Below are 56,537 nucleotides of genomic sequence, written 5' to 3' on the forward strand. Positions count from 1 at the left end.
CCCTCGGCGTTTCACTCTTTGACGTCATTGCCGGCGCCGGACGACCCCGACGGACGGTCGGGTTCGTCGTAGGGCGGCGCCACCGGGGTCGGCGAGGCGGCCGCGGGCGGGATCGGCGCGGCCTGGTCGGACCGGGCCGCCTCCTCGGACGCGAGGCGGCCGCCCGGTGCGGCGCCGGCGTCGGCGGGCGCATCGGCCGGGGTGGGCTGAGCGGGGTGCGGCGCGGACGGGGCCGCACCCGGTGTGGGCTGGGCCGATGCGGGGGCGGCGGCCGCTGGGCGGGACCAGAAAGCGTGGTCCTCGGCCGTGGGCACCGCACCGGGCGGGACCACGGCCGGCTGAGGCGGGCCGTAGGGCGGCTGGACGACTGGTGGCGCCGCCGGGAAGGCCGCGGCCGGGTGGGCGGAACCAGCCGGGTGAGCGGTCGTGGCCGGGAAGGTGGGCGACGCCGGGAACGCGGCCGTCGGGTGGTGACCGGGCGCGCCGGACACCGGCTGAGGCTGACCGGCCATCGGCTGAGGCTGACCGGGATAGGCGTTCGCCGATCCGTATGTCGGCAATGCGACATAGGACTGGGAGCGCTGGGCCGGGTCGCCGGCCGGGCGGAAGTAGCCCCGGCTGACCACGAGCAGCAGCGCGACGATCAGGTAGCCGACGATCTGCGCGACCAGCAGGGTCACGTTCAGGCCGATCCAGGACCCCGGATACGCCTCGGTCAGCGCGGAACCGAGCGTTCCCGGCGTACCGTCACCGGCTCGTTGCGCGCCCACCGCGATGGCCGAGCCGCACCCGACGAGCACGCCCAGCGCGCAGACCACCCAGGTCGCGATCCGCGAGCCGTTGCTGCCGCGGCGCAGCCCGAGCGCCAGCACGATGTAGAGCGCGAACAGCACCACCGCCAGCACCGTGCCGAGGGCGGCGAACGTCCACACCACCGTCACGTACCCGTCGACGTCGGCGCTCGCCGCGCTGCCGGCGTCGGCGCGGAAACGGTCGATCACGCCGGGCGTCACGATCAGCGTGACCACCGCGTAGGCGAGGCCGACGAACGCCATCACCAGCAGCAGCACCGCCGCCAGTTGGGTCGCGACCGGCCGGCGCGGCGGATCCGCGGCCGGCGGAGGCGCCTGAGGGGGATACGTGGCGGCGTAGGACATGAGGGGAACCTACCCGGATGATCGTCCGGTCAGGGCTGCGCGGTCGGATCGGACGGCGGCCGCTGATCGCCCTCGGGCCGGGCCCACGGGTCGGACGCGTCCGACGAGGGCGGCGGAGGCGGCTGGGCGGGCGGCTGGGGCTGGGCCGGAGGCTGCGGCTGGGCCGGAGGCTGACCGGTCGGTTGCTGCGGCGGGTAGGTCGGGTACTGCGGCTGCTGCGGCTGTTGTTGCTGCGGCGGGCCCGACGTCGGGTACTGCGGGTACGGCGGCTGGCCACCGGGGTACGCCGGGTACGGCACCGACGGGTCGAAGCCCCGGGCCGGCGCGCGGAAGTACGCGTTCGAGGCGGGCAGCGCCAGCAGGATCAGCGCGGCCAGCGTGGCCAGCGTCCACAGCACGTTCAGGGTGAGCACCGACGGCTGGTACCAGGACGGCAGCGCGCTGTCGAGCGCCGCCTGGATCTCCGAGCTGGTCGGCCCGCCGGTCGAGTTGGCCGATTCGAGGCTGCTCAGCGGCCCGGTGGCCGCCTGGCCGAGCAGGCCGAAGCCGCCGCAGCACACCATCAGACCGCCGATCACCCAGGTGGTGATGCGGGCGCCGTTGCGGCCACGGTTGTTGAAGATGGCCAGGATCGCGAAGGTGGCCGCGAGCAGGACGTAGAGCACCGCACCGCCGACCACCGAGATGACCAGGAACGACTCGATGCCCTCGGCCGCGCTGCCCTCGTAGAGATCGGTGGTCACGCGCGTGGTCGTGCTGACCATCGAGAGCGACAGGATGCTCTGCAACAGCACTAAGGCCGCGGCGGCCCAGAGCAGATAGGTGGAGACGCTGACGGTGACCGGGCGCTGCCCCGGGTGCGTCGGATTGGTCACGATCCCCCCTCGTAGATTCGTTCACGGTATCGGGCGGGCGCCATCCCCGCACAACGGCACACGGCCCTGGCCTCTGTGGCAACATCGCCCGAGATGGTGGTTTTTATCCCACGGATGTCGGCCCTTCAGGGGACGACACCGGCCGATCCGGGCACCTACACTTCGACCTCGTGGCGCCCAGCTGGCAGGAGAGACCCCCAGCGGCCCACCGTGCCCGTCCGAGTCGCCGACCGCGCACCTATGACGCCGGGGAGCAGGCAGACCGGATCCGGGCACCCACCCGATTGCGTCGGCCGCGTGACCACACCGCGGCCGCCCCAGACCCGCAAAGGACCGGTGAGTCCCATGCCACACGCCGACACCCTGACCGTCGTTCACCATGACGACACGAGGACCCGTTACAAGGACGTGCGCTACCAGCTCGTCCGGGGCGGGATCAGGATCTGGTCCGACGAGGGCGAGCATGCCTTCGAAGACATCCTGATGACCCACGCCTACCGGCAACGGGTGGCGCGCGACTGAGAAAAAGCCCCGGGCAACGGCGCCCGGGGCTTTTTCGTGTCCTGCTCCTACGCGCTGCGTACGGCCAGGGTGTCCTTGTCGTCACCCAGGTCGACCAGCACCGTGTCGCCGTCGGTGATCTCCCCGGCCAGCAGGGCCCGGGCCAGCGAGTCGCCGATCGCCGACTGCACCAGGCGCCGCAGCGGCCGGGCGCCGTAGATCGGGTCGTACCCGCGCTCACCCAGCCACAGCAGTGCGGCCTCGCTGACCTCGAGGTTGAGCCGCCGGTCGCCGAGCCGCTTGCGCAGCCGGCCGAGCTGGAGCTCGACGATCGCCGCGAGGTCACGCGCGGTCAGCGAGTGGAACACCACGATGTCGTCGAGCCGGTTGACGAACTCGGGCTTGAAGTGCGAGCGGACGGTGGCCATGACCTCTTCGCGGCGCGCGTCCTCGCTGAGCGTGAAGTCGGAGATGACCGACGAGCCCAGGTTGGAGGTCAGCACCAGGATGGCGTTGCGGAAGTCGACCGTACGGCCCTGTCCGTCGGTGAGCCGGCCGTCGTCGAGCACCGCGAGCAGCACGTCGAAGACGTCGGGGTGGGCCTTCTCGACCTCGTCGAGCAGCACCACGCTGTACGGACGGCGGCGCACCGCCTCGGTCAGCTGACCACCCTCCTCGTAGCCGACGTACCCGGGCGGGGCGCCGACCAGGCGGGCGACCGAGTGCTTCTCGCCGTACTCACTCATGTCGATCCGGACCATCGCCCGCTCGTCGTCGAACAGGAACTCGGCCAGCGCCTTGGCCAGCTCGGTCTTGCCGACGCCGGTGGGGCCGAGGAAGAGGAAGCTGCCGGTCGGGCGGTCGGGGTCGGCGACACCGGCCCGGGCGCGGCGGACGGCGCCGGCCACCGCGGCCACCGCCTCGGCCTGGCCGACCACCTTGGCCCGCAGCGACTCCTCCATGCGGAGCAGCTTCTCGGTCTCGCCCTCGAGCATCCGGCCGGCCGGGATGCCGGTCCACGACGAGATCACCTCGGCGATGTCGTCGGCGCCGACCTCTTCCTTGACCATCGGCGGCTCGGCGGGCGCGTCGGTCTCGGCCGCGGCGGCCGCCTCGATGTCCTTCTTCAGCGCGGGGATGACCTCGTAGAGCAGGCGGGACGCCTTCTCGAGGTCGCCGTCACGCTGGGCCCGCTCCTGCTCGGCGGTGGTCTCGTCGAGCCGCTTCTTGAGCTCGCCGACCAGGTTGAGGCCGCCCCGCTCGCGCTCCCAGCGGGCGGTCAGCGCGGTCAGCTCCTCCTCGCGGTCGGCCAGGTCACGTTCCAGCTTCTCGAGCCGGGCCCGGGACGCGGGGTCGGTCTCCTTGGTCAGCGCGAGCTTCTCCACCCGCATCCGGTCGACCTGACGCTGGAGCTGGTCGAGGGCGACCGGACGGGAGTCGATCTCCATGCGCAGCCGGGACGCGGCCTCGTCGATCAGGTCGATGGCCTTGTCGGGCAGGAACCGCTCGGTGATGTAGCGGTCGGACAGCGCGGCCGCGGCGACCAGCGCGCCGTCGGTGATCTGCACCCGGTGGTGGGCTTCGTACCGGCCCTTGAGGCCGCGCAGGATGCCGATGGTGTCCTCGACGCTCGGCTCGCCGACCACGACCGGCTGGAAGCGCCGCTCGAGCGCCGGGTCCTTCTCGATGTGCTCGCGGTATTCGTCGAGGGTGGTCGCGCCGACCATCCGCAGCTCGCCGCGGGCCAGCATCGGCTTGAGCATGTTGCCGGCGTCCATCGACCCCTCGGCCTTGCCGGCGCCGACGACCGTGTGCAGCTCGTCGAGGAAGGTGACGACCTTGCCGTTGGAGTTGCGGATCTCTTCGAGCACCGATTTGAGCCGCTCCTCGAACTGGCCGCGGTATTGCGCCCCGGCCACCATCGCGCCGAGGTCGAGCGAGACCAGGCGCTTGTCGCGCAACGACTCGGGCACGTCGCCCGCGACGATGCGCTGGGCCAGGCCCTCGACGATCGCCGTCTTGCCGACGCCGGGCTCGCCGATCAGGACCGGGTTGTTCTTGGTACGGCGGGAAAGCACCTGGACCACGCGGCGGATCTCGGCGTCCCGGCCGATCACCGGGTCGATCTTGCCCTCGCGGGCCAGCGCGGTCAGGTCGATGCTGTATTTCTCGAGCGCCTTGTAGCTCTCCTCGGGCTCCTCCGAGGTCACCCGGCGATCGCCGCCACGCACCTCGGGGAAGGCCGCGACCAGCGATTCCTCGGTGGCGCCGACGTCGCGCAGGGCCTTGCCGACACCACCGCCGACCCGGGCCAGGCCGGCCAGCAGGTGTTCGGTCGAGACGTACTCGTCGCCGAGCGGCTTGGCCAGCAGCTCGGCCTCGCCGATCGCGTTGACGAACTCGCGGGACAGGCTCGGCTCGCCGATGCTCGACCCACGGGCGGAGGGCATCTGCTCCAGCGTGCGGACGGCGGCCCGCCGGATGTCGATCGGATTGGCGCCGACCGCGCGTAGCAGGCCGGGGGCGGTTGACCCGCCGGTGTCCAATAGAGCCAGCAGCATGTGCCACGGCTCGACGGTCGCGTGGCCACGCTGACCGGCGTCGGCGGCGGCCGCCTTGATGACGTCACGGCTCTTGGTCGTGAGGCGTTCGGCGTTCATGAGCTCCCCTGAAGACAAACACGGACTCGCAGAGTTGAGCCTAGTCCGCTCAACCCTAATCGTCGACTCGGCAAGGCTTATTCGCGACGGTGGAGACCAAAGTCGTCACGAACGCCGTGCGAGGGTCGAGGTAGGTCGCGAACAACCCTTGTTGTCATAGGTGCGCCGTAACGTCTGAGGAATGCCGACCCTCACGACCCGTCGTGGCCTGGCACGCACCTTCCTGCCGCTCGGCCTGGTCTTCCTCACCGTCGGCGTCTCGATCGCCCTGGTGGTGCCGTTCCTCTCGCTCTTCCTCAACACCGAGGTCGAGGCCAACCCGATCCAGGTCACCGTGATCCTGATCGCCGGGCCGCTCTCCGGCGTGGTGGCGGGCACGCTGATCGGCCGGCTCTCCGACCGCCACCCGATCCGGCGCCGGCTGCTGATCGGCGCGGCGCTGTTCGGCCTGGTCGGGGCCGGGCTGCTCACGGTCGTCCGGGACTACTGGGCGGTCTTCGGCATCCAGGTCACCCTGCTGGCCATCGCCGGCTCGCTCTTCCCCCAATCCTTCGCGTACGCCCGCGAGGTGCTGGAACGGGTGGTGCCGGGCCGGTCGGCGATGGGCATCACCAGCCTGCGCACGGTCTTCTCGATCGCCTGGGTGGCCGGGCCGCCACTGGCCGCGGTGATGATCGAGGCGGGTGGCTTCCGGCTGGTCTACGGCGTCGCCGCGGCGCTGTACGCGCTGGCCGCCCTGCTGTCCGCGGTCACCCTGCCCGACGTCGGCCCGGTCGAGCCGGTCACCGGCGACGTGACCCCGGCCGGCCCGACGCCGGGACCGGGCCGCGGCACGCTGATCCTGGTCACGGTGATCTTCACGGCGCTGCAGTGCCCGCTCACGCTGGGCGTGCAGGCGCTGCCGCTGCACATCAGCCGCAACCTCGGCGGCGAGGTGTCCGACGCCGGGCTGGTGCTCGGGCTGTGCGCGCTGCTCGAGATCCCGCTGCTGCTCGCGCTGGGCTGGCTGGCCACCCGGGTGCCGGTGCGCGCGGTGATCGTCGGCGGCGCGGCCTGCGGTATCGCCTACTTCCTGATCGTGTTCTCGGCCGGCGAGGTCTGGATGCTGCTCGCCGCCCAGCTGATGAACGCGCTGTTCATCGCCGCGGTCTCCGGTCCGTCGATCACCTTCGTGCAAGACCTGCTGCCGGCCGAACCGGGCCGGGCGACCACCCTGTTCACCAACACCTTCCCGATCGGGGCGATGCTCGCCGGTCCGCTGTTCGGGGTGGCTCAGCGGTTCGACTACCGGCTGGCGTACGTGTTCTGCGCCGCCCTCTGCGCCGTGGGCCTGGTGTTGCTCCTGGTGCTGCGGGTCGGAAAGACCAGACCGCGCCTGTCCGTGAGTTAGCGTTGAGAACGTGCGCGCACGGGTAGAACAGACTCCGCTGCCGGGAATCGGCGTCCGGCACGACCTGATCACCTCCTCCGGCCGTACGGTCGGGGTGGTCTCACACCGCAACGGCCGGCGCGACCTGGTCCTTTACGACGTGGACGACCCGGACGCCTGCCTCGCCTCCATCCCGCTCACCGACGACGAGGCCGAGGCCCTGGCCGACGTCCTCGGCGCCTCCCTGATGCTGGGCCAGCTCGCCGGGCTGCGCCAGCAGGCCGCCGGGCTGCTCACCGAACAGGTCGCGCTGCCGGCCGGCTCGCCGTTCGTGGGCCGGCGGCTGGGTGACACTCGGGCCCGCACCCGCACCAGCGCCTCGATCGTCGCCGTCCTGCGCGACCGCGAGGTGATCGCCTCCCCCGGCCCGTCGTTCCAGTTCGAGGCCAACGATGTGGTGGTGGCGGTCGGCACCCGTGAGGGCCTGAACGGCGTGACGGCGATCCTGGCCGGCGAAACCGACGACTGAGCCGTGCACGAGACGACGATCCTCCTCATCGAGGTCGGCGCCCTCCTCTTCGCGCTCGGCATGCTGGGCCGGCTGGGCCGCCGGATCGGGCTCTCGCCCATCCCGCTCTATCTGCTGGCCGGGCTGGCCTTCGGGCACGGCGGGTTGCTGCCGCTCTCGGCCAGCGAGGAGTTCATCGAAGTCGGCGCCGAGATCGGCGTGATCCTGCTGCTGGTCATGCTCGGCCTCGAGTACTCGGCGACCGAACTGGTCGGCAACCTGCGCGCCTCGGCGCCCGCCGGCGTGTTCGACATGCTGCTCAACGCGCTGCCCGGTGCCGCCTTCGCGTTCCTGCTGGGCTGGGGCTGGGATGCGGCGCTGGTGCTGGCCGGCATCACCTGGGTGTCGTCCTCGGGCGTGATCGCCAAGGTGCTCGGCGACCTGGGCCGGCTCGGCAACCGGGAGACCCCGGTGATCCTGTCCGTGCTGGTCATCGAGGACCTGGCGATGGCCTTCTACCTGCCGCTGGTCACCGCGGTGCTGGCCGGGATGGGCCTGATCGGCGGGCTCGAGGCGCTGGCCGTCGCGGTGGTCACGGTGGTCGCGGTGCTGGTGGTGGCCATCCGGTACGGCGGGGCGATCTCCCGGTTCATGTCCGTCCGCGACCCGGAGGCGCTGCTGCTCAGCGTGCTCGGCCTCACCCTGTTCGTCGCGGGCGTGGCGGCCGAGCTCAACGTGTCCGCCGCGGTCGGCGCGTTCCTGGTCGGCATCGCGCTCTCCGGCGCGGTGGCGCACCGCGCGACCGAGATGCTGTCCCCGCTCCGCGACCTGTTCGCGGCGGTGTTCTTCGTGTTCTTCGGGCTGTCCACCAACCCGGCCGACATGCCGCCGGTCCTGCTGCCAGCGCTGGGCCTGGCCGTGCTGACCATGCTGACCAAGGTCGCCACCGGCTACGTCGCGGCCGGCCGGGTCGGCATCGCGCTGCCGGGCCGGGTGCGGGCCGGGCTGGCGCTGATGCCGCGCGGCGAGTTCTCGGTTGTCATCGCCGGCCTCGCGGTGGCCTCCGGCGTCGAGCCGGAACTGGCCCCGCTGGCCACCGCCTACGTCCTGATCACGGTGGTGAGCGGACCGATGTTGGCGCGTTTGACGGATTACGTGTGGTTCAAGGCATTCATCCGTCGGCGTGTCGCCGCGTCCCGCGCCGCGACACCCGTGGTGACACCCGACTGACCAGGGTTATCTCGTGGTGCTGCAGAAAGCTACTGATCAGTACCAGAATGTGAACGAGTAGACCTTTCGCTCGGCGGCCGGTGCGCGCTAGCGTTCCGCTGACAGTTTCGTGCTCAGAGACACACAGGCGGCGAACGTGAGCTTGCGTGAATCGACATTCATTGGATTCGCGAACCCGGTCGACCCGAGTCCGGACGAGCTTCAGGCGTGGGCATACCACCCCGAGGCCGTGCCGCTCGACTCCATGCCTCCGGACTGGGACCTGCTGATCGCCGGCGACGTCCTCGGCCCCACCCTGTTCGAGCTGGCGATGGACCGGCAGTGCCCGGCGCGTCGGTTCGCGCTGCACTGCATGTACATCTACGCCGCCGACGGTGTCCGCCCCAACGCGTCCTCACAGCGCAAGCGCCGGCTGAAGAAGTATGTCGAGCGCGCCGAAGAGGTCGGCGACGAGCCGATGCAGATCTGGGCCCACAACTGCCGCGTGCTGATGACCCGGCCCGAGCTCTTCGACTACGAGGAGTGGATCGAGGGCGGCCTGGTGCGGCACCCGCGCCGGCTGGGGCTCTTCCACCGCCGCTGACGCCACCGCCGCTGACACACAGGGGTCTGTTCACCGATAGGCGAGCAGACCCCTGCGTTCCGAACCGCTGCTTCAGGGCTTGCGCGGCCGCCAGACCACCAACGCGGTGGACGGGCGGCTCTGGCGCACCAGGTCACGACCCGGATAGGCGGCCATCGCCTCGGCCTCGGCCAGCCGCGCGTACGTCTCGTTGAGCTCGGCCTCCAACTCGGCCACCCGCTGTTGCAGGTCGCCGACCAGCTGCTCGAGCCCGATGATGCGCTTGATGCCGGCCAGGTTGACGCCGTCGTCCTGGCTGAGCTTCTGCACCTCGCGGAGCAGCGCCACATCGCGCTCGCTGTATCGCCGGCCGCCGCCCCCGGCCCGGCCGGCCTGCACCAGGCCGAGCCGGTCGTACTGCCGAAGCGTCTGCGGGTGCATGCCGGCCAGCCGGGCGGCCACGGAGATGATCAGGACCTTCGCGTCGGAGGCCTGCTCCATCGAGATGTGGATCTCTTCATACATGTGCCACCTCCTCTAACGATCGACCCTCATCACGGAACCTACCCAAGTCTCCGCAGTCGCGCGTCGATGCGATCGCGCCCGGCCGCGGGCGTGAGCTTGGCGAACTGCTCCAGGGCGTCCCGTGCCTCGTCCGACACCTGAGCCGGCACCTGCACGTCCACGGTGACGATCAGGTCGCCCGCCTCACCGTTGCGGCGCTGCACGCCCTTGCCCCGGGCCCGCAGCTTGCGGCCGCTCGGGGTGCCCGGCGGCACCCGCAGCGTGACCGGGGTGTCCATGGTCGGCACCCGCAGGTCGGTGCCGAGCACGGCCTCGGCCATGGTGATCGGCACAGTCAGCGTCAGGTCGTCGCCACTGCGCCCGAACAGGTCGTCGGGCCGGACCTTGACCTGCACGTACAGATCGCCGGCGGGCCCGCCGCGCTCACCCGGCTCACCGCGGCCGCTCAACCGGATGCGTTGCCCGTCGCCGACGCCGGCCGGGAACCGCACGTTGATCGTGCGGTTCTTGGTGACGCCACCGGTGCCACGGCACTCCGGGCACTTCTGATCGACGATGCTCCCCGCGCCCTGGCACTCGCGGCACGGCTCGGAGAAGCTGAACGACCCCTGGTTGCGGGAGATCAGCCCGGTGCCGGCGCACTGCGGACAGGTCCTGGGCACGGTCCCCGGCTTGGCGCCGTTGCCGTGACAGGTGTCGCAGACGCCGGGTGACCGCAGGGTCAGCGGCAGGGTCGTGCCCTGGACCGCGTGCACGAAGTCGAGGGTGACCTCGGCCTCGACGTCGCGGCCCCGCTGTGGCCCGCTGCGCCGCGGCCCGGCGGTGTTGCCTCCGCCCGAGAAGATCGAGCTGAATATGTCGGAAAAACCGGCGCCACCGAACCGCTTGTCGCCGGGCGCGCCCGCCTGACCCGCGCCGGTGAAACCACCGAACAGGTCGGACGGGTCGAACCCGCTGCCGGACCGCGCGCCCCGGCGGAACGCGCCCGAACCGAACAGCGAGCGCATCTCGTCGTACTCTTTGCGCTTCTTGTCGTCCGACAGCACGTCGTACGCCTCGGACGCGGCCTTGAACTTGTCCTCCGACTCCTGGTTGCCCGGGTTCCGGTCGGGGTGAAGCTCACGCGCCAGCTTGCGGTAGGCCTTCTTGATCTCGTCGGCGGAGGCGGACTTGCTCACCCCGAGGACGGCATAGAAGTCCTTCTCCAGCCAGTCCTTCGAACTCAACTCATCCACCTCCTCTGCGTCGCCACCCCACCCGCCGGCCGACCGGCGGGTGGGGTCATCTGCCGAATCACTCCGGGTCGGCGACCGCGACGAGGGCGGGCCGCAGCAGCCGCTCGCCCAGCGTGTAACCCCGGCGCATGACCTCGACGCAGGTCGGCTCCTTGACATCCGGGGACGTCAGGTGGGCCACCGCCTCGTGCCGGGTCGGGTCGAACGGATCACCCTTCTCACCGAACGCGACCAGGCCGAACTTCCCGGTGGCCGCGGTCAGCACTTCGGCCACCGTCGCGAACGGACCCTTGAGATCGTCGTGCTCGCGGGCACGATCGATGTCGTCGAGCACCGGCAGCAGCGTGGTGAGCACCGCGCCGGTGGTCTGCTCGGCGGCCGCGCCCCGGTCACGGTCGACCCGCTTGCGGTAGTTGGCGTACTCCGCCGTCACCCGCTGCAGGTCACGCGTCCGCTCCTCGAGGTCATGACGCAACGCCTCGAGCTCCGCGCCCAGAGCCGGGGGCGGGGGCGGGGCCGGCGGGGACGGCGACGGCGACTCCGGCGCCGCGGCCGGCTTCTCGGCCACGACCTCGGCGCCCTCCTCCGGGTCGGCGGCGCGGTGTGCGCCGCCGCTGGCCCGCTTGGACTCCTTCGCCTTCGTCTCCTTGGCGTCGCTCACGGATTCCCCTGCCGACTTTCCGTTCGGGTTGATCTTGCGCCGGTCGCGGATGACGACCCGCTCGGTCGCCTGACCGTCGTTCTCGTCCTCCGCGCGGCTCACTTCTTGTCGTCCTCGACGATCTCGGCGTCGACCACGTCGTCCTGCTGACCGCCGGCCGGGCCGCCGGTCGTCGCGCCACCGGCCGCACCCGCGCCACCGGACGCCTGGGCGCCGTCGGGGCCGGGGGCGTCCTGCGGAGCGTCGGCCTGCTGCTGCGCGTAGAGCAGCGAACCGGCCTCCTGGGACACCTTCGCAAGGTTTTCGTGCGCCGTCTTGATCTTGTCCATGTCGTTGCCGCCGAGCGCGCCACGCAGCTCGCTCAGCGCCTCGGAGATCTTGGTGCGGCTGTCCTCGGGGAGCTTGTCACCGCTCTCGGCCAGGAACTTCTCGGTCTGCCACTGAAGCTGCTCGGCCAGGTTGCGGGTCTCCGCGTCCTCCTTGCGCTTCTTGTCGTCGTCGGCGTGGTCCTGAGCGTCGCGCATCATCCGCTCGATGTCGTCCTTCGGCAGCGCGGAGCCGCCGGTGATCGTCATCTTCTGCTCCTTGCCGGTGCCCATGTCCTTGGCGGCCACGTGCACGATGCCGTTCGCGTCGATGTCGAAGGTGACCTCGATCTGGGGCACGTTGCGCGGCGCCGGCGGAAGACCGGTCAGCTCGAAGGTGCCGAGCTTCTTGTTGTACGCCGCGATCTCGCGCTCGCCCTGGAAGACCTGGATCAGCACGGACGGCTGGTTGTCGTCGGCCGTGGTGAAGACCTCGGAACGCTTGGTCGGGATCGTGGTGTTGCGCTCGATCAGCTTGGTGAAGATGCCGCCCTTGGTCTCGATGCCCAGCGACAGCGGGGTCACGTCGAGCAGCAGGACGTCCTTGACCTCGCCCTTGAGCACGCCGGCCTGGAGCGCGGCGCCGACCGCCACGACCTCGTCCGGGTTCACGCCCTTGTTCGGCTCGCGGCCGGTCAGGCTCTTGACCAGCTCGGAGACGGCGGGCATGCGGGTCGAGCCGCCGACCAGGATCACGTGGTCGACATCCGACACCTTGACGCCGGCGTCCTTGATGGCCTGCTCGAACGGCGCCTTGGTGCGGTCGAGCAGGTCTTGGGTCATGCGCTGGAACTCGGCCCGGCTCAGGCTCATGTCGAGGTGCAGCGGGCCGTCCGGCCCGGCCGTGATGTAGGGCAGGTTGATGCTGGTGGTGTTGGCCGCGGACAGCTCGATCTTCGCCTTCTCGGCGGCCTCACGCAGACGCTGGAGCGCCATCTTGTCCTGGCTCAGGTCGATGCCGTTGGCGCCGCGGAAGGTCTTGACCAGGTGGTCGATGACCCGCTGGTCCCAGTCGTCGCCACCGAGGTGGTTGTCACCCGAGGTCGACTTGACCTCGATGACGCCCTCACCGAGCTCGAGCAGCGAGACGTCGAACGTGCCGCCGCCGAGGTCGAAGACCAGAACGGTCTGCTCCTTGGTGCCCTTGTCGAGCCCGTAGGCCAGAGCGGCGCCGGTCGGCTCGTTGACGATCCGCAGGACGTTGAAGCCCGCGATCTCGCCGGCCTCCTTGGTCGCCTGGCGCTGCGCGTCGTTGAAGTAGGCCGGGACGGTGATCACCGCGTCGGTGACCGTCTCGCCCAGGTAGGCCTCGCTGTCGCGCTTGAGCTTCATCAGCACCCGCGCGGAGATCTCCTGCGGGGTGTACTTCTTGCCGTCGATGTCGACGGACCAGTTGGTGCCCACCTCACGCTTCACCGAACGGATGGTCCGGTCGGGGTTGGTCACCGCCTGGCGCTTGGCGACCTCGCCGACCAGCACCTCCCCGTTACGCGCGAAGGCGACGATGGACGGGGTCGTCCGGGAGCCCTCCGCGTTGGCGATGACGGTGGGCTCGCCCCCTTCCAGAACGCTGACGCAGGAGTTCGTGGTGCCGAGGTCGATGCCGACCGCACGTGCCATGTTGGGAATCCTCGCTTCTTGTCTACGTCTTGTCGGGCCGCAAGTTGAGCGGACCGGACTCAATCATGCCACGGGCCCGCACGTCGTCAAGTCGAAGTTGAGCGGATGCGACGCAAGTCCCGTCCGGTACATTCCTGTCCGGTCACGGCACACGGGTACCTGTTGTCTGTGTCGTATAGATCGGGCACGCTTTACGCGTGACGACGCAGGGTGACGCGGCAGGTCCGGCGGCCTCCGCCGCGCCCGGCTCCCCGACGTCCGAATCCAAGGGGCAAAAATCAACTTCTCAGAGCGATAAACCATTGGATACGCGGACAGAACAGTCCCGTCAGGTCGAGCAGACAGCAGCTGCCGGCGACGCGCCGTTGCCAACCGCCGGGCGTGGTGGTGGGTCAAGCCTCGAGCCGGACGATGAACCCACCGTGGCCGCCGCGCCGGCCGGGTCATCGGCCGCCGCCCAAACGGAGCCGGCCGACCCGGCCGACCCGGCCGACCCGGACGACCCGGCCGACCCGGCCGACCCGGCCGACCCGGACGACCCGGCCGACCCGGACGACCCGGACGACCCGGACGACCCGGACGACCCGGACGACCCGGACGACCCGGACGACCCGGACGACCCGGCCGACCCGGCCGACCCGGACGACCCGGACGACCCGGACGACCCGGTCGACCCCGCTGACCCGGTCGCTGAGGTCGCCGTCGACGAGTCCACCCTGGTGGAGACCCCGGACGACGGGGCCACGGCCGACGTGGCCGAGTCGGAGGAGCCGACCGCGCCCGTCGCCGACGCCAAACCGGCAACGGAGCCGACCACCGAACCGATCGCCGAAACCGCGAAGACCGAACCGGTGCTGACGCCCGACCCGACGCTGCAGGAGCCGCTGGCGCTGGCGCTCGCGCCGCGGAACGCCCCGGCACCCGCGGCGCCGGCCGTCCCCACGACCGCGGCGCCGCCGGTCCCCACGGCGCCGCCGGCCGAGGCGTCACCGGCCGTCGGCGAGCTGGCCGAGGCCCTGTCCCACCTGCGCGCGGCGATCGGCGCCGCGGCGTACCCGATGGTGATGCCCTCGGCCGACCAAGCGCGACGGATCGGCAAAGCCCTGGTCTCGCAGGTGGACGACTACCTGCTGCCGCGCCTCGCCCGGCTCGACGCGCCGCTGCTCGTGGTTGTCGGCGGATCGACCGGCGCGGGCAAGTCGACGCTGGTCAACAGCCTGGTCCGGGCGCCGGTGAGCGCGTCCGGGGTGCTGCGGCCGACCACCCGCTCGCCGGTGCTGGTCGGGCACCCGGACGACATGCCCTGGTTCCGCAAGGGCGAGCTGCTGCCGGGGCTGGTGCGGACCACGGTGTCCAGTTCCGACCCGCGCACGCTCCAGCTGGTCACCGCGCCGGCCATGGGGCCCGGCCTGGCCTTCCTGGACGCCCCGGACATCGACTCGGTGGTCGAGGGCAACCGCAAACTGGCCGCGCAGCTGCTGGCCGCGGCCGACCTGTGGCTGTTCGTGACCACCGCCGCGCGCTACGCCGACGCGGTGCCGTGGGAGCTGCTGACCACCGCCCGCCTGCGCGGCACCGTGATCGCGCTGGTGCTCGACCGGGTGCCGCCCGACGCCGCCGGCGAGATCTCCGCCCACCTGGGCGAGATGCTGGCCCAGCACGACATGGCCGCGGCGCCGCTGTTCGTGCTGCCCGAGGTGGCCCTGGGCGGGCAGGCGCTGCTGCCGGAAGACGTGACCCGGCCGCTGCACGACTGGTTCGAGACGCTGGCCGCCGACGCCAACGCCCGCTCCGCCGTGGTCCGGCAGACGCTGGACGGCGCGCTGTCCGCGCTCGGCCCGGCCGTCGAGGGGCTGGCGGACGCGGCCGACGACCAGGCGCTGGCGGCGTCCGCGCTGGACGAGCGGGTGACCGCCGCCTACCGGAACGCCAAGCGGACGGTCGACGACGGGCTCCAGGATGGCCGGCTGCTGCGCGGCGAGGTGCTGGCCCGCTGGCAGGAGTTCGTCGGGACCGGCGAGTTCCTGCGGGCACTGGAGTCGCGGGTCGGCCAGCTGCGGGACAAGGTCATCTCGGTGCTCACCGGGCGGCCCTCGCCGGGGCGCAACCTGCAGGCGGCACTGGAGTCGCAGCTGGTCACGCTGCTGCGCGGGGTGTCGTCGGACGCGGCCGAGCAGGCCTACGGGGCGTGGCAGGCCCATCCGTCCGGTGCCGCGCTGCTCGAGCCGGCCATGGTCAAGCCGTCGGCCGACCTGCCGCAGCGGGCCGACCGGCTGGTCCGGGACTGGCAGCACTGGGTGCTGGAGCTGGTCCGGGAAGAGGCCGGTGACAAGCGGTTCGTGGCGCGCGCCGGCGCGTACGCGGTCAACGGTGTCGGTCTTGCCGTGATGATCGCGGTCTTCACCTCGACGGCGTTCATACCCACCGGCGCCGAGGTCGCGGTCGGCGCGGGCACCACGCTCGCCGCGCAGAAGCTGCTCGAGGCGATCTTCGGAGATCAGGCGATTCGTACGCTCGCCACCCGCGCCCGCGAGAACCTGCTGTCCCGCGTGGACGAACTGCTCGACGCCGAGGCGGCCCGGTTCACCGACCGTACCGCCGCGGTGAATCTCGAACTGGAGCCGGCGGCCACGCTGCGTCAGGCGGCCGCCGAGGTGGAACGCGCGCGGGGCGAACTCGCGTTGACCGCGGTCGGTGAAAGATGAGTCTGGTGGAGAAGGTGCGCGGATCCCTGACCCGTGACGACGGCCGGATCGACGCCGATCGGCTGGTCGGCCGGTTCGAGTCGCTGTCCCGCTTCCTGCGGGTGACCGACCCGCACCTGCCCGACGGTGACCTGGTCGCCGCGCACACGCTGGTCGAGCGGGCCGGGACCCGGCTCAAGCTGTCCCAGGACCACACCGTGGTCGCGCTCGCCGGGTCCACCGGCAGCGGCAAGTCCAGCCTGTTCAACGCGCTGGCCCGGCTCAAGCTGTCACCGGTCGGTGTCCGCCGGCCGACCACCGGCGTGGCGCACGCCTGCGTGTGGGGCCCCCTGGAGCAGGCGAACCGGCTGCTCGACTGGGTCGGCGTGCTGCCACGGCAGCGCTACGTGCGGGAGAGCGCGCTGGACGGCGACGACGAGGCCGCGCTGCGCGGGCTGGTGCTGCTCGACCTGCCCGACTTCGACTCGGTCGACCGCGGGCACCGGCTCGAGGTCGACCGGCTGCTCGGCCTGGTCGACCAGGTGATCTGGGTGGTCGACCCGCAGAAGTACGGCGACCGGATCCTGCACAACGCCTACCTGCGCCAGTTCCGGCAGATCGGCGAAGTCACGATCGTCGTGCTCAACCAGGCCGACCGGCTGTCCTCGGCCGACACCGAGCTGGTGCTGGCCGACCTGCGCCGGCTGCTGGACGAGGACGGGCTCGCGTCCGCACCGGTGCTGGCCACCTCGGCCAAGCAGCCGGGCATGCTGACCGAGCTGCGCGAGACGCTCGAGAAGACGGTCGCCGAACGGCAGTCGGCGCTGCGCCGGCTGGCCGGTGACCTCGACGCGGTGAGCGAGCAGCTGGCCGAGATGATCGGTCCGCCGGCCGCCGAGGACGAGGTCGACCGGGCCACCGTGCGGCAGCTGTCCGAGGCGCTGGCCGCGTCGGCCGGGGTGCCCGCGGTGGCGTCGGCGACCGGCTCGGCCTACCGGCAGCGGGCGGCCGCCGCGACCGGCTGGCCGCTGGTCCGCGGCCTGAACAAGCTCCGGCCCGACCCCCTGAAGCGGCTGCACCTCACGGCCGCGGACACCGACGTCGTGTCGCGGACCTCGGTGCCACCCGCCACCGCCGCCCAGAAGTCCGCGGTCGGGCTCAGCGTGCGGGCGGTCGCCGCCCGTGCCGCCGCGCCGATCCCCGCGGTCTGGTCCCCGGCGCTGAACACCGCGTCCCGGTCCCGCTCGGACGACCTGCCGGACGCCCTCGACCGGGCCGTCGGGTCCACCGATCTGGGTATGCGGCGTACGCCGATCTGGTGGCGACTCGTCGGCGGCCTCCAGTGGCTGCTGCTCGTCGCCGCCGTCGGCGGGCTGGGCTGGCTGGTGGCCGGCGCCTTCGACCTGGCCCCCCTTGACGTCATCAAGATCGCCGGGTTCGCGCTGCCGCTGGTGCTCCTGGTCGGCGGCCTGGTGCTCGGGATCCTGCTCTGGCTGCTGCTGAAACCCCTGATCAACTGGGCCGCCCGGCGAACACAGCGACGCGCCGAGCAGCGGCTGCGGAGCGCGGTCACCGGGGTGGCCCGCGAGCACGTGGTGGCGCCGGTCCGCGAAGTGCTGAACGCGTACGCACAGGCGCGTGAAGCCTTGGCCGCCGTCCGTTCTGAGTAGTTCCAGCAGGCCCGGGGACGAGTACGCTCGCGGCATGGCGGCCCCTCAGACACCGTACGAAGCGGTCCTGCACGCGGCCCGTGACGTGGCAAAGCTCGACTGCGCGCTGGACGCCGAGATGCTCGCGACCGCGCTGCTCGGAAGCGTCTACGCGGTGGCGGAACACGATCGCGCCGCGGCGGTGCAAGACTTCGTCGGCAACTTCCTCGGCGCGACCACCCGCCGCCGCACGGCATCGGCCACCGCGATCCGCTCGGTGTTCGCCCGGCTGGTGCCCGAGGCGGCCGGCGCGGGCGAGGTGCGGCCCGGTTCGCAGGCGCCGGCCTGGACCGACCAGGTGGGGCGGGTCCGGGCCACCGGTTGCTACGCCTACGGCGACGTGTACGGCGACCAGACGTCCTACCTGGTCACCTTCGCGTACGAGGACAGCACCGACGGCGGCGCCGACCACGCCCTGGTGGCCCTGGTCGACCACAACATCGGCATCGCCAAGGACCTGTACGTGGGCAGTCCCGCCTCGCGCATCCTCGGCCAGGTCCGCGAGATGTGCGCGGCCGACGAGCTGACCTGGTTCCGCGAGGAAGACCCGGCCCGCCTCCGGCACGAGGTCGACCGCCACCTGGAGATCACCGACGGGCTGACCGACCTCCCGTCCGAAGGCTCGCTGGCCACCGACCGCGCCCTGGCCGTGTCCCGCCTGCAGACCCTGCCCGCCTCGACGGTGCCGCGGCTGCCCGAGCCGCCCACCCGCAGCGTGCCCGAGCTGATGCGCGACTTCATGTCGTCACCCGAGGCGACCCGGTTCGGCCTCGACGAGCTGCGCAACGACGACGAGCTGGCCAGCCTGCACTTCTGCCTGAGCCTGATCACCGACCACGCGAGCAGCCTGCCCGACGCCGACCCGCTGCGCTGGAGCCCCGCGGTGGCCGGGCTGTTCCTGCTCGACTGGGTGCACCGGCGCGCCGTCCTCGACATGGACGACGCCGCGATGCTGCCGAGGGTCACCCGGGCCTGGAGCTCGTACGCGGTCCGCATGCGCGGCCTGCCCATGGCCGCCGGCGAACAGATCGACGACGTGGTCGAGGAGATGATCCCCGAGTTCGCCCGCCTCTACGCCACCGGCGAACGGCGAAGCCCCGCCACCGCGGCCGTGGCCCAGCTCATCTCCGAGGGCGTCGACCCCAACGACGCCGACGCCATCGACGCCTGGATCGACCAGAACCGCCACCGCCTCAACGGCGACTGACCCGCCCTGACGCGTCGGGTCGTCTCCGTGCGCCCAGGCGACTGACCTGCACTGATGCGCAGGATCGTTTTGCGGCGCCCAGGCGACTGACCTGCCCTGGTGCCTATAGGTGCGCAGAGCTGCTCTGCGCACCTATAGGCACCACTCACTGGTGGCGGGTTTGCCCGGCGTGGTGGCGGCCGTGGTGGCTGACCGCCCAGGATTCGTCCGCGCGGTGCTGGCCGTCGACGCCGTGCCGGCTCTCGGCGCGGTGGTGTCCGCGGTAGGAACGGCCACCCGACTGCGGCTCATCCGGGCGCGTCTCGGCGGCGTGGTGGTAGCGCCGGCTGTTGTGGGTGCGCTCGGCGGAACGGGCGGGTCGGACGTTGTGCGGGCGCTCGGCCACGGAAGACCTCCGGGTGGATTCGGACCGGTCGGGCGACCGGCGGGCGACGATCGAGCTCACGAACTTCTGCAACTTCCCGCGCTTGGCGACGCTGTCCTTTTTGTCCAGTCCGCCGTCGTGGTGCCCTCCGCGGGCGTCCCTCTCACCGCGGTCCCCGTCACCGCGGTCCCCGTCACCACGGCCCGCGTCACCACGGCCCCCGCCGACTCGATCCGCGTCGCGGTCGCTGGTGGGATTCGCTTTGGCGCGACTGCTGGCCCGGTCTGCTGCACGACCGGTGTTGGCCTCGGCTTCATCGCGTCCGTGGTGACGATCCGCGGCGCGGCTCTTGACCGGCCTCGCTGGACCGCGGGCGTCGCTGGCCTGCCTGCCGCGGCGGCCGGCACGATCGGAGTCCGCTTTGTCGCGGGCGGCGCGCTGGGGAGCGGCCTGCCAGTCAGTGGGCTGCTCGCGGATGGTCCGGCGCTTGCCGTGGCGGCCGGTGGGCTCGACGCGGACGGTGATCTCGTTGTCGTCGCCGTCCTGGTGGTGCGACCAGTGGGACCGGTGCGAGGCGTCGTCGCAGTGTTTGTGGTTCGACCAGTCGGGGCGGTGGTGATGCGACGGCCGTGACCCGCATTTGCCCCGGTCGTGGCAGGGCGGCTGTGCTGGGCGGAACGGCGGTTCATCGGGCCGGGTCGGCGTTCCCGGCGGCTGGTGCACCGGCTTCATCGGGAACCCCGGCGAGGCGGGCTCGTCGTCGCTTTGATCATCTCCACCGGGCACCGGCTCATCCGGAGTCCACGGCCAACCATCGCCAGGCTGCGACGGCTCATCGGGCTCCGACGGTTCATGCGGTGCGCCCGACCCACCAGGCTCGTCGCCGCCGGGCTCCCCCGAACCAGGCTCGTCGGAACCAGGTTCGCCAGAGCCAGGCTCACCGGAGCCAGGTGCCAAGCCGCCGGGCTTCCCAGAACCGGGTTTCTCAGAACCGGGCGCGGACCCACCAGGCTTCCCGGACCCACCAGGCTTGCCCGAGCCGCCGGGCTTGCCGGAGCCGGTCCCGGACCCGCCGGGCTTCCCGGAGCCGCCGGGCTTCGAAGATCCACCGGGCTTCGAAGATCCGCCGCCCGGCTTGCCGGACCCACCGGCCGGCAGCCAGCCCCACTCGTCCTGATGATCTTGTGGCTTGGCCGATGAGGTGGGACGGTGAGGTGCCGGGTGGGACGCCGACCCGCCCGGGCGCCCCGGCGGAGTGCTCTGGGCGTACCCCAGCGGGGGTTTTTGAGGTTTGGGTTTCTCGGGCCCAGCGGCGGACGGCCCGGGGGCGAAAGGCCCAGCGGACGGCCTAGCAAAGGGCCCGACGGACGGCCCAACAGAGGGCCCAGCGGACGGCCCGGCAAAGGGCCCAGCGGAGGACGGTGGTGGAGTGGCGGGCTCGGCCGACGGGTCCAGCGGCGGGTCGGGAAGGATCGGGATCACCGGCCCGGATGACGGCAGCGGCAGGAACGGGACGTCCATGGCGCCCGTGCGGCCGTCGTCGAGTTCGTTCGAGCCGGCCGTGATGGCCGCCAGGGTGGGCAGTGACGCCAGGCCGACCAGCAGCGCCACCATGAGGACGTACCGACGGGTCGGTCCGCGGAACCCGTCGGCGCGGTATACCCCGTTCAGGCGCCGGCGGAGCACCTTGATCGGGGGCACCAGCCCGTCGTCGCCAGGTTCCTGCACCACTCGCCGCTCCCCCAGAGAAAGATCAACACCGATCTGCCTGCTGGTGGGGTGAACGACGGGGGAGCTAGGAGGCAGCGGCGGCCAAGAGCGTTTCGCGCGGAAGGCCGAGCCCAAAAGCGGCGTACCCGGACAAAGCGCCGCTGCGAGGTAACAGCAGAATTTCGTTAGTGTGATCGACCCGACCTGTAACGGGGCTCACGTTCTCTGCCAGGATGGGGACCAGACGGCACCGCCGCCGTCGCATTCGCCGACCAGCGAGGCGAGGGTGCGGGCCGTCACTCCCCGGCAGGGGGCGTGACTCCTGCCGCCGAGCCGCGCGGCAGCCTCACCAGGGTCAGGCGCGGCACCCCAGCGGTTCCGCCGCGCGGACGGGCTACCCCCGCCGTGGGCACGAGATGAACAGGGAGACACAGATGGCGAACGGCGATAGCGAGGCCGGTGCGGACGCTCCGGCCGGCGGCTTCGTCCAGCTGCTCACCCCGGACGGCGAACGCGTCGACAGCGTCACCACCGACGACGGCGTGACCTACACCGTCGACTTCACCGACGACGAGTACCGCGGCCTCTACCGCGACCTGGTCACGGTGCGCCGGCTCGACGCCGAGGCGGTCGCCCTGCAGCGTCAGGGCGAGCTCGGGCTCTGGGCCAGCCTCCTCGGCCAGGAAGCGGCTCAGGTGGGCTCGGGCCGGGCGATGCGCACGAACGACATGGCGTTCCCGACCTACCGCGAGCACGGCGTGCTCTACACCCGTGGCGTCGACCCGATCATGCCGTTCGGCCTGTTCCGCGGCGTCGACCAGGGCGGCTGGGACCCGCTGGAGTTCCGCATCAACACCTACACGATCGTGATCGGCGCGCAGTGCCTGCACGCCACCGGTTATGCCATGGGCATCACGATGGACGGCAAGACCGGCACCCCGGACGGCGAGGCCGCGATCGCCTACTTCGGCGACGGCGCGACCAGCCAGGGCGACGTGCACGAGGCGTTCGTCTGGTCGAGTGTCTTCCACGCCCCGATCGTGTTCTTCTGCCAGAACAACCAGTACGCGATCTCCGAGCCGCTGGAGCGGCAGACCCGGGTGCCGCTGTACCGGCGGGCGATGGGCTACGGCTTCCCGGGCGTCCGGGTCGACGGCAACGACGTGCTGGCCAGCTACGCGGTCACCAAGACGGCGCTCGACCAGGCGCGCACCGGCCAGGGGCCGACGCTGATCGAGGCGTACACGTACCGAATGGGCGCGCACACCACCTCCGACGACCCGTCGCGCTACCGGATCGCCAGCGAGATGGAGTCCTGGAAGGCCAAGGATCCGATCGCGCGGATGCGGGCGTTCCTCACCAAGCAGCAGATCGCCGGCGACGACTTCTTCGCCGAGGTGGACGAGACGGCCAAGACGCTCGCCCTCGACCTGCGCGAGCGGGTGCTGGAGATGCCCGACCCGCAGCCGATCTCGATGTTCGACAACGTCTACCCGACCGGTTCGGCCACGATCGACCGGCAGCGGGCCGAGTTCACCGCCTACCACGCCTCGTTCGAGGGAAGTGCGCACTGATGGCCGAGACTCTGAGCATGGGCAAGGCGCTCAACCACGGGCTTCGCCGCGCCATGGAGCGTGACCCCAAGGTCATCGTGATGGGCGAGGACGTCGGCAAGCTGGGCGGCGTCTTCCGGATCACCGACGGGCTGCAGAAGGACTTCGGCGAGGAGCGGGTGATCGACACCCCGCTGGCCGAGTCCGGCATCATCGGCACCGCGATCGGCCTGGCCATCCGCGGCTACCGGCCGGTCTGCGAGATCCAGTTCGACGGCTTCGTCTTCCCCGCCTTCGACCAGATCGTGACCCAGGTCGCGAAGATGTTCTACCGGTCCAACGGCAACGTGGCGCTGCCGATCGTGATCCGGATCCCGTACGGCGGCGGCATCGGCGCGGTCGAGCACCACTCCGAGTCACCCGAGGCGCTGTTCTCGCACACGCCCGGCCTCAAGGTGGTGACCTGCTCGAACCCGGCCGAGGCGTACCAGATGATCCAGCAGTCGATCGCCTCGGACGACCCGATCGTGTTCTTCGAGCCGAAGCGCCGCTACTGGGAGAAGGGCCAGGTCGAGCTCGAGGCCGCGGCCGACTTCCCGCTGCACGCGTCGCGGCTGGTCCGCGAGGGGTCGGACGCCACGATCGTCGCCTACGGGCCGATGGTCCGCACGGTTCTGGACGCGGCCGAGGCGGCGACCGAGGACGGCCGGCAGCTCGAGGTGATCGACCTGCGTACCCTCTCGCCCCTCGATCTTGATCCGGTCTTCGCCTCGGTCCGGAAGACCGGGCGCTGCATCGTGGTGCACGAGGCGCCGGGCAACCTGGGCCTGGGCGCCGAGATCGCGGCCCGGGTCAGCGAGGAGTGCTTCTACTCTCTGGAGTCGCCGGTGCTGCGCGTGACCGGCTACGACATCCCCTATCCGGCCGCCCGCGTCGAGGAGGAGTACCTGCCTGATCTCGACCGGGTGCTGGACGCCGTCGACCGCGCGTTCGGGTGGTGACCCCGATGTCGCGGATCAAGGAGTTCAACCTGCCCGACCTCGGCGAGGGTCTGACCGAGGGCGAGATCCTGTCCTGGCTGGTCAAGGTGGGCGACCTGATCGAGCTGAACCAGCCGATCGTCGAGGTCGAGACGGCCAAGGCGGCGGTCGAGATCCCGGCGAAGTGGGGCGGCCGGGTCGCCAAGATCTACGTCGAGGCCGGCACGACGGTCGAGGTCGGCTCGCCGATCGTGGCGATCGACACGGATCCGTCCGCGGGTCCGGCGCCGTCACCCGAGACGCTGGCCGAGGTGCAGGTCGCCCCCGAGGAGGGGATGGTCGAGCCCGGCCTGATCGGTGGTGCGGCGCCCGGCGGGCGGACCGCGGTGCTGGTGGGTTACGGCCCGAAAACCACAACCGCGAAGAGACGAACCAGATTGGGTACGCCCACAGCGCCTGCTCGTCCTCTCACCGCGCCCAGCCCCTCGCCCGTCACGCCGCCCCGCGACGTCCCGGTTACGACCACCGCGGCCCCGGCTCCCGCCGCGCCCGCCAACGGCCGCGTCCTGGCCAAGCCGCCGGTGCGCAAGCTGGCCCGTGACCTGGGCGTCGACCTGTCGGGGCTGGTCGGCACCGGCCCGTCCGGCTCGGTGACCCGTGAGGACGTGCACGCCGCTGTCCAACCGGTCGCGGCTCCGGAAGCCGGCTCTCGCGAACAGCGCATCCCGATCAAGGGTGTCCGAAAGCTGACCGCTCAGAACATGGTGGCCTCGGCGTTCACCGCGCCGCACGTCACCGAGTGGCTCACGGTCGACGTCACCCGTTCAATGAGGGCGCTCGACCGGCTCAAGGACCGCCGCGAGTTCCGCGACCTGCGGGTCTCGCCGCTGCTGCTGGTGGCCAAGGCGGTGCTGGTCGCGGTCAAGCGGCACCCGATGGTCAACTCGACCTGGTCCGGCGACACCGGCGAGATCATCGTCAAGGACTACGTGAACCTGGGCATCGCCGCGGCCACCGAGCGCGGGCTGATCGTGCCGAACGTCAAGGACGCCGGCGCGCTCACCCTCCGCGAGCTCGCCGAGGCGCTGAACTCCCTGGTCCAGGTGGCGAAGACCGGGAAGACGCCACCGTCCGACATGGCCGGTGGCACGTTGTCGATCACCAACGTCGGGGTCTTCGGGGTCGACGCCGGCACGCCGATCCTGCCGCCCGGCGAGGCGGCGATCCTCTGCTTCGGCGTGATCCGCCCCACCCCGTGGGTGCACAAGGGCAAGATCAAGATCCGTCAGGTGACCACGCTCGCGCTGTCCTTCGACCACCGGATCATCGACGGTGAGCTGGGCAGCAAGTTCCTCCGCGACATCGGCCGGTTCCTCGAAGACCCCGAGGAAGCTTTGCTCTCCTGGACCTAATACCTACGATTCTTAGGCGGGTGCTCGGCGTCACCCTCTAATCGTTTGGCAACTCGTCTTCCGGCGAGCCACACTCGTGGTGTACCGGAAGACGAGGAGCAAACACCGTGAGCATGATCGACCGCATCCGCCGCCGCCGCGTTATCTCCCGTGAGAACCGCGCTCTCCAGCGCGCGTGGCAGTCGGCTCCGACCCAGACCATGCGTGATGAGATCGCGATCTTCACGCAGCGGCACTTCTCCTAGACCGAACCCCAGTTCCACATTCGCCACCAGCGCAAGCGCCCCGGAAGCGAACGTGGAACCAGGCGCTTTCCCCCATCGCTGCCCCCCAGCGGCGATCATGGCCCGCCCGGCTCAGCCCGGGCGGGCCATCTTTTTCCGGCCTTCCGATAGGTACGGAATGTGACGCCTACGGACGTACACCGGAGTTCCGACCGGCCGCAACGCCCGGTACGGTTGGGCACGGTCGCCAGCCCGGTCGGAGGGTTCCGCCGGGGGCCGCGACCGGGATCCGGCGTCCGCTCCCCACGGCCGGCGGTCCCGCACGGCCAGGCCGGTCGATGGGCACGGCCGCCGAGGGTGCGCACCCCGGCGGGCGGGTTTCCTTCCGCGATGCCGTCCGGCCGAGAAGCGATGGAGGAGGCGGATATGACGTCCGAGGGGCACCACGCCGGTCGGCAACCGGCCGAGGCCACGTCGGGCAACGGCGCTCCGGGTGGGGAGGGCTTCCCGCCGGACTCCGACGGCGAGCACGAACCACACACGTACGGCCCGCCACCGCAGAGCACCCCGAACGGCGGCTCGCCCTTCGTGGTGCCGGCCGTTCCGCCGCCTCCGGGCCGCCAGTTCCCCGACGCGCCCGGCACCCGCTACGGCGCTGACCTCCCCGGCGCTCTTCCCGGCGCGGCCGGTCCTTCCGGTCCTGGCGCGGCCGGTCCTTCCGGTCCTGGCGCCGGCCCTTCCGGCGCTCCCGGCGACGAGCCGGACGAACACCCCTACCGGTCGGGCGCCCGCACCGGCGACTACACCGGCTTCGCCGCCGGTTCACCCACCCGTGGCCAGCGGCCCTTCGGCGACCAGCAGTCCCGGGTGCCCGGCGCGACACTGACCAGCGGCCCCGGCTTCCCTCCCCCGGGTGACCAGGGCATGCCCCAGCGCCAGCCCGGCTCCGGCCTGAGCAACGGCCACCCCGGCGAACTGCCGATCCGCCAGCCCTCGGCCGACTCGTCCTTCGGCGGCGCCCCCCAGCACCCCCAGTCTCCTGGCGACGCACCCTTCGGTGGCGCCCCGCAACGCCCCCAGTCCAGTGGCGACTCGCCCTTCGGCAGCGCCCCCCAACGCCCCCAGTCCAGTGGCGACTCGCCCTTCGGCCAGCCGGCCCAGCGCCCGACCTCCCTCGACGGGGCCGCCCCGCGCGCGGAGGCCGCCGATGGTCTCCCGCAGCGCTCTTCCTCTCTGGGCGACGCCGCGCCGCCGGCCGGCGAGTCGCCGTTCGGCTCGCTGCCGCAGCGCCCGTCGCCGGAGCAGCCGTCGGTCTCCCAGGGCGGCGGCCCGCTCCCTCAGCGCCAGCCGTCCACCCCCGCGAGCGTCTCGTCGTTCTCCGGTTTCACGAGCGTCCGTCCCGCCGCCGAGCCACCCCAGGGCGGAAGTGTGTTCGGCCTCACTCGCCGTGGCGAACCGCTATCACCCGACCAAGCTCTGCCCCCTCCGTCCGCTACGCCGAGTGACCAGCCCTCGGCCGGCGGATCAGTCTTCGGCAAGCCGAGCGGCTCGGTCTTCGGCCAGCCCACCGACGACGACGGACCGTTCGGTCCGCGCGCCGGCAACGCCCCCGGCGCCGGCGCACTCTTCGGCCAGCGCCCCGGCGACGAGCCCGACCCGTCCTTCGGGCCGCCGTCCGGCCAGTCGCCCTTCGGATCCCGCCCCGACGACCAGCCCGCGGCCGGCGGCCCACCGTTCGGCGCCCGCCTGCCCGCCGACGACCAGGCCGTCCCCGGAGGACCGGTGTTCGGCTCCCGCCCCGACGACCAGGCCGCCGCCGGTGGGCCACCGTTCGGCGCCCGCCCTGGGGAGCAGCCCGCGGCCGGCACCCCGTTCGGCCCGCGCAACGACCCGTCGGCCGGTTCCCCGTTCGGCCCGCCGCCCGGCGCCGAGGCCGCCTCCGCTTCACCGTTCGGCTCACGTCCCGGCGACGAGCCCCCGTTCGGCTCCCGCTCTGACGACGAGCCCCCGTTCGGCTCCCGTTCCAGCGACGAGCCCCCGTTCGGCTCCCGCTCTCGCGACGAACCTCCGTTCGGCTCCCGTTCCGGCGACGAGCCCGCCTCGGGATCGCCCTTCGGCTCACGCCCCGGCGCGGAGCCGCCGTTCGGCTCACGCCCAGGCGACCCCGCGTCCGGCGGCCCCTTCGGTGGTCACCCCGGTTCTGACCCCGGCCCGTTCGGCGGTCGTCCGGGCTCTGACGCAGCGGTCGGCCAGTTCGGATCGCGCCCTGGTGACGAGTCCGCCTCGGGCAACCCGTTCGACGGCTCGGACGCGGCAGCCGGCCAGTTCGGCTCCCGCCCCGGCGACGACCTGGCCTCGGACAACCCGTTCCGCGGTCACCCGGGCGCCAATGGCGCGTCGGCCGGCTCCTACGGCTCCCGCCCCGGCGACGACCCGGCGTCGGGCAACCCGTTCGACGACGATGCGGCATCCGCGAGCCCGTTCGGCCCGCGCCCCGGCGACGAGCCCGCCTCCGGCCCGTTCGGCGCCCGCCCCGGCACCGACCCGTCCTCAGGCGGAACCTTCGGCGCTCGCCCGGGAACCGACCCGTCCTCAGGCGGACCTTTCGGCAGCCGACCGGGCAACGACCCCTACGGCTCCCGGCCCGGCGACGAAGCCGCCTCGACCTACGGCAGCCGCCCCGGCACCGACCCGTCCTCGGGTGGGCCCTTCGGCGCCCGGCCTGGCGACGAAGCGGCATCACCCTTCGGCAGCCACCCCGGTGCCGACCAGCCGGGCAGCCCGTTCGGCGCGCGGCCCGGCGAGGAAGCCGCCTCAACCTACGGCAGCCGCCCCGGCACCGACCCGTCCTCAGGCAGCCCGTTCGCCAGCCGCCCCGGAGACGAAGCCTTCGGCGGCCAGCCATCCTCGGGCGGCCCGTTCGGCGGTCGGCCCGGCGACGGCAACCGGCCCGGCGACGAGGCCGGACACGGCTTCGGCCGGCCCGGGAATGAGGCCGGACAGCCCTTCGGCCGGCCCGGGGACGAGGCCGGACAACCCTTCGGCCGGCCCGGGGACGAGGCCGGACAACCCTTCGGCCGGCCCGGGGACGAGGCCGCGTCGCCGTTCGGCGACCAGGGTGGCAACGCTTTCGGTGCTCAGCGCGTACCCGGAGCGTCGTTTGCCACCAGCGGGACCCCCGCGCAGCCGAGCGGACCCGACGAGAACGACCCCGACGGACCCTTCGGCGCGGCTTTCCCGCCCGCGCCGACCTCCGGCGAGGCCCGCGGCGTCCCGCAGCCGCGCGACCCCAGCGACCAGGGCGGCCCGGCCAAGGGCACCGCACGCCCGGTCTCGGCCAGCGCCTCCGTGCCGATGGGCGGCCGCGGCGTCTCCCGCGACGAGGTCCCGGCGGCCCCGACACCCCAGGCCCGCGTCTACGGCAGGCCGGCCGGGCCGACGCCGCCGGACGACCAGCCCGAGGACGACGGCGCCTGGCCGTGGGACAAGAAGGCCAGGTCCGAGGCGGACGAACCCGGACCGGGCGGGCCGCAGGACCACGCCCTGTACCAGCGCCCGGGTGGCGGACCCCCGCCGGCCGCGCCGCAATCACCAGGACAGGCGAGGCCGGGCGCGAGCGCCCGGGTCAACCCGCCGGACGCGCCGCCGAGCGGCCCGCCGTTCTCGGAGCTGACCACCGACGTGGCCGGCCGCAGCCGGCCGGCCGGACCGCCGCCGCCGGGTATGCCGCCGATGCCGGTGGGCCCGGTCGGTCCGCCGCCCGGCTCGAACGATCACTACGGCGAGCACACGACCGACATCTCCGGTCGCGGCCGTCCGGACCCGTACGTGCCGCCGGGCGCGCTGCCCCAGATGCACGCCGCACCGCCGCATGTGGACGGTTTCCCGCCGCCCGTCGCCCAGCCGCCCCCGCCGGGGATGGAGGGCGAGCGCCCGCGGATGGGTGGCGTCTACCCGGGCGCGCCGGGCACGGTCAGCCCGCCCGGCCCGGATGCCACCACGAACTGGGCGCCCCCGGTGCCCGACGACCAGAGCCGGTTCGAGCAGTTCCGGCCCGAGTCCGAGGCCCCGCCGGCCAAGGTGGAGACCCCGCCGAACAAGGTGCGGATGTTCCCGATCGTGCTGATCGTGGTGCTGGTCTGCGTACTCGGTCTCGGCCTGGTGTTCGGGCTGGTCTACCTGTTCTCGGGTGGTGACGACAGCGGTGCCGCCGGGTTCGAGGTGACGGCCGGCGAGTGCGTGAAGCGGGACGGTGACGAGGCGGTCAAGTCGGTCTGCACCGAGCCGGGCGCCTTTGAGGTGGTGTCGGTGACCGACGCCAAGGAGAAGTGCGCCGACCCGGGCCAGCCGTACGTGCTGAATCCCACCAGCGACGGCCGCACGCAGGTGCTCTGCCTCAAGCCGCGCCCCTGATGGCCGACATCGCGAAGGGCCCGCGGGTGCGGGCCCCGGAGTTGCGTGGCCGCGCCTGGCTGAACACCGGCGGGGCGGCGGTCACTCTGGCCGACCTGCGCGGCAAGATCGTGCTGCTCGACTTCTGGACCTTCTGCTGCATCAACTGCCTGCACGTGCTGGACGAGTTGCGGCCGTTGGAGCAGAAGTACGGCGATGTGCTGGTCGTGATCGGCGTGCACTCGCCGAAGTTCGAGCACGAGCGTGACCCGGCGGCGCTGGCCGCGGCGGTGGAGCGCTACGGCGTGCACCACCCGGTGCTGGACGACGTCGACATGACGATGTGGCAGCAGTACGCGGCCAAGGCGTGGCCCACCCTCGCGGTGATCGACCAGCACGGCTACCTGGTCGCGTCGATGGCCGGCGAGGGGCACGCCGAGGGGCTGTCCCGGCTGATCGACGAGCTGGTCGGGCAGGGTGGCCTGCGGGTCGGTGATTCGCCGTACGTGCCGCCGGCGCCCGCCGAGACGATGCTGCGCTTCCCGGGCAAGGCGATCGAGCTGCCCGGCGGCAATCTGCTGGTGTCCGACTCGGCCCGGCATGCGGTCGTTTCCCTGGATCCCACCGGTCAGACGGAGATCCGCCGCTTCGAAGGTGGCTTCGCCGAACCCCAGGGTCTGTTGCTGCTGCCGGAGAAGACCGCCGAGATCGCCGGGTACGACGTGATCGTCGCGGACACCGTCAACCACCTGCTGCGCGGGCTCAAGCTCGACACCGGCGAGGTGACCACGGTGGCGGGCAGCGGCCGGCCGTGGCGCTCCACGGTGGACGATCACGCGCACGACGCGCTGGCCGCCGACCTCTCCTCGCCGTGGGACCTGGCCTGGTTCGACGACAAGGTGATCATCGCGATGGCCGGCATCCACCAGTTGTGGTGGTTCGACCCGGTTCGCCGTACGGTCGGGGTCTATGCCGGCACCACCGTCGAGTCCCTCCGCGACGGACCGATCCCCGACGTCTGGATGGCGCAGCCGTCCGGCCTGTCCGCGGCCGGCGACCGGCTGTGGATCGCCGACAGCGAGACGTCCGCGCTGCGCTGGATCGAGAACGGCGAGATGCACACCGCGGTCGGGCAGGGCCTGTTCGACTTCGGGCACGTGGACGGCCCGGCGGCCGAGGCGCTGCTCCAGCATCCGCTCGGGGTGGCCGCCCTCCCGGACGGCGACGTGCTGATCGCGGACACCTACAACGGGGCGATCCGCCGCTACGACCCGGCCACGCGGACCGTGTCGACCATCGACTCCGGCCTGGCCGAGCCGAGCGACGTCCTGGTCACCGGCGCCGGCGAGGTGCTGGTCGTCGAGTCCGGGGCCCATCGTGTCGTGCGGCTGGCCCCCGGCGCGGTGAGCAGCACGGTCAGCGGCGAGCGGCAGCGGACCGAGCGCCCGCCGTCGCTCCTGGCCGCCGGCGAGGTGACGCTCGATGTGATCTTCACGCCGGCGCCGGGTCAGAAGCTGGACGAGCAGTTCGGCCCGTCCACCCGGCTGACCGTTTCCGCCTCGCCGCCCGGCCTGCTGGTCGAGGGTGGCGGCGTGACGACCCAGTTGAGCCGCCGCCTCGTTCTCGCCGAGGGCACCGGCGTGCTTCAGGTGGTGGCCCAGGCCGCCACCTGCGACGCCGACGTGGAACATGCGGCCTGTCACCTCACGAGACAGGACTGGGGCGTACCCATCGTGGTCGGTTCTGACGGCGATGTCCGGTTGCCACTGGTCCTGCGGGGCCTTGACGCGTGACTATGCGACTTAACCCTACTTGCAGGTAACCTACGGTGTCGTAACCTGGAGAGCGTGACGACTCAGACGCCCTTCCGGATGAAGCCTGCCGACCTCGGCAAGCCGCGCATGCGCGGCCGGCTGCACCAGTTCGCGTTCTTCGTCGCGCTCGCCTGCGGAGCGGTCCTCTGCTCGATCGCGGCGAGCCGGCCGGGCCTCGCCCCGTTCTTCGCCTGCCTCGTCTACAGCGTGACGGTGCTGGGCCTGTTCGGCATCAGCGCGCTCTACCACCGCCGGGTGTGGTCCGAACGCGGCTACCAGATCATGCGCCGCATGGACCACTCGATGATCTTCATCTTCATCGCCGGCACGTACACCCCGTTCTGCGTCCTGCTCCTCCCGTCGTCCCAGGCGCTCCTCACCCTGACCCTGATCTGGGTCGGCGCCCTGGGCGGGGTGGCCCTGAAGATGATCTGGCCGCACCTGCCCCGCTGGGTGAGCGCCCCGCTCTACCTGGCCCTGGGCTGGGGCGCCGTGGCGATCATGCCGCAGGTCCTGGCCAACGGCGGCGTGGCCGCCCTGGTCCTGCTCTGCGCCGGCGGTGTCGCCTACAGCGCCGGCGCGGTCTTCTACGCCCTGCGCCGCCCCAACCCCTGGCCGACGGTCTTCGGCCACCACGAGTTCTTCCACGCCTGCACGCTGGTCGCGGCCCTCTGCCACCACATCGCCATCTATTTCGCCCTGTTCGCCTAGGCGTCCTTTCTGTCGTACCCGCGTCCTAGGGTCGTCGGCATGGACGATCTGGACTTCTACCGGCGGCAGAGCCCCACCACCGATCCGGGCGGCCCGGCCTTCGACGGCCTGCCACCCGACGTCGCGACGCTGACGCAGGTCATCGGCGGCCTGGTGGTCCATCGCGACCTCACCGCGGCGTTCGGTTTCGACCTGCCGCCGGCCCGCCGGTCCGAGGCCGACACCCGCGACGTGGCGGCGATCCTGGCCCACCTGGGCGGGCTCGACCCGAAGCCGCCGTCCGAGCGTCTCGCCGGAACCTGCCGCGACTTCGCCGTCCTGCTCGTGTCCATGCTCCGCGCGCAGGGCCGCCCGGCCCGCGCCCGGGTCGGGTTCGCCGGGTACTTCGCCGAGGGCTGGTTCGACGATCACTGGGTGGCCGAGGTCTGGGACGACGACGGCTGGCGCCTGATCGACGCCCAGGTGGCGAGCGCCGACCCCGGCACCTACACCAAGCTCGAGGTCGACCCGCTCGACGTGCCGAGAGACGGCTTCCTGGTCGGCGGCCAGGCCTGGCAGGAGTGTCGCGCCGGCCACCGCGACCCGGCCACGCTGGGCGTTCATTCGGCCGGGCTGAGCGGCATGTGGGAGGTGCAGGGCAATGTGATCCGCGACCTGGCCGCCCTCAACGCCGTCGAGACCCTGCCCTGGGACAACTGGGGCCTGATCCCGATCCACTACGACCAGCTCCCGCCGGCCGACGTCGCCCTCCTCGACGAGCTGGCGGCGGTGAGCGCGGCCGGCGGCCCGCTGTCGACGGCTCGTGAGGTCTACCTCAGCGATCCCCGGATCCGCCGCTCGTGAAAGCGGGTTGAGGATCGACGGCGGGGCGGGCGCGGGCGGCCGGGCGGGACGGCCACCAGAAGGTGTCGCCGAGCAGCAGGGCCAGCGCCGGCACCACGATCGTGCGCACCAGCGGCGGGGCATGTCGGGCGTACCCGCGACCCCAGGGACCGCCGCCGGGTGACGGTCACCATGCACGAGCCGGCCCGTCAGATGGCCGGCGAGTTCTTCACCCCGCTGGGCGTCCGGATGCGCGCGGCCACGGCCGACGTCGACGCCGAAGACCTGGCCCGCACCACCGCGGTCGTCCGCCGGATGATCGCCGCGGTGACCGCCACCCGCAAGAATCAGGCCGCGTCGTAGGCCATCCGGGCCGCCTGCACGTCGTCGATATGCGTCGTGGCCCACGTCTCGAGCGCGCCCACCAGCCCGAGCAGGCTCTCGCCCAGCGGCGTGAGCGCATAGTCGACCCGCGGCGGCACCACGGCGTGCACCGTACGCGTCAGCAGACCGTCACGTTCCAGCCCGCGCAGCGTCTGGGTGAGCATCTTGGGACTGATGCCCTCGATCTGGCGTTGCAGCGTGGTGTACCGCTGCGGCCCGTCCTTGAGCAGACTCACGACGAGCACGCTCCAGGTGTCGCCGATCCGGTCGAGCACCTGGCGGCTGGGGCAGTTCTTCGAATACACATCGGCGTCCACCTGCACACTATCCCTCAGGTACGTACGGCACTTCAAGGTGCCCACTCTCTGTTGGGAAGTGATCCTCCACCTGCTCGGTTGTCTCCCGGTGACAGTCATCCGCCGTTCAATCGCAGGAGAATCAGATGACCATCGTCGTCACCGGAGCCACCGGCCCGTTCGGCCGCCACGCCGTCGAATCGCTGCTGGCGCGGGGTGTGCCGGCCGACCAGATCGTCGCCACGGGTCGCCGGATCGAGAAGATCAAAGACTTGGGGGTACGCACGGAGCACGCCGACTACGAAGACCCGGCGGCCCTGCGAGCGGCCTTCGACGGCGCCGAGAAGGTGCTCTTCGTCTCGGGCAGCGAGCCCGGCAAGCGCATCCCGCAGCACCGCAACGTGGTCGACGCGGCCAAGGCGGCCGGGGTGTCCCTGCTGCTCTACACGAGCATCGCCCACGCCGACACGTCCGACCTGATCCTGGCCGGCGAACACCAGGCCACCGAGCAGATGATCCGCGAGTCCGGCCTGCCGCACGTCTTCCTGCGCAACAGCTGGTACTACGAGAACTACGACTTCCGCGGCGCCGTCGAGAACGGCCTGTTCGGCGCGTCCGGCGACGGGCGGATCAGCGCCGCCGCGCGGCCCGACCTGGCCGAGGCCGCCGCCGCCGCGCTGATCAAGGGCGAGGCCCGGGTGTACGAGCTGGGCGGACCCGGCTTCACCATGCCCGAGCTGGCCGCCACGATCACCGAGCTGTCGGGCAAGCCGGTGACCTACACCGACCTGTCACCGGAGAAGTACGCCGAGTTCCTGATCGGCGTCGGCCTGCCCGAGGGCGGTGCCGCCGTGATCTCCGACGCCGACCGCGGCGCGGCGAACGGCGCCCTCGAGACCGGCCCGGCCGACCTCGAGGAACTGCTCGGCCGCCCGGCGACGCCGATCACCGACGCCATCCGAGCGGCCCTGTAACCGCCTGTTGCCTATCCGCGCCTGTTTCGCCTTTACGCGCCTGTTGCCTATACGCGCTCAGAGCTGCTCTGAGCGCGTATAGGCAACACCTGTTCTTCGCTCAGGCGCCGTAGCCGGGGGGCGGCGGCGGGTCCTCGCGGCGGACGGTGCGGACCTCGTCCACCACCCGGCCGTCGGTGCGGACGATCGGCGTCCGCTCCTGCACGACGGTGCGCCGCCGGCTGTTCCAGAACCAGACGGTGACGATCAAGCCGACCAGCCCGGCCAGCATGAGGACATAGCCGACGACGTTGATGTCCAGTCCGCTGATGTCCGCGTTCACGGCGAACGCCAGAATGGCGCCCAACGCGAGTAGGAAAATGCTTCCGCCGATGCCCATCGGGCCCTCCTAGCTGGATGCCGCCGGGGTGGTGGCAACGGTGTTCCACGGTCGTACGTCGATGCCGTGTTTACCCCGGCGGCCGAATCCTCAATCAGGCAAGCTGATCAGATGACGGAAAAGCGGACGCTCGTGCTGCTACGCCATGCCAAGGCGGAGACTCCCGGCGATCATCTGGACTTCGACCGGCGGCTCACCGAGAAGGGGGCGGCCGACGCCGACGCCGCGGGAGCCTGGCTGGCCGACGAGGGGCTGGCCCCGGGCCTGGTCATCTGCTCGCCCGCCGCGCGCACCCGGCAGACCTGGCACGCGGCCGCGGTCGCGCTGGCCCAGGCGGCACCGTCCGCGCCGTCGCCCGAGGTGCACTACGAGAACGGGCTCTACGAGGGCGGCCGGACCGAGGTCATCGACCTGCTGCGGCGGGTGCCGGACGACGTGGCCACGGTGCTGATCGTCGGGCACAACCCCACGATGTCCGATGTGTCTGTTCTATTGCGATCGGACCGGGAGGATCCGGACTTCACCGGGCTCAAGACGTGCGGCTTGGCCATACACCACTCGGGGTTGTTGTGGTCCGACACCGAACCGGGCTCGATGGACCTGCTGAAACGGCACACGGCCCGCGGATAGGTATCCGCGGGCCGTGGGTGGAATCGGAGACTAAAACGCCTCTTCGGGCAGGTCCATCAGGTCGAGCGTGGTGTTCTCGATGATCCGGCGGTCGGAGCCGATCCGCGGGAGCACCTCGCGGGCGAAGAACCGCGCCGCGGCGACCTTGCCGTCGTAGAAGTGCTTGTCGGCCGGCTTGAGCTCGCCACCGAGCGCCTTCAGGGCCACCTCGGCCTGGCGCAGCAGCAGCCACGACACGATGACGTCACCCAGCGCGAGCAGGATGCGACGCGACGTCAGCCCGACCCGGTACAGCTCGCGGGTGTCGCCACCCTGCGCGCCGGCCAGCCAGGTCATCGTCACGCCGAGGATGGTGTTGAGCTCGCCCAGCGCCCGGCCCAGCGCCAGCCGCTCCTCCTTGAGCTGCCCGTTGCCCGCCTCGGTCTCGATGAAGCCCTGCATCTCGGTGGCGATCGAGGCCAGCGACTGACCCTGGTCCCGGACGATCTTCCGGAAGATCAGGTCGAGGCTCTGGATCGCGGTCGTGCCCTCGTACAGCGTGTCGATCTTGGCGTCCCGGACGTACTGCTCGAGCGGGTAGTCCTGGAGGAACCCGGAACCGCCGAAGGTCTGCAGCGACTCGGCGCCCAGCAACTCGTACGCCCGCTCCGACCCGACGCCCTTGACCAGCGGCAGCAGCAGGTCGTTGACCCGGCTCGCGGCCTTGGCGGTCTCGGTGTCGCCGGCCGCCTCGGCGATGGCGACCCGGTCCTGCCAGGTGGCGGTGTAGATGACCAGGGCGCGCAGGCCCTCCGCGTACGACTTCTGGAGCATCAGCGATCGGCGTACGTCGGGGTGGTGGACGATCGTGACCCGCGGCGCGGCCTTGTTGCTGTTCTCGGTCAGGTCGGCGCCCTGGACCCGGTTCTTCGCGTACTCGAGCGCGTTGAGGTAACCGGTGGACAGGGTGGCGATCGCCTTCGTGCCGACCATCATGCGGGCGTACTCGATGATCATGAACATCTGGCGGATGCCCTGGTGGACGTCGCCCAGCAGCCAGCCCTTGGCCGGGGTGCCGTGCTCGCCGAAGGTCATCTCGCAGGTGTTGCTGGCCTTGAGGCCCATCTTGTGCTCGACGTTGGTGGCGTAGACGCCGTTGCGCTCACCCAGCTCACCGGTCTCGGCGTCGAAGTGGAACTTCGGCACCAGGAACAACGACAGGCCCTTGGTGCCCGGGCCGCCGACACCCTCGACGCCGACCGGGCGGGCCAGCACGTAGTGGATGATGTTGTCGGTGAGGTCGTGCTCACCCGAGGTGATGAAGCGCTTGACGCCCTCGATGTGCCAGGAGCCGTCCGGCTGCGGGATCGCCCGGGTACGCCCGGCGCCCACGTCCGAGCCGGCGTCCGGCTCGGTGAGCACCATGGTGGCGCCCCACTCCTTCTCGACGAAGAGCTCGGCCCATTTCTGCTGCTCGGCGGTGCCCTCGTTCTTCAGCACGTGGGCGAAGGAGGGGCCGTTGGCGTACATCCAGACCGGGGCATTGGCGCCGAGCACGTTCTCGGCGATGGCCCACCACAGCGCCCGCGGGGCGAGCGTGCCGCCGATCGAGCTGGGCAGGTCGAGCCGCCAGAAGCCGGACGCCATGAACTTGGCGTACGCCTCCTTGAACTCGATCGGAAGCGGCGCGGTGTGCGTCTCGGGGTCGAAAACCGGAGGGTTACGGTCGGCGGCCGCGTAGCCGGCCGACAGATCCTCCCGCGCCATCCGGTTGACCTCGCGGAGGATGTCACGTGCGGTGTCCGCGTCGATCTCGTCATAAGGCGCCTGCCCGAACGCCTTGTCGGCCCCGAACACCTCGAAGAGGTTGAACTCGAGGTCGCGCAGGTTGCTCAAGTAGTGCGTCATGTGGCCCTGCCCCGTCTCCCGGAACGTGAGTTACCCGTCAGTAACAGCCACTGTATTACCGATGGGTAAGGGTCGACAAGCCGCTGGTCGATCTGTGACATCACACGCCCTGGGGGACGGTGTCCGTCGATCCGCGCCTCAAACGTCTCCGATCGGGTGGGAAGTGGGACAACCGTTCGGCCATTTGCAAGTCGCCGCGCCGAATGCGACGTATCGACGGCCGGACCGGCTCGTTGCTCCGGGTGTACGTGAGGGACGTATACCCACGGCCAGGAGGTCACAGTGTTCGCCACGATCAAGAGCCTGATTCCGGAACCTCGCCAGGCCGCCCAGCCCCGCAAGTACGTGGGGAAGCACCGTCAGCCCGAACCCGTTCCCGCGCCCGACCCGACGCCCGAGCCCACCGCGGAGACCCAACCGGCGGTCGCCTAGAACGACTCCGGCTGAGCATGTCTCAAGACCCGGCGGCCCCGACCTCCCAGCTCGGCATCGGCTGAGCCGGATCGGCGCCCGGGCCGGCGTACTCCATCAGCACCAGGGCGATGTCGTCGTCCAGGTGACCATGCACCCAGTCGACCAGCGCGGTCTCCAGCGAGGCGAGGCCATCACCCACGGTCCCGTGACCGAGCAGCCGCCACGCGCGGTCGGCGGTCGGGAAGAACTCGCCCTCCCGGCGGGCCTCACCGAGCCCGTCGGTGAACATCAACAGCCGGTCGCCCGGTTCGAGCCGCTCGACCCGCGGCTGGGCGACCGGCATGAAGCCCAGCGGCGGGGCCGGAGCGGGCGGGTCGAGGGGAATCACCCGACCGCGACGCAGCAGCAGCGGCGACGGATGTCCACAGTTGACAATGGTCAGCGTGCCGCCGCGCTCCTCGACCAGAGCCGCGGTCACGAAGTCCTCGTCGCCGACACCGCGAGCCACCGCCCGGTCCAGATCGGTCACGATCGCGCGCAGATCGGCTCGCTCGTACGCGACATGCCGGTACGACCCCAGCACGATGCTGGCCAGCCGGACCGCGTCCAGGCCCTTACCGCGTACGTCGCCGATGATGATCCGGACCCCGTACGGCGTGTCCAGCGCCTCGTAGAGGTCTCCACCGATGTCCGCCGCGGCCGTCGCCGAGATGTACCGGCCGGCCACCGCGAGGGCGCCCACCTGCGGGCCGAGCTGGCGTAGCACCGCCTGTTGAGCGACCGCGGCGAGCCGCTGCAACTCGACGATCTGCTCGGCCTGCCGCTGCCGGATGGTCGCGACCGCCGAGGCGATGCCGGTGGCCAGCATGATGCCGACCACGTTGACCAGGCCGGAGACGCTGTACTCGTGGTCGGTGCTGGCGAACACCATGCCCACCACGGTCGCCAGCGCGCCTACACCCAGCGTGGTCTGCCAGCCGGCGAACACGGCGGCCAGGAACGGCACGGCCGCGAACAGCCCGACGAAGCTGGCCCGGGTGGTGTCGATCAGCTCCACGGCGGACACGGCCACGAGCAGCACAAGGGCCGCGCCGAGTCCGGCGCGGGATCCTGGGCTCAGCGGGCGACGGCCCGACGCAAAGAAATTAGCCATGGGTACGCGCACAGCATGCCTGATCGAGCACGGCAACCGCACCAACTTGACCCGTAGTCTGATGAGGTTCTGACCACCTGGTAGATCCGCCTCGTTCGGTCGGCGGCGACACCCCCACGCGGGCGATGTCAGGATGTGCCGGTGACATCCGATCTCCGTGACCGACTGATCGCCGCGTTCCGGTGGACCGACCCCGGCCCCGACAGTGAGGTACTGGTCAGTGACCGCTCGGGTTGGTGGCGAGATCCCCACATTCTGGACGGTCTCGGCTTGGCGCTGGGCAGCCTGTTCGCCCACGAAAGTCCGACCGTGGTCGTCTCGCCCGAGGTGACCGGATTCCTGGTGGGCCCGCTGGTCGCCCGGGCGCTGGGCATCGGCTTCGTCGAGGCCTACCGCGAGGGCGCCCGCCGGCCCATCGCCGAGCCGATGACCTGGGCCGACGTGCCCGCCGACCACCGCGGCGACCCACAACGCCTGGGCGTGCGGTCACGCCTGATCGGCCCCGAGGACCGGGTGCTGGTCGTCGACGACTGGGCCACCACCGGCTCCCAGTCCCGCGCCCTCTACCAGCTGGTGTCCGAGCTGGGCGCCATCCCCGTGGGCACCGCCGTGATCATCGACGAATGCCCGCGCAACGTGAGCATCCGGGGCCTGCTTACCGGCGACGACCTCAACTCCTAGGTGGACCTTCCCTTGTCGACACCGGCCGCGAGCAGGCATTCTGTTGCTCGTGGGTGTCGACGAGAAGCGGGAGCAGCGGCTCCGTGACCTGGCCTTGCTCCGCCGGGTCCGCGACCGCATAGACCGCGAGTACGCCCAGCCCCTGGACGTGGACGCCCTGGCCCGGGGCGTGCACATGTCGTCCGGCCACCTGTCCCGCGAGTTCCGTTCCGCCTTCGGCGAGTCCCCCTACAGCTACCTGATGACCAGACGCATAGAGCGGGCGATGGCCCTGCTCCGCCGGGGCGACCTGTCCGTCACCGATGTCTGCTTCACCGTCGGTTGCCAGTCCTTGGGCACCTTCAGCACCCGCTTCTCCGAGTTGGTCGGCATGTCCCCCAGTGCCTACCGCAAACTGGCCACCACCCAGACCGAGGGCATCCCCGCCTGCGTGGCCAAGCAGGTCACCAGACCGATCAGGATTCGAGAAGCACCCGCTCCCGGCCAGCCCTAACGTGGTTCGCATGAGCCTGATCATCGCGAACACCCTGCTGCCGGCCACCGACCCCGACGAGTCCCTGACCTTCTGGCGCGACGCCTTGGGCTGGGAAATCCGCAACGACGTCGGGTACGGCGGCATGCGCTGGATCACCCTGGGTTCCCCCGACCAGCCCCACACCTCGATCGTCCTGTATCCCCCCAAGGCCGACCCGGGCGTAACCGAGTCCGAGCAACAGACCATCGCCGAGCTGATGGCCAAGGGCAGCTACGCCACGGTGGTCCTGGCCAGCAACGACGTGGACAAGACCTTCGACCAGATCCAGTCCACCGGCGCCGAGGTCGTCCAGGAGCCAACCGACCAGCCCTACGGCATCCGGGACTGCGCCTTCCGAGACCCCAGCGGCACCATGGTCCGCATCAACCAACTCCCCACCACCTGACCCGCACCAACCTTCGGTCTGGGGACTTCCTGTCGTTCGTCGAGGCGTAGTGGTGGCTGACCGAGCGGTTCCGTCCGTCAGAGGTTGCTTGACAGGCAGTTGAGCCTTCAGCCACCGAGAGGTCCCCAGGCCATGACCCAGTCTCCGCCCTACGCCCCGGTATCGCCCATCGCCCCACGCTCGGCCAGGAGTCCGCTCTGGGCGCTCGGCCTCGGCATCGCCGCTCTCCTGCTCTCCTGGGTGCCGGTTCTCGGGCTGCTCCTCGGTCTGGTGGCCGTCATCATCGGCGCCGTCGCCCTGGCCAAGGCGGTGCGCAGGACCCAGTCCGCCGTCGGCCTCGGGCTTGGCGGAGTGGCCTTGATCATCGGCATCATCGTGCTGGCGGCGTTGGGCTCGATCGCCTCGAACGGCGTGAACGCCGCGGCGACGGTGTCAGCCACGAGCCCCGCCGCGGACCTGGCCGGCGAGCCCAGCATCGCCGCCACCACAGAGCCGACGACGAAACCCACCGTGACGCCCACCAAGAAGGCGGCTCCCACGGTCAACAAGCCCACCACCATGGCCCCCGCCGCCGAGCCGGTGTCGTTGGAGCAGCAGAACGCCATCAGGTCGGCCCAGAGCTACCTTCAGTTCGGCGCGTTCTCGCGAAAGGGCCTCATCCGGCAGCTGTCCTCAGACGCCGGCGATGGCTACCCGCTGAAGGTGGCGACCAGAGCGGTCGACTCCCTGCACATCAACTTCAACGAGCAGGCCGCCAAGTCGGCCAAGAGCTACCTGGAGTTCAGCTCGTTCTCTCGGAAGGGCCTCATCCAGCAGCTGGAGTCGGACGCCGGCGATGGCTACACCCACTCGCAAGCCGTGTATGGCGTCACCAAGGCGGGGCTCTGACCCACCTCCAGGAGGATGTTGCGCCTCCTGGCTGCCGCAATTTAGGGCAGCGTCGACCTGCCGAACGAGCTACGTCGTTCGCCCACTCGTCGCGGCCGCTACATGCTCGACGCTCGTACGACGGCACAGGCCGCCGAATGTCCAAGCACCCGTGCCTGACCTTGGTAAGAGCAAACCACCCTGCCGTCGCTCGGCCTCGCTTCCGAGCTTCGCCGTTGCTGCTCCCGTGGGATCAACTAGAAGAAGGCTGATGCGTCATGCAGACCAAATCGATCATGGTGGAAACCGCAATTCCCCTAGCCGAAGTGGCAGCGATGCTCAACACGGCGCTGAACGGCCACAAGGCCATTGTCGAACCATTGACGGTCAGCAACAACCCACTTGATCAGTTCGACACTCAGCCCGCCGTGGCCTTGCTGGCCTCTCATAAGGGCGCGATGGGCGCGTGGGGTGTGCGGGTTTATCTGATGGATCACGACGAACGTCGCGAGGTCCACTTGGAGGCGCTCGGCGACGGTGGGTTCTCACGCGCCTTCCACGGCATCAAGAACACGTTCTCCATGTCCAGGAGCTTCGCAAAGGCCGAAGCGCTGGCCGCCGTCATCGCTAATTCCGACGCAACCGCAGTTGTTCGGTAGCACCGTCGCCGCTTGCTCGGGATGGGCCCCCAAGAGCCAAGGAGATGGCAGGTTCTTTCCTCAGCCCACAGAACGCCGTAATGGCGCGGACCGCTCCTGACGCTCCCCAGAGCGCCCACCGCACCGTGGGGGTCTGGGGGGTCGCCCCCAGGCTGGCATGCGAAAAGCCCCCGTCCGCGCACTCTGCGGACAGGGGCAACCCAGCTTTGAGCGGGTGACGGGAATCGAACCCGCACTGTCAGCTTGGGAAGCTGATGTTCTGCCATTGAACTACACCCGCGTGGCACAGCCCCGTCACTGTACCCGATCAGGTTGCGACCAGCGAGAGCCCTAAGTGGCCGGCCGGGTCATGCCACTTCTGGGTGATCGGAGGCACCCGGGTGGCGAACGGCAGGGCGCCGGCCGTGCCGTGGCGGCGGAGCATGGCGGTGTCGACGGACAGCTCGAACAGCCGCCAATCGATCACCGGCGACGCGTGGAGGGCGCCGGCCAGGCGGTCGATGACGAGCGGGTCGTCGACCGGGGTGGCGACGCCGCTGATCATGGCTTCGTCGTCGTTCTCCTCGGGCGGGTAGGAGTGCAGCGCGTACCGACCGTCGCGCTGGAGGTCGCGGCGTTTCGGCGAGTCGACGACGAAGCAGTAGAGCCCGTCGTCGGTGATCACCGGTGACACCGGGTGGACGCGGGGCGCCCCGTCGGGTCGCACGGTGGCGAGGTAGCCGAGGCCGGGACCGTACTGTTGCAGCAGCATGCGCACGCCGGCGGCCAGGGCGGGCGCGGCCGCGGCGAAGGTGGACCAGGTTGCCATCGCCCGATCATATCGAACACACGTACGAAAGAACCACCGAAGTATGGTGTTGCGATGCTGCTCTCCGACCGTGACCTGGTCTCTGAGATCAAGTCGGACAATCTCTCGCTCGAGCCGTTCGCGCCGGAGCTGATGCAGCCGTCCAGCATCGACGTGCGCCTGGACCGCTTCTTCCGGGTCTTCAACAACCACCTCTACACGCACATCGACCCGTCCGTGCAGCAGGACGACCTGACCGCGCTGGTCGAGGTCGGCGACGGCGAGCCGTTCGTGCTGCATCCGGGCGAGTTCGTGCTGGCGTCCACGCTCGAGGTCATCACGCTGGGCGACCAGCTGGCCGGCCGCCTGGAGGGCAAGAGCAGCCTGGGCCGCCTGGGCCTGCTCACGCACAGCACCGCCGGCTTCATCGACCCCGGCTTCTCCGGCCACGTCACGCTGGAGCTGTCCAACGTGGCCACCCTGCCGATCAAGCTGTGGCCCGGCATGAAGATCGGCCAGCTCTGCATCTTCCGCCTGTCGAGCCCCGCCGAGCATCCTTACGGCTCGGCCGTCTACGGCAGCCGCTATCAGGGCCAACGCGGCCCCACCCCCAGCCGCTCGGCGCAGAAGTTCCGCACCTGGCCGACCAGCTGAAAGATCAAGACCCTGATGTCGTAGCCGGGCGGGTGGTGCAGACCGTCGCTCCCGCCGAGGCCGGGCGCGCGGCTCCAAGGCCGTGACCGGCCAGAACAGAGCCGCGCCCCCTTCATTCTGCGTAAGTGGTCACCCTTCAAGATGAACCCAGACGCCTCTGGCAAGACCTCGACGCCTGACGTCTCCCCCTACGACAAATGCCGCTCGCCCGCATCCGTAGGACGCGGGCGAGCGGGTCTAGGTGTCGATGGGCGCGCCGTCGGTGGCGTACGGGAAGCCGCTGAGACCGGCCGGCTCGGCCAGGGAGGAGCCCCAGCCGCCGTGCGGGGCGTCGTTGTGGTTGGTGACCGTGACCGGGACCGTGGCCGAGTAGGTGCCGTCGTCCTGGCGGGTCAGGGTGACCGCGTCGGGCGCGGCGATGGTCAGGCTCTGGGCCGCGGCGGGTGTGTAGGCGACCGGCTTGCTCACCGAGCCGGTCGACGACCGGAACAGGGCCGTGAACTCGGTGGTCACGCCGGCGATGGAGACGCTGCCGGAGGTGGCCGACTGGCGGGCGAACGGCTTCGGCGCGGCCGGCGACTCGAAGGTGATCGTGACCCGGCGGGTGGCGCCCGGCGGGATCGCGCGGTCGAGGCCACAGCCGACCTCGTAGCGCCGGTCGGGCAGCGTGTTGATGCCGCAGACCCCGTTGCCGACGTCGCGGACCGTGCGGGCCAGCGGCTCGACCACGGTGATGCCGTCGTCGTACGGCTGGTCGGTGTTGTTGGTGATGGTCACCCGGAGCGCGCCGGCGTAGCCGTGGTCGGCGGGGCTGAGGATCAGGCGGTTGAGCGTGAAGGTCACGCCGGCGGCGGTCGGTGCGGCCTGGGCCGCGACCCCGCCGGTGAGCAGGAGGGAACTGGCGGCGAGCGCGATCGCGCCCGCGCGCATCAGGGTGCGCATGGGTTGGTGGTTCCTCTCATCGATTCCCCGTACGGCCGGAGCAAGCCGCCCCGGCCCATCGATTGCGATCACCATCCTAGCCCGAGGGCGCCGTCAAGGCGTTACCTGGTAACGGTTTCGGCCCGCGGCGGCGGCCAGCAGAACGACCGGCGGCACGCCGATGACGACCAGTCTGAGCACCATCGCGGGGAGGCTCGTCCAGCCGTCCGCCATATACACCAGACCCACGAACAGGGTGTCGAGACAGTACAGTCCCACGGCCATGGACACGCGCTCGTCCACCGCCAGCCACAGCAGCGCGCCCATGACCACCCCGACGTTCGCACCGCCCTGCAGGATGCCGCTGACCGCCGGGAACACCTCGGAAAAGAGCTGGTTGCCGAGAACCAGGACGACCGGGAGCAGCGGCAGATACCTCAGGACGCCGGATGCCCGGCCGGGCCGGAACCATCGCAACGGGATCAGCAGCAGGATCGCGAACGGGTAGCCCCACAGTCCCCAGAGCGCGATGCCGAAGGCCGGCCAGAAGGCGGAGGCCGCCAGCGTGAGCAGCGCCCCGAGAGCGGACAGCAGATAGCGGCCGCGAAGGGCACACGCCAGCGCGGCCAGCCCGAGGGCCGCCACGGCCAGGTTGCCGGCTGTCTCGGCCGACGACAGGAACGGTTGGACGACGTAGACGGCCCGGCTGACGACGCCGGCGGCCAGGAGCATCAGGGCGGCCGCGCGGACGGCGGTGAGCCAGTCCTGCCGCGGGGACACGTCGTCGTGCGCGGCATGCGCCCGGAGCGCGCCGAGGAGCAGGGCACGAACCTCGCGCAGGCGGAACGGGGATTGGAGCAGCGCGTCGAGCATCTCGGGGCCACGGGCGGCCCGGTGGGCGGCGGGGTAGAGGCGGATCAGCCGGGCGTACCGTCGCTCGATCTTGCTCATGCCGGCCGCACGCGGAACTCGGTGACCACGCGCGCCGCCGACGCCAGCTGCGACGCCTCAGCCTGCAGGGCCGCGCGGCCGGTCGGGGTGAGCGCGTAGTAGCGCCGCGCCCGCCCGTTGACGGTCTCCTCCTTGACCACCTGGAGGTACGCCTCGGTGGTGAGCCGGTCGAGCGCCGTGTAGAGCGTGCCGGTCGCCAGCCGCACCCGCCCGCGGGACAGCAGTTCGGCCTGCTTGATGATCGCGTAGCCATGCCGTGGCTCGTCCTGGAGCGCGGCGAGGATGAAGTACGTCGGTTCCCGCATGCCCCGACTATATATGTCGGTCAACTACCTATCTAGCGAGAACCGCGCCGAGTTGGCGGGGTACGCGCCACAGCCGGCGAATCGCCCCAGTTCGTCCACAGTGGCCACGGCGCCCGGCAGCCACCCCGCGACCGCCCACGCCCACGGATAACCGAGCGCCGGCTCACCCACGGCCACCGGCACCGGGATCGACAGCGGCAGATGCGGCGCCAGCCGGGGCAGCCACTCCATCTCCTTGCGGGCCTGCCCGATCGCCCCGGTGTGCCGCGGGAAGCGCACCGACAGCTCATCACCCAGCCGGTAGATCACGTGGTCCGAGCCGGCCTGCTCCCAGCGCCTCAGCGGCCGGCCCGCCCACGCCGGGAACTGGTTGTCCACAAGCTGCCGGGCCAGGTGGGGCTCAACCTCTAGGGTGGCGTCATGGGCGCGCTGAGACCGTGGCATCTCCTCATCATGCTGTTCTGCCTGATCGTCGTCGCCGGCGGTGCGACCGCGCTGGTGGCGATCATCCGGGCCACCAACAAGAAGAAAGACCGTTAGGCGCTGATCGTCAGGAAGACGTTGTCGATGCGGCCGGCGAACTGGTCGTTGCCACGGTTGGCGCCCTTGCCACCGATGCGCAGCGGTTCCGCGTTGGCGATCGAGAGATTCGCGGGCACGGGTACGGCGGCGCGCTCGGCGCCGTCCACGATGATGGCGAGCCGCTCCCGGCTGCGGGCACAGGTGAGCTGGTGCCAGGTGCCGTCCGCGACGTCGAGTGACGGCTCGGCCCGGTAGATCCGCGAGCGGCTGGCGATCACGCAGCTCGGATGCCCCTGCCGGTGGTCGACCTGGAGCTTGAACTGGCTGACTCCGCCGACCGAATAGCCCTTCTGGACGACGTTCGCGCCGTCGGCCAGGTCGGCGTGCGTCATCAGCACCGACGCTCCGTACTCGAGCGGCCTGGTCCCGGGGTTGAGCGTGTCGTCCCGGTCGCCTTCGAGGATGGCGCGCGGACAGTCCCGTTCCCGCGGCATCGTGCAGCGGTCCGGATATTCGACGGCCAGGCCGAGACCCTGCGGCACCAGGCTGAGCCGGCCGCCGTTCTGGGCGACCGCCCGCAGCTCGTGGCCGCCGTGCGCGTCCAGGATCGGCTTGTCGACGCCGCCGTCGAAGGTGTAGCGCACACCGACCGGCTGATCGGCGACCATGACCCGGCCGTCGTCCTTGGGCTCGGAGAGGATCGTGCTCGGGGTGATCACGCCGGCCGAAGGTGGCGGCATCAGGGCCTGCATGGGCGCGGGGTCGCGCAGCGGCATCGCCTCGGCGCGGGACAGGTGCACGGCGCCGATCACGCCCGCTCCGAGAACCAGCGCTGCGATGACCGCGCCGGCCAGGCGGCGGGTGTGAGACATGCGGTTATTGTCCGGATCGCCGAATTCGTCCTTCACGCAGGGTCCGATTTAGTGAGCGGAACGAAACCGGCGCCTCCGGCGTTGCCGATTGTCGTGACCCTCGCCTTCGCTGTCCTCGGCGACTCCATCGCCTACGGTCTGGGCGCGTCGCGCACGGCCGACACGGTCGGCGCACGCCTCGCCGCCCAGCTGACCGAGGCCGGCATCCTCGTCGACACCCGGGTGTTCGCCGTGTCCGGCGCCGACAGCCGAGGCCTGGCCGCCCAGGTCAAGCAGGCGACGGCCTGGCGCCCCGGCCTCGCGCTGATCATCATCGGCGCCAACGACCTCACCCACTTCGTCCCCGCCCAGCAGGCGGCCCTCTTGCTCGGCAACGCCGTGCGAACCCTGCGCAAGGCCGGCGCCGAGGTGGTCGTGGCCCCCGCACCCGACCTCAGCGTGGTCCCCTGGTGCCCGCCGCAGATGCGCCCGACCGTCCAGGCCGCGAGCCACCTCCTCCGCCAGGAGCAGGCCAGCGCCGCGACCGCGGCCGGCGCCCGCATCGCCGACATCACCGCCACCTCGGCCACAGCCTTCACCACCGACCCGACAGCCATGTTCAGCGCCGACCGCTTCCACCCGTCCAGCGCCGGCTACGCCGTCATCACGGCCGCCCTGTCAGCCACCATCCACGAGGCCGCGTCAGCCGCGAACACCGACCGCTAAGACCCGTTCCGGCCGGGTTGCGCCAGCAGATTCCTCCAGTGGGACGTCACGATGACCTGTGCGCCAGCTCGGATCGCGGCAGGCCAAAGGCGTCGTTGACCGACTACAACGGCCACCCGTTCAGTCCAGAACCATGTCTTGATTCAGGCGGCGATCTCTCCGGCGTCGAGCAGGCCGATCAGGCCGGGACGTGACACGTTCACGAGGCCGGCGGCCTGCTGAGTGGTGAGTTCGGCCTTCGACGGAACCACGAAGACGCTCTGACCGCCGGCCATGTGCGCCGGGATGCGGGCAAGGAGTTGTGGTCCGTCAGGACCCGAGAAAAGCGGGTCAGGCGGCGGGCGTTGTCGCGTGGGCGGGTTCGCCGACCACGGCGTGCAGGACGTCGTCGAGGGTCACCACGCCCAAGGGGCGGCGGCCGTCGCTGACCAGGAGGATGTGGCGGCGGTCGCGGCGCATGGTGAGGAGGAGGTCGGCCAGGGTTCGGTCCGGTGGGATCACGGCCAGGGGACGGATGATCTCGGCCGGGATCGGGAGGGCGCGCTGGCTGTCGGCGTACCCGAGGATGTCTTTGATGTGGACGAAGCCGAGCACGCGCCTCGTCTCGTGCTGGACCACCGGGAAGCGGGAGCGGCCGCTGTTGGTGGCGACCGTCTCGAGCTCGGCCGGTGTCACGGCGTCGGTGACCGTGGTGACGCGGGCCCACGGGCGGAGGGTGTCGGCGGCGGTGCGGTCGTTGAGGCCCAGCGCGGCGTGGATGCGTGCGTACTGTTCGGTGCCGAGCAGGCCCTCGGTGCGGGCCTGGGTGACCATGCCGGCGAGTTCCTCGGCCGTGAAGACCGTCTTGACCGCGTCGGTGGCCTCGATCTTCCACAGGCTGAGCACGTGCCGGGCCAGCCAGCGCATCGCGGTCAGGACCGGCTTGGTGGCGATGCAGAAGGCCAGCATGAACGGGCCGAGGACGAGCGCCGAGCGTTCCGGGCCGGCCAGCGTGATGTTCTTCGGGACCATCTCGCCGACCACGGTGTGCAGGAACACCACCACGCCCAGCGCGAGCACGAAGGCGACCGGGTGCACGAACCGGGAGGACAGGCCGGCCGCCTCGAACGGGCCCTCGATCAGATGCGCCAGGGCCGGCTCGGAGATGGCGCCCAGGCCGAGCGAGCAGATCGTGATGCCGAGCTGGGCGCCGGCGATCATCAGCGGGATCTGGTTCATCGCGGCCAGGGCCCATTGGGCGCGCTTGGCCGGGAGCAGCGGTTCGAGGGCGGTACGCCGGGACGCGATCAGCGCGAACTCGCCGCCGACGAACAGCGCGTTGCCCAGCAGCAGAAGGACGGTGACCAGCAGCTCAAGCATCGATCGGCTCCACCGGGGCGACCATCCGGACCTGTTCGATGCGGTGCCGGTCGACCTGCGTCACGGTGAACTCCCAGCCGTCCTCGGTGAGCGACTCCCCCGGCACCGGGATGTGGCCGAGGCGGGCCAGCAGAAAACCCGCGAGCGTCTCGTACGGGCCCTCGGGCAGCGCGAACCCGGTCAGCTCCAGCAGCTCGTCCTCGCGCAGCAGCCCGTCGACCAGGAACGTCTTCTCGCCACTGGGCGCGGTCAGCACCTGGGTGGCCGTCTCGGGCAGGTCCAGGTCGTACTCGTCGGAGATCTCCCCGACCAGCTCCTCGATCAGGTCCTCGACGGTGACCACGCCGTCCGTGCCGCCGTACTCGTCGACCACGATGGCCAGATCGGCGTCGGCCGCGCGCAGGGCGGCGAGCACCTTGTCCAGGTCGAGGCTCTCCGGCACGTAGACCGGTTCCCGGGCGATCGACGAGACGGCCGTAGTGGCCCGCCGGGCCGGTTCGACGCCGAGCGCCTCCGGCACCGCCGCCACCCCGGTGACCAGGTCGAGCGTGCTCTCGTACACCGGAAAGCGGGTGTGGCCGGTCTCGCGCGAGAGCGCGAGCAGGTCGGCGACGCTGGCCGTCACCTTGAGCCCGACCACGTCGACGCGCGGGGTCATGGCCCGGGCCGCGCGCTTCTCGCCGAACCGGATGGTCCGGCGCAGCAGCGTAGCCGTCTCGGTCGGCAGGGCGCCGGCCCGGGCGCTGATCGCGGCGAGCAGGCCCAGTTCCTCGGGGCTGCGGGCGCTGGCCAGCTCTTCCTGAGGTTCGATGCCGAGGCGGCGGACCAACCAGTTCGCCGAGCCGTTGAGCGCGGCGATCGGCAGCCGGAAGAGACGCGCGAAGGCTCGCAGCGGCATCACCGCGACGAGCGCGGCCCGCATCGGGCGGGCCAGCGCCGCGTTCTTGGGTACGAGTTCCCCGAACAGCATCGAGACCAGCGTGGCCAGCACCAGGGACAGCACATGGGTCACGGTCTCGGTGGCGCCCCCGGTGATCGGCTCGATCACCGGCCGGAAGACCCGGGACAGCGCCGGCTCGGCCAGGTAGCCGGTGAGCACCGTCGTGATGGTGATGCCGAGCTGCGCGCCGGACAACTGGAACGACAATTCGTGCAGAGCGTGACGGACCGTACGCGCGCGGCGGTCGCCGGCGTTGGCCCGCTTCTCGATCTCGGCCCGGTCCACCGTGACCAGGCCGAACTCGGCGACCACGAAGAACGCATTGCCCGCCGTGAGCAGCACAAACGCCGCCAAGGGGAGCACCGCGGTCAGGAGCAGGCCGTCCATGATCGGTTCACCTCGGCCCTCATTGTGCCGGACCGCGGCAGCACACCGAAGGGTCGCGTCCCGGCAGGTGATCTGGCCCTGGCCGGGAGGCGCCTCCTGATCGTTCAGCGAGGGCGGCGCTCCCGAGCCCTCCGGCGCAGCGCCATGCCGCCCATGACCAGCCCGCCGCCGATCGCGATCAGCAGGGAGACCGCGGCGCCGGTGATCGGCAGCTGCCCGCCACCACCACCCGCGACCGGGGCCGGCGACGCCATCCCGAGTGGCGTGGCCGCCACGGGCTCCGCGGTGGCCATGCCGCCGGTGGTCATCGTGCTCACGAAGACCAGATACTCGGCGTCGTTGGTCAGGCTGCTGATCGTGCAGCCGGTGCTCGTCGAGTCGCCCGGCGAGCAGGAGCCGAACCCACCCTCCTCGGTGAACGCGACGGCCTGGCTGCCGCGCACCGGCCCGAGTCCGAGCTCGTCCGACGAGGTCCAGTCGACGCCGATCTCCGCGTCCCGCGCCTGAGTGTCCACGTCGCGCGGCGCACCGGGCCTCAGCAGCGTCGCGGTCGGTCGGAGCCGGTCGGTCGTGGTGCCGTCGCCGAGCTGACCGCCCGCGTTGTCACCCCAGCAGTACGCGTTCCCCGCGACGTCCATGCCGCAGGCGTGGCGCTCGCCCATCGAGATCCCGAAGAGCAGCCCGCCGGTCGCGCCGAAGACGTATTCGTAGAGGCTGGAGCCGGTGAGCCCGCTCTGGTCGAGCTTGGCCGGTTCGGCCCGGTCGGTGTGGTCACCGGTCCCGAGCTGGCCCTCGGTGTTGTCACCCCAGCACCACCCCTGACCGTCCTCGATCACCGCGCAGGTGCTGTCGCCGCCGGCGGTGACCATCCACGCGGCCTCCAGCCCGGTGTCGACCGGCAGGTTCTGGGCTGCCTGCGCGGGATCGTCACCGAGCTGGCCGTGCCCGTCCGCGCCCCAGCACCAGACGCGCTCGTCATACGTCACCGCGCAGGTGTGCCGGGCGCCGACCTCGATCTGGCCCAGCTCGTCGTCGGAGCCGAGCGGAGCGGTGTCCACCGAGGTCGGCGTGGCCACCGGGGTCGCGCCCGCGGTGCCGTCGCCGACCTGGCCGTCGGAGTTGGAGCCCCAGCACCACGCCGCCCCCGCGTCGTCGAGGGCGCAGGTGGTGTCGCCGCCCGCGGCGACGTCGGCCAGGTCATCCAGACCGGGCACGGCCTGCGGCGTCGTCACCGGCACACCGGCGGCGCCCTGGCCGAGCTGACCGGCGTCGTCCCGTCCCCAGCAGACCAGGCTCCGGTCGACCAGGATCGCGCAGGTGTGGTCGGCGCCGGCCGCCACCTGGAGCACGCCGCCGCGCACCTTGACCGGCGCCGGACGCGCGGTCGTGGTGCCGTCGCCGACCTGCCCGTAGGTGTTGTCGCCCCAGCAGTAGAGGTCACCGCCGACGTCGCTGTCGTCGAACAACTCCAGCACGCACTGATGCGCGCCCCCGGCCGTTACCGGGCCGGCCGAGTTCGCCAGCGCGTTGGTCGGCGCCTCGGGCTCGGCGTTCCCGGCGCCCCAGCACCACAGCTCCAGGAAGCCCGCGGCGCAGGACACGTCGCCGCCGGCCGCGATCGGCTGGCCACCGGGGTCGCCGTCGTCGAAGTCGGCGACGCCGGCCTTCTTCGTCTTGTACAGCTGCTGCTGCAACGTCAGCGCCTTGGCCAGGATCGACGGGTCGTCCGGCGGAGCGGCGTGTACGGGTGCGGCTGTGGCCGGTACGAGGAGCGCGATCGCCGCCGCGGCAACGATCCGCCACCGGCGGCTGGTCGTGAGCATCAGCATCAGGCAAGCACACGCGTCACCCCTCGGGGGGCGGTTTCGGCAGACTGCAGGGGTGTCTGACGTGCGGGAAGAGCTCGACCGGCTGTGGCGGAGTGAGGCCGGCGGCGTGCTCGGCGTGCTGGCCCGCCGGCTCGGCGACCTGGACCGGCCCGAGGAGGCTCTGCAGGACGCGGTGGCCGAGGCGCTGCGGCGGTGGCCGGCGGACGCCGATGGGACATCTCGCTGGTCAAGTCCGCGCTGTCCCGGCTGGCCCGGGCCGCCGCGCTCGACCAGCCCGGTCCGTACCAGCTCGAAGCGGCCATCGCGGCACAGCACTCGCTGGCGCCGTCCTACCAGGCGACCGACTGGGCCGCGGTGCGCCGGCTCTACGACGCCCTCATGATCATGAAGCCGTCACCGGTCGCGCGGCTGAGCCGGGCCGTGGCGACCAGCCACGTCGACGGGCCGGAGGCCGCGCTGGCCGAGGTGGACGGGCTCGAGAAGGACCTGTCCGGATATCGGCTGTGGCACGCGACCCGGGCCGACCTGCTGAGCCGGCTCGGGCGCGATCCCACGGCCAACCTGCGGCGGGCGCTCGCGCTGGCCACCGACCCAGCCGAACGCGAGCTCCTGGCCCGAAGGCTGGCTAGCGTTCCATGACCGGGCGGACCTCGATCTTGTCGCCCACCCGGATGCCCGGCCAGCCACCGGCCACGGCCACCGCCTCGTCGATGTCGTCGGCCACGATGTGGATGAAGCCGCCGACGACCTCCTTGATCTCCAGGTAGGGGCCGTCGGTCACGGTCGGGGTGCCGTCAGCGCCGGTGGCGGACGTACCGCATGATGTGGATCCTCCGGTCTTGACGTGTGTTTGACCGAATGACGATCGGCGTGGGCGGCGACTCGACGCCCGGCTCACACTTCTTGCTTCAGCGACCTCAGCAGCACGGTGGCCACGTCCACCACCTCGACATTCTCCTGCTCACCCTTGCCGGTGACCCCGTCGCCGATCATCGTGTAGCAGAACGGGCAGCCGACCGCGATGGTCTTGGCCCCGGTGGCCAGGGCCTCCTCGGTGCGCTCGACGTTGATCCGCTTGCCGATCTTCTCCTCCATCCACATGCGGGCACCGCCGGCGCCGCAGCAGAAGGAGCGTTCCTTGGTGCGGGGCATCTCGATCACCTCGGCCGCCGCGCCCAGAACCTCGCGGGGGGCGTCGAAGACCCGGTTGTGCCGGCCCAGGTAGCAGGGGTCGTGGTAGGTGACGTCGCCCGCGATCGGCTGGACCGGGGTGAGCTTGCCCTCCTTGACCAGGTGGGCGAGCAACTGGGTGTGGTGCACGACCTCGACCTTCAGGCCGAGTTGCTCGTACTCGTTGCCCAGGGTGTTGAAACAGTGCGGGCAGGTGGCGACGATCTTCTTGACGTTCGCCTCCTGCAGCGTCTCGACGTTCTGCTGGGCGAGCATCTGGAAGACGAACTCGTTGCCGATGCGGCGCGCCGGGTCGCCCGTACACGTCTCGCCCTCGCCGAGGATCGCGTAGTTGACGCCGGCCTCGTGCAGCAGCGTGGCCACCGCCCGGGTGGTCTTCTTGGCCCGGTCCTCGAAGGCGCCCGCGCAGCCGACCCAGAACAGGTAGTCGAAGTCCTCGGTCTCGCCGACCCGCGGCACCTCGAAGTCCAGACCCTTGGTCCAGTCTTCCCGGGTGTTCTGCGGCGCGCCCCACGGGTTGCCCTTGTTCTCCAGGTTGCGCAGCATGACGCCGGCCTCGGCCGGGAAGCTCGACTCGATCAGCACCTGGTAGCGGCGCATGTCCACGATGTGGTCGACGTGCTCGATGTCGACCGGGCACTGCTCGACGCAGGCGCCGCAGGTGGTGCACGACCAGAGCACGTCGGGGTCGATGACGCCCTGCTCGTCCTCGGTGCCGATCAGCGGGCGGTTGCCCTCGGCCAGCGCCAGCACGTCCATGTGGGCGAACTGGGCCTCGGTCGCCTTCTCCTCGCCGGTGAGGTCTTTGCCGCCACCGGCCAGAAGATAGGGCGCTTTCGCGTACGCGTGATCTCGCAAGCTCGTGATCAACAGTTTCGGCGACAGCGGCTTGGCCGTGTTCCAGGCCGGACACTGCGACTGGCAGCGGCCACACTCGGTGCAGGTGGAGAAGTCGAGCAGGCCCTTCCAGGTGAACTGCTCGACCTGGGCCACGCCGAACTGGTCCTTCTCGGGGTCGGCCTCCTCGAAGTCGAGTGGCTTGCCCTCGCTCATCATCGGCCGCAGCGCGCCCAGGCCGGAGCCGGCGGGCTTCTCGGGCGCACGCTTGAAGAAGATGTTGAAGAAGGCCAGGAACCGGTGCCAGGCCACGCCCATCGTCACGTTCAACGCGATCGTGATCAGCCAGGCCATCGAGATGTAGATCTTGACCAGCGCGACCCAGGTGGCGCCGTTCTCCCAGTTCGGCAGCGCGGCGCCGATGGCGTGGCTGACCGGGGCGGCCCAGACCGGGTATTCGAAATGTCCGGTGGCCACCTTGAAACCGCGGATCAGGAACCCACAGACGAGTACGGCCACAATGATCGCCTCGACGAAGTAGCCCTGCCACATCGCCGAACCGGTGAACCGGCTCCGCTTCTTGGCCCGGTCGGCCTGCCGCCGGTAGATCAGGTAGAGGATGCCGACCATGCCGAGGACGCCGATCCACTCGGTGACCAGGCCGAACACCGTCCAGTGCCCGATGATCGGCAGCCCCCGGTCGGGGTCGGCCACCTCGAAGTACGCCTCGAGCACCAGCAGCGACAGCACGACGAACGCCACCATCACGAACCAGTGCGCCGCCCCGACCGCGCCCCACTTGAGCATGCGGGTGTGGCCGGCGATCTCCACCAGCATCGTCCTGGTGCGGGTGCCCTTGTCGGTGGTGCGGGCCGGGTCGGGTTTACCGAGCCGGATCACCGACGTCATCTGCAGGACGGCCCGCACGGCGAGGACGACGGCGACCACGGTGACCGCGGCGGCCAGCACGGAGGCGATGATCTGAGCAGTGCCCATGGCGATATGTTACCCGTCAGTAAGGTTCGCGCATCCCTGGGGTTCCCACGATAAACGCACCCCTAGTGCAAAAACACCGGGGTGCGTTTCCGATCTTGTGGACGTTAAAGGTCGCTTAGCGCCAACGGGCCAGGATCGCCAGCGACGCCACCATCGCGCCGAAGCCCACCGCGAGGTTCCAGTAGCGCCAGGCCTCGACCGGGTACTGCTGCTCGGAGAGGTAATACACCACCAGCCACGCGATGCCGACCACGATCAGCGTGACCGCGGTAGCCGGCAGCCACACCGGGCTCGGCTTCTTGTTGTTGGCATTGACCGCCGGACGAACATCCGTCGGCGGCGTGTAGACCTTCTTCTTGCGAACCTGTGACTTCGGCACGGTGCTCTCCTGAGGGCAACAAGTGGTGAACAACCCACCGCTGAGCGGCTCCGGGGAACCCGATGCTGCCGGTGGCGAATACTGTTCGACAGCTAGCGTAGTCAAGGCGGCACGCAGACCGGCACCCACCGGGGTAACTTTCGTTCCGCTTGGACCATTTACGACGTCGGAGGGTAGCGCGTGGAGTACACCACCGGCGCCCCCTCGTGGCGCCTCGTGCTGCGTCGCGCGCTCGGTGGCCTGCGGCCCCGCGTGCGTCATCAGAAGCAACGAGGATGGTCGATCGGGGTTCCGCTGATCGCCCTGGCCGCGGGTTTGCTGTTCACCACCTCGGCGACCACGGCCGGGGGTACGGCGCTCCGGGACGACCGGCGGCCTCAGGTGACCCAGCTGATCACCGACAAGCGGGCGAGGCTGGACGATCGCGGGGCACGGGCGGCTCAGTTGCGTACCCAGGTCGACCAGGACACCGAGCGCCTGGCCGAGGTCGACGCACCGGTCCGGGAGGCCCGGAAACGGGCCGACCGCATGCAGGCGGCGGCCGGCTTCACCGCCCTCCAGGGCCCCGGTCTGACCGTCGTCCTGAACGACTCACCGCGCCGCGTCGGCGACGGCAGCCCGAACAACCCGAGGAACGATGACCTGGTCGTTCACCAGGGCGATGTGCAGGCCGTGGTGAACGCGCTGTGGGCCGGCGGCGCCGAGGCGATGACGATCATGGATGTCCGCGTCATCTCGACCAGCGCGGTAAGATGCGTCGGCAACACCCTTCTTCTGCACGGCCAGGTCTTCTCGCCGCCGTTCAAGA

General features: G+C 71.1%; 54 protein-coding genes and 1 tRNA gene (1 of these 55 only partly in view). 30 read left to right on the plus strand and 25 right to left on the minus strand.

Annotation, left to right across the window (positions count from 1 at the left end):
• Window positions 1–11: 11 nt before the first annotated feature.
• Window positions 12–1,157 carry a hypothetical protein gene (locus AB0O15_RS00305; protein WP_364311969.1) on the minus strand — a complete coding sequence of 382 codons (1,146 nt, stop codon included), beginning with the start codon at window positions 1,155–1,157 and terminating at the stop codon, window positions 12–14.
• Between the two features lie 29 nt (window positions 1,158–1,186).
• Complete coding sequence (locus AB0O15_RS00310; RefSeq protein ID WP_364311972.1) at window positions 1,187–2,032, minus strand: hypothetical protein; 846 nt, start codon at window positions 2,030–2,032, stop codon at window positions 1,187–1,189.
• Window positions 2,033–2,377: 345 nt separating this feature from the next.
• Between AB0O15_RS00310 and AB0O15_RS00315 the strand changes: the two genes are divergently transcribed.
• A complete protein-coding gene (locus tag AB0O15_RS00315) occupies window positions 2,378–2,554 on the plus strand; it encodes a hypothetical protein (RefSeq protein WP_364311974.1) in 177 nt (58 codons plus the stop codon).
• Window positions 2,555–2,601: 47 nt separating this feature from the next.
• Here AB0O15_RS00315 and clpB read toward each other — a convergent pair whose 3' ends face one another.
• On the minus strand, window positions 2,602–5,193 hold the full coding sequence (clpB, locus tag AB0O15_RS00320; RefSeq protein ID WP_364311977.1) for an ATP-dependent chaperone ClpB: 2,592 nt from the start codon (window positions 5,191–5,193) through the stop codon (window positions 2,602–2,604).
• 181 nt (window positions 5,194–5,374) lie between these two features.
• Between clpB and AB0O15_RS00325 the strand changes: the two genes are divergently transcribed.
• From AB0O15_RS00325 to AB0O15_RS00340, 4 genes are all read left to right on the plus strand, one after another.
• Window positions 5,375–6,583, plus strand: a complete 1,209-nt coding sequence (locus AB0O15_RS00325; protein ID WP_364311979.1) for a sugar efflux transporter — start codon at window positions 5,375–5,377, stop codon at window positions 6,581–6,583.
• A gap of 10 nt (window positions 6,584–6,593) precedes the next feature.
• A complete protein-coding gene (locus AB0O15_RS00330) occupies window positions 6,594–7,091 on the plus strand; it encodes a cation:proton antiporter regulatory subunit (RefSeq protein WP_364311981.1) in 498 nt (165 codons plus the stop codon).
• Between the two features lie 3 nt (window positions 7,092–7,094).
• Window positions 7,095–8,300: a cation:proton antiporter gene (locus AB0O15_RS00335; RefSeq protein WP_364311983.1), complete on the plus strand. Its 1,206-nt coding sequence runs from the start codon at window positions 7,095–7,097 to the stop codon at window positions 8,298–8,300.
• Between the two features lie 136 nt (window positions 8,301–8,436).
• Window positions 8,437–8,883, plus strand: coding sequence for a hypothetical protein (locus AB0O15_RS00340; RefSeq protein WP_364311985.1), 447 nt, complete (start codon window positions 8,437–8,439; stop codon window positions 8,881–8,883).
• A gap of 72 nt (window positions 8,884–8,955) precedes the next feature.
• Here the strand turns inward: AB0O15_RS00340 and AB0O15_RS00345 are convergent, their stop codons facing one another.
• The 4 genes from AB0O15_RS00345 to dnaK all read right to left on the minus strand — a co-directional run bounded on the left by AB0O15_RS00345 (window position 8,956) and on the right by dnaK (window position 13,268).
• On the minus strand, window positions 8,956–9,387 hold the full coding sequence (locus AB0O15_RS00345; protein WP_364311988.1) for a MerR family transcriptional regulator: 432 nt from the start codon (window positions 9,385–9,387) through the stop codon (window positions 8,956–8,958).
• Between the two features lie 38 nt (window positions 9,388–9,425).
• Window positions 9,426–10,613: a molecular chaperone DnaJ gene (gene dnaJ, locus AB0O15_RS00350; protein ID WP_364311989.1), complete on the minus strand. Its 1,188-nt coding sequence runs from the start codon at window positions 10,611–10,613 to the stop codon at window positions 9,426–9,428.
• Between the two features lie 67 nt (window positions 10,614–10,680).
• Window positions 10,681–11,385: a nucleotide exchange factor GrpE gene (grpE, locus tag AB0O15_RS00355; protein ID WP_364311992.1), complete on the minus strand. Its 705-nt coding sequence runs from the start codon at window positions 11,383–11,385 to the stop codon at window positions 10,681–10,683.
• Window positions 11,382–13,268, minus strand: coding sequence for a molecular chaperone DnaK (gene dnaK, locus AB0O15_RS00360; RefSeq protein ID WP_364311995.1), 1,887 nt, complete (start codon window positions 13,266–13,268; stop codon window positions 11,382–11,384). Before dnaK ends, grpE begins: the two co-directional genes overlap by 4 nt.
• A gap of 1,004 nt (window positions 13,269–14,272) precedes the next feature.
• Between dnaK and AB0O15_RS00365 the strand changes: the two genes are divergently transcribed.
• The 13 genes from AB0O15_RS00365 to AB0O15_RS00425 all read left to right on the plus strand — a co-directional run bounded on the left by AB0O15_RS00365 (window position 14,273) and on the right by AB0O15_RS00425 (window position 33,213).
• Window positions 14,273–15,973, plus strand: a complete 1,701-nt coding sequence (locus tag AB0O15_RS00365; RefSeq protein ID WP_364316901.1) for an ABC transporter — start codon at window positions 14,273–14,275, stop codon at window positions 15,971–15,973.
• Complete coding sequence (locus AB0O15_RS00370) at window positions 15,970–17,622, plus strand: GTPase (RefSeq protein ID WP_364311998.1); 1,653 nt, start codon at window positions 15,970–15,972, stop codon at window positions 17,620–17,622. The genes AB0O15_RS00365 and AB0O15_RS00370 overlap by 4 nt, the downstream gene beginning before the upstream one ends.
• Window positions 17,623–17,656: 34 nt before the next feature.
• Entirely contained in the window at window positions 17,657–18,868 is a 1,212-nt protein-coding gene (locus AB0O15_RS00375; RefSeq protein ID WP_364312001.1) for a hypothetical protein, read from the plus strand.
• Between the two features lie 151 nt (window positions 18,869–19,019).
• Window positions 19,020–19,865, plus strand: coding sequence for a hypothetical protein (locus AB0O15_RS00380; RefSeq protein ID WP_364312004.1), 846 nt, complete (start codon window positions 19,020–19,022; stop codon window positions 19,863–19,865).
• A gap of 1,511 nt (window positions 19,866–21,376) precedes the next feature.
• Window positions 21,377–22,516, plus strand: coding sequence for a pyruvate dehydrogenase (acetyl-transferring) E1 component subunit alpha (pdhA, locus tag AB0O15_RS00385; RefSeq protein WP_364312006.1), 1,140 nt, complete (start codon window positions 21,377–21,379; stop codon window positions 22,514–22,516).
• On the plus strand, window positions 22,513–23,496 hold the full coding sequence (locus AB0O15_RS00390) for an alpha-ketoacid dehydrogenase subunit beta (protein WP_364316904.1): 984 nt from the start codon (window positions 22,513–22,515) through the stop codon (window positions 23,494–23,496). Before pdhA ends, AB0O15_RS00390 begins: the two co-directional genes overlap by 4 nt.
• A 5-nt stretch (window positions 23,497–23,501) precedes the next feature.
• Window positions 23,502–24,887, plus strand: coding sequence for a dihydrolipoamide acetyltransferase family protein (locus AB0O15_RS00395; RefSeq protein ID WP_364312007.1), 1,386 nt, complete (start codon window positions 23,502–23,504; stop codon window positions 24,885–24,887).
• A 107-nt stretch (window positions 24,888–24,994) separates the two neighbouring features.
• Entirely contained in the window at window positions 24,995–25,132 is a 138-nt protein-coding gene (locus AB0O15_RS00400) for a hypothetical protein (protein ID WP_364312010.1), read from the plus strand.
• 405 nt (window positions 25,133–25,537) lie between these two features.
• A complete protein-coding gene (locus AB0O15_RS00405; protein ID WP_364312012.1) occupies window positions 25,538–29,524 on the plus strand; it encodes a hypothetical protein in 3,987 nt (1,328 codons plus the stop codon).
• Between the two features lie 8 nt (window positions 29,525–29,532).
• Complete coding sequence (locus AB0O15_RS00410; protein WP_364316906.1) at window positions 29,533–31,296, plus strand: NHL domain-containing thioredoxin family protein; 1,764 nt, start codon at window positions 29,533–29,535, stop codon at window positions 31,294–31,296.
• A 54-nt stretch (window positions 31,297–31,350) separates the two neighbouring features.
• Window positions 31,351–32,028: a hemolysin III family protein gene (locus AB0O15_RS00415; RefSeq protein WP_364312015.1), complete on the plus strand. Its 678-nt coding sequence runs from the start codon at window positions 31,351–31,353 to the stop codon at window positions 32,026–32,028.
• Between the two features lie 39 nt (window positions 32,029–32,067).
• Window positions 32,068–32,871: a transglutaminase-like domain-containing protein gene (locus AB0O15_RS00420; RefSeq protein ID WP_364312018.1), complete on the plus strand. Its 804-nt coding sequence runs from the start codon at window positions 32,068–32,070 to the stop codon at window positions 32,869–32,871.
• Between the two features lie 159 nt (window positions 32,872–33,030).
• Complete coding sequence (locus AB0O15_RS00425) at window positions 33,031–33,213, plus strand: hypothetical protein (protein ID WP_364312021.1); 183 nt, start codon at window positions 33,031–33,033, stop codon at window positions 33,211–33,213.
• Here the strand turns inward: AB0O15_RS00425 and AB0O15_RS00430 are convergent.
• Entirely contained in the window at window positions 33,198–33,557 is a 360-nt protein-coding gene (locus AB0O15_RS00430; protein WP_364316909.1) for a helix-turn-helix domain-containing protein, read from the minus strand. The genes AB0O15_RS00425 and AB0O15_RS00430 overlap by 16 nt on opposite strands.
• Window positions 33,558–33,676: 119 nt before the next feature.
• Between AB0O15_RS00430 and AB0O15_RS00435 the strand changes: the two genes are divergently transcribed.
• Window positions 33,677–34,504, plus strand: a complete 828-nt coding sequence (locus tag AB0O15_RS00435; RefSeq protein ID WP_364312023.1) for an SDR family oxidoreductase — start codon at window positions 33,677–33,679, stop codon at window positions 34,502–34,504.
• A gap of 100 nt (window positions 34,505–34,604) precedes the next feature.
• Here the strand turns inward: AB0O15_RS00435 and AB0O15_RS00440 are convergent, their stop codons facing one another.
• The gene (locus tag AB0O15_RS00440; RefSeq protein WP_364312026.1) at window positions 34,605–34,883 is read right to left on the minus strand and encodes a DUF6458 family protein; all 279 of its coding nucleotides are present in this window, start codon (window positions 34,881–34,883) and stop codon (window positions 34,605–34,607) included.
• Window positions 34,884–34,994: 111 nt separating this feature from the next.
• On the opposite strand from AB0O15_RS00440, the gene AB0O15_RS00445 reads away from it, so the two are divergent.
• Window positions 34,995–35,513, plus strand: coding sequence for a histidine phosphatase family protein (locus AB0O15_RS00445; protein WP_364312028.1), 519 nt, complete (start codon window positions 34,995–34,997; stop codon window positions 35,511–35,513).
• A gap of 30 nt (window positions 35,514–35,543) precedes the next feature.
• Here the strand turns inward: AB0O15_RS00445 and AB0O15_RS00450 are convergent, their stop codons facing one another.
• On the minus strand, window positions 35,544–37,400 hold the full coding sequence (locus AB0O15_RS00450; protein WP_364312030.1) for an acyl-CoA dehydrogenase: 1,857 nt from the start codon (window positions 37,398–37,400) through the stop codon (window positions 35,544–35,546).
• Window positions 37,401–37,682: 282 nt separating this feature from the next.
• Here AB0O15_RS00450 and AB0O15_RS00455 point away from each other — a divergent pair, with 282 nt between their 5' ends.
• Window positions 37,683–37,832, plus strand: coding sequence for a hypothetical protein (locus tag AB0O15_RS00455; RefSeq protein ID WP_364312033.1), 150 nt, complete (start codon window positions 37,683–37,685; stop codon window positions 37,830–37,832).
• A 22-nt stretch (window positions 37,833–37,854) separates the two neighbouring features.
• Here the strand turns inward: AB0O15_RS00455 and AB0O15_RS00460 are convergent, their stop codons facing one another.
• Window positions 37,855–38,967, minus strand: coding sequence for a PP2C family protein-serine/threonine phosphatase (locus AB0O15_RS00460; RefSeq protein WP_364312035.1), 1,113 nt, complete (start codon window positions 38,965–38,967; stop codon window positions 37,855–37,857).
• 141 nt (window positions 38,968–39,108) lie between these two features.
• On the opposite strand from AB0O15_RS00460, the gene AB0O15_RS00465 reads away from it, so the two are divergent.
• The 5 genes from AB0O15_RS00465 to AB0O15_RS00485 all read left to right on the plus strand — a co-directional run bounded on the left by AB0O15_RS00465 (window position 39,109) and on the right by AB0O15_RS00485 (window position 42,094).
• A complete protein-coding gene (locus tag AB0O15_RS00465) occupies window positions 39,109–39,648 on the plus strand; it encodes a phosphoribosyltransferase family protein (protein ID WP_364312037.1) in 540 nt (179 codons plus the stop codon).
• A 49-nt stretch (window positions 39,649–39,697) separates the two neighbouring features.
• Window positions 39,698–40,141: a helix-turn-helix transcriptional regulator gene (locus AB0O15_RS00470; protein ID WP_364312040.1), complete on the plus strand. Its 444-nt coding sequence runs from the start codon at window positions 39,698–39,700 to the stop codon at window positions 40,139–40,141.
• Between the two features lie 10 nt (window positions 40,142–40,151).
• A complete protein-coding gene (locus tag AB0O15_RS00475; RefSeq protein ID WP_364312042.1) occupies window positions 40,152–40,568 on the plus strand; it encodes a VOC family protein in 417 nt (138 codons plus the stop codon).
• A gap of 132 nt (window positions 40,569–40,700) precedes the next feature.
• On the plus strand, window positions 40,701–41,456 hold the full coding sequence (locus tag AB0O15_RS00480) for an Ltp family lipoprotein (protein WP_364312045.1): 756 nt from the start codon (window positions 40,701–40,703) through the stop codon (window positions 41,454–41,456).
• 257 nt (window positions 41,457–41,713) lie between these two features.
• Entirely contained in the window at window positions 41,714–42,094 is a 381-nt protein-coding gene (locus AB0O15_RS00485; protein WP_364312048.1) for a hypothetical protein, read from the plus strand.
• Window positions 42,095–42,303: 209 nt separating this feature from the next.
• On the opposite strand, the gene AB0O15_RS00490 is transcribed toward AB0O15_RS00485, so the two are convergent.
• Window positions 42,304–42,374 (minus strand) — tRNA-Gly (locus tag AB0O15_RS00490).
• A 27-nt stretch (window positions 42,375–42,401) separates the two neighbouring features.
• A complete protein-coding gene (locus AB0O15_RS00495; RefSeq protein ID WP_364312050.1) occupies window positions 42,402–42,902 on the minus strand; it encodes a pyridoxamine 5'-phosphate oxidase family protein in 501 nt (166 codons plus the stop codon).
• Window positions 42,903–42,956: 54 nt separating this feature from the next.
• Between AB0O15_RS00495 and dcd the strand changes: the two genes are divergently transcribed.
• Entirely contained in the window at window positions 42,957–43,535 is a 579-nt protein-coding gene (gene dcd / locus AB0O15_RS00500) for a dCTP deaminase (RefSeq protein ID WP_364312053.1), read from the plus strand.
• Window positions 43,536–43,772: 237 nt separating this feature from the next.
• Here dcd and AB0O15_RS00505 read toward each other — a convergent pair whose 3' ends face one another.
• From AB0O15_RS00505 to AB0O15_RS00525, 5 genes are all read right to left on the minus strand, one after another.
• Complete coding sequence (locus AB0O15_RS00505) at window positions 43,773–44,477, minus strand: hypothetical protein (protein WP_364312056.1); 705 nt, start codon at window positions 44,475–44,477, stop codon at window positions 43,773–43,775.
• Window positions 44,478–44,570: 93 nt separating this feature from the next.
• Window positions 44,571–45,407: a hypothetical protein gene (locus AB0O15_RS00510; protein WP_364312059.1), complete on the minus strand. Its 837-nt coding sequence runs from the start codon at window positions 45,405–45,407 to the stop codon at window positions 44,571–44,573.
• Window positions 45,404–45,712: a PadR family transcriptional regulator gene (locus tag AB0O15_RS00515; protein WP_364312061.1), complete on the minus strand. Its 309-nt coding sequence runs from the start codon at window positions 45,710–45,712 to the stop codon at window positions 45,404–45,406. The genes AB0O15_RS00510 and AB0O15_RS00515 overlap by 4 nt, the downstream gene beginning before the upstream one ends.
• A gap of 24 nt (window positions 45,713–45,736) precedes the next feature.
• Entirely contained in the window at window positions 45,737–46,156 is a 420-nt protein-coding gene (locus tag AB0O15_RS00520; protein WP_364312064.1) for a phosphotransferase, read from the minus strand.
• Window positions 46,157–46,248: 92 nt separating this feature from the next.
• Window positions 46,249–47,106 carry a LamG-like jellyroll fold domain-containing protein gene (locus tag AB0O15_RS00525; protein ID WP_364312067.1) on the minus strand — a complete coding sequence of 286 codons (858 nt, stop codon included), beginning with the start codon at window positions 47,104–47,106 and terminating at the stop codon, window positions 46,249–46,251.
• A 93-nt stretch (window positions 47,107–47,199) separates the two neighbouring features.
• Here AB0O15_RS00525 and AB0O15_RS00530 point away from each other — a divergent pair, with 93 nt between their 5' ends.
• Window positions 47,200–47,811, plus strand: coding sequence for a GDSL-type esterase/lipase family protein (locus tag AB0O15_RS00530; protein ID WP_364312069.1), 612 nt, complete (start codon window positions 47,200–47,202; stop codon window positions 47,809–47,811).
• A gap of 143 nt (window positions 47,812–47,954) precedes the next feature.
• Here the strand turns inward: AB0O15_RS00530 and AB0O15_RS00535 are convergent, their stop codons facing one another.
• The 4 genes from AB0O15_RS00535 to AB0O15_RS00550 all read right to left on the minus strand — a co-directional run bounded on the left by AB0O15_RS00535 (window position 47,955) and on the right by AB0O15_RS00550 (window position 52,326).
• Window positions 47,955–48,086, minus strand: a complete 132-nt coding sequence (locus tag AB0O15_RS00535; protein WP_364312072.1) for a hypothetical protein — start codon at window positions 48,084–48,086, stop codon at window positions 47,955–47,957.
• 55 nt (window positions 48,087–48,141) lie between these two features.
• The gene (locus AB0O15_RS00540; protein WP_364312074.1) at window positions 48,142–49,170 is read right to left on the minus strand and encodes a hemolysin family protein; all 1,029 of its coding nucleotides are present in this window, start codon (window positions 49,168–49,170) and stop codon (window positions 48,142–48,144) included.
• Entirely contained in the window at window positions 49,163–50,497 is a 1,335-nt protein-coding gene (locus tag AB0O15_RS00545; RefSeq protein ID WP_364312077.1) for a hemolysin family protein, read from the minus strand. Before AB0O15_RS00545 ends, AB0O15_RS00540 begins: the two co-directional genes overlap by 8 nt.
• 104 nt (window positions 50,498–50,601) lie before the next feature.
• The gene (locus AB0O15_RS00550; protein WP_364312080.1) at window positions 50,602–52,326 is read right to left on the minus strand and encodes a hypothetical protein; all 1,725 of its coding nucleotides are present in this window, start codon (window positions 52,324–52,326) and stop codon (window positions 50,602–50,604) included.
• A 192-nt stretch (window positions 52,327–52,518) separates the two neighbouring features.
• Here AB0O15_RS00550 and AB0O15_RS00555 point away from each other — a divergent pair, with 192 nt between their 5' ends.
• Window positions 52,519–52,965 (plus strand): hypothetical protein, encoded by a 447-nt coding sequence (locus AB0O15_RS00555; RefSeq protein ID WP_364312082.1) that lies wholly within the window; start codon window positions 52,519–52,521, stop codon window positions 52,963–52,965.
• Here the strand turns inward: AB0O15_RS00555 and AB0O15_RS00560 are convergent.
• The 3 genes from AB0O15_RS00560 to AB0O15_RS00570 all read right to left on the minus strand — a co-directional run bounded on the left by AB0O15_RS00560 (window position 52,952) and on the right by AB0O15_RS00570 (window position 55,729).
• Complete coding sequence (locus AB0O15_RS00560) at window positions 52,952–53,107, minus strand: YciI family protein (RefSeq protein WP_364312084.1); 156 nt, start codon at window positions 53,105–53,107, stop codon at window positions 52,952–52,954. The two genes, AB0O15_RS00555 and AB0O15_RS00560, sit on opposite strands and share 14 nt — an antisense overlap.
• A gap of 113 nt (window positions 53,108–53,220) precedes the next feature.
• Complete coding sequence (locus AB0O15_RS00565) at window positions 53,221–55,350, minus strand: heterodisulfide reductase-related iron-sulfur binding cluster (protein WP_364312087.1); 2,130 nt, start codon at window positions 55,348–55,350, stop codon at window positions 53,221–53,223.
• 115 nt (window positions 55,351–55,465) lie between these two features.
• Window positions 55,466–55,729, minus strand: a complete 264-nt coding sequence (locus AB0O15_RS00570) for a cell division protein CrgA (protein ID WP_364312090.1) — start codon at window positions 55,727–55,729, stop codon at window positions 55,466–55,468.
• A gap of 180 nt (window positions 55,730–55,909) precedes the next feature.
• Here AB0O15_RS00570 and AB0O15_RS00575 point away from each other — a divergent pair, with 180 nt between their 5' ends.
• A protein-coding gene (locus tag AB0O15_RS00575) for a DUF881 domain-containing protein (RefSeq protein WP_364312093.1) crosses the window boundary here: on the plus strand, window positions 55,910–56,537 show its 5' portion. 182 nt of this gene lie beyond the right edge of the window; 628 of the gene's 810 nt are visible here — the first part of the coding sequence; its start codon is at window positions 55,910–55,912; the stop codon falls past the right edge of the window.

It is taken from the genome of Actinoplanes sp. NPDC089786, from assembly GCF_040684855.1.
Taxonomy (GTDB): domain Bacteria; phylum Actinomycetota; class Actinomycetes; order Mycobacteriales; family Micromonosporaceae; genus Actinoplanes.

Excerpts from the sequence above, each read along its gene's own strand:
- AB0O15_RS00315 (WP_364311974.1), top strand. The coding sequence starts at position 2,378 with ATGCCACACGCCGACACCCTGACCGTCGTTCACCATGACGACACGAGG.
- AB0O15_RS00485 (WP_364312048.1), top strand. The coding sequence starts at position 41,714 with ATGCAGACCAAATCGATCATGGTGGAAACCGCAATTCCCCTAGCCGAA.
- AB0O15_RS00450 (WP_364312030.1), bottom strand. The coding sequence starts at position 37,400 with ATGACGCACTACTTGAGCAACCTGCGCGACCTCGAGTTCAACCTCTTC.
- AB0O15_RS00495 (WP_364312050.1), bottom strand. The coding sequence starts at position 42,902 with ATGGCAACCTGGTCCACCTTCGCCGCGGCCGCGCCCGCCCTGGCCGCC.
- AB0O15_RS00305 (WP_364311969.1), bottom strand. The coding sequence starts at position 1,157 with ATGTCCTACGCCGCCACGTATCCCCCTCAGGCGCCTCCGCCGGCCGCG.
- AB0O15_RS00405 (WP_364312012.1), top strand. The coding sequence starts at position 25,538 with ATGACGTCCGAGGGGCACCACGCCGGTCGGCAACCGGCCGAGGCCACG.
- dcd (WP_364312053.1), top strand. The coding sequence starts at position 42,957 with ATGCTGCTCTCCGACCGTGACCTGGTCTCTGAGATCAAGTCGGACAAT.
- AB0O15_RS00520 (WP_364312064.1), bottom strand. The coding sequence starts at position 46,156 with ATGCCACGGTCTCAGCGCGCCCATGACGCCACCCTAGAGGTTGAGCCC.
- AB0O15_RS00375 (WP_364312001.1), top strand. The coding sequence starts at position 17,657 with ATGGCGGCCCCTCAGACACCGTACGAAGCGGTCCTGCACGCGGCCCGT.
- AB0O15_RS00515 (WP_364312061.1), bottom strand. The coding sequence starts at position 45,712 with ATGCGGGAACCGACGTACTTCATCCTCGCCGCGCTCCAGGACGAGCCA.
- AB0O15_RS00395 (WP_364312007.1), top strand. The coding sequence starts at position 23,502 with ATGTCGCGGATCAAGGAGTTCAACCTGCCCGACCTCGGCGAGGGTCTG.
- AB0O15_RS00420 (WP_364312018.1), top strand. The coding sequence starts at position 32,068 with ATGGACGATCTGGACTTCTACCGGCGGCAGAGCCCCACCACCGATCCG.
- AB0O15_RS00505 (WP_364312056.1), bottom strand. The coding sequence starts at position 44,477 with ATGCGCACCCTGATGCGCGCGGGCGCGATCGCGCTCGCCGCCAGTTCC.
- AB0O15_RS00550 (WP_364312080.1), bottom strand. The coding sequence starts at position 52,326 with ATGCTGATGCTCACGACCAGCCGCCGGTGGCGGATCGTTGCCGCGGCG.
- AB0O15_RS00535 (WP_364312072.1), bottom strand. The coding sequence starts at position 48,086 with ATGGCCGGCGGTCAGAGCGTCTTCGTGGTTCCGTCGAAGGCCGAACTC.
- AB0O15_RS00510 (WP_364312059.1), bottom strand. The coding sequence starts at position 45,407 with ATGAGCAAGATCGAGCGACGGTACGCCCGGCTGATCCGCCTCTACCCC.
- AB0O15_RS00565 (WP_364312087.1), bottom strand. The coding sequence starts at position 55,350 with ATGGGCACTGCTCAGATCATCGCCTCCGTGCTGGCCGCCGCGGTCACC.
- AB0O15_RS00445 (WP_364312028.1), top strand. The coding sequence starts at position 34,995 with ATGACGGAAAAGCGGACGCTCGTGCTGCTACGCCATGCCAAGGCGGAG.
- AB0O15_RS00370 (WP_364311998.1), top strand. The coding sequence starts at position 15,970 with ATGAGTCTGGTGGAGAAGGTGCGCGGATCCCTGACCCGTGACGACGGC.
- AB0O15_RS00480 (WP_364312045.1), top strand. The coding sequence starts at position 40,701 with ATGACCCAGTCTCCGCCCTACGCCCCGGTATCGCCCATCGCCCCACGC.
- AB0O15_RS00435 (WP_364312023.1), top strand. The coding sequence starts at position 33,677 with ATGACCATCGTCGTCACCGGAGCCACCGGCCCGTTCGGCCGCCACGCC.
- AB0O15_RS00325 (WP_364311979.1), top strand. The coding sequence starts at position 5,375 with ATGCCGACCCTCACGACCCGTCGTGGCCTGGCACGCACCTTCCTGCCG.
- AB0O15_RS00525 (WP_364312067.1), bottom strand. The coding sequence starts at position 47,106 with ATGTCTCACACCCGCCGCCTGGCCGGCGCGGTCATCGCAGCGCTGGTT.
- AB0O15_RS00540 (WP_364312074.1), bottom strand. The coding sequence starts at position 49,170 with ATGCTTGAGCTGCTGGTCACCGTCCTTCTGCTGCTGGGCAACGCGCTG.
- AB0O15_RS00345 (WP_364311988.1), bottom strand. The coding sequence starts at position 9,387 with ATGTATGAAGAGATCCACATCTCGATGGAGCAGGCCTCCGACGCGAAG.
- clpB (WP_364311977.1), bottom strand. The coding sequence starts at position 5,193 with ATGAACGCCGAACGCCTCACGACCAAGAGCCGTGACGTCATCAAGGCG.
- AB0O15_RS00440 (WP_364312026.1), bottom strand. The coding sequence starts at position 34,883 with ATGGGCATCGGCGGAAGCATTTTCCTACTCGCGTTGGGCGCCATTCTG.
- dnaK (WP_364311995.1), bottom strand. The coding sequence starts at position 13,268 with ATGGCACGTGCGGTCGGCATCGACCTCGGCACCACGAACTCCTGCGTC.
- AB0O15_RS00475 (WP_364312042.1), top strand. The coding sequence starts at position 40,152 with ATGAGCCTGATCATCGCGAACACCCTGCTGCCGGCCACCGACCCCGAC.
- AB0O15_RS00545 (WP_364312077.1), bottom strand. The coding sequence starts at position 50,497 with ATGGACGGCCTGCTCCTGACCGCGGTGCTCCCCTTGGCGGCGTTTGTG.
- AB0O15_RS00460 (WP_364312035.1), bottom strand. The coding sequence starts at position 38,967 with ATGGCTAATTTCTTTGCGTCGGGCCGTCGCCCGCTGAGCCCAGGATCC.
- pdhA (WP_364312006.1), top strand. The coding sequence starts at position 21,377 with ATGGCGAACGGCGATAGCGAGGCCGGTGCGGACGCTCCGGCCGGCGGC.